The organism is Paraburkholderia sp. RL18-085-BIA-A (genome assembly GCF_046027075.1).
Lineage (GTDB): Bacteria > Pseudomonadota > Gammaproteobacteria > Burkholderiales > Burkholderiaceae > Paraburkholderia.
Genome location: NZ_JARESU010000037.1, coordinates 1 through 57,671, shown reverse-complemented (window position 1 = coordinate 57,671; position 57,671 = coordinate 1). Strand labels below are relative to the sequence as shown.

Annotated in this window: 47 protein-coding genes and 3 pseudogenes (1 of these 50 running past the window's edge); 29 read left to right on the top strand and 21 right to left on the bottom strand. The window is 62.9% G+C overall.

The window, feature by feature from the left end; all coding sequences use genetic code 11:
- The 3 genes from P0D89_RS24215 to P0D89_RS24205 form a co-directional block, all read left to right on the top strand.
- A protein-coding gene (locus P0D89_RS24215; RefSeq protein WP_408361972.1) for a molybdopterin-dependent oxidoreductase crosses the window boundary here: on the top strand, window positions 1-646 show its 3' end. 2,276 nt of this gene lie to the left of the window's left edge; the window shows 646 of its 2,922 coding nt (coding positions 2,277-2,922); its start codon lies beyond the left edge, outside the window; the stop codon is at window positions 644-646.
- 90 nt (window positions 647-736) lie between these two features.
- Entirely contained in the window at window positions 737-1,480 is a 744-nt protein-coding gene (locus tag P0D89_RS24210; RefSeq protein WP_408361971.1) for a 4Fe-4S dicluster domain-containing protein, read from the top strand.
- Between the two features lie 22 nt (window positions 1,481-1,502).
- Window positions 1,503-2,453 carry a dimethyl sulfoxide reductase anchor subunit family protein gene (locus tag P0D89_RS24205; protein WP_408361970.1) on the top strand — a complete coding sequence of 317 codons (951 nt, stop codon included), beginning with the start codon at window positions 1,503-1,505 and terminating at the stop codon, window positions 2,451-2,453.
- Here P0D89_RS24205 and P0D89_RS24200 read toward each other — a convergent pair.
- The 3 genes from P0D89_RS24200 to P0D89_RS24190 form a co-directional block, all read right to left on the bottom strand.
- The gene (locus P0D89_RS24200; RefSeq protein WP_408361969.1) at window positions 2,435-2,605 is read right to left on the bottom strand and encodes a hypothetical protein; all 171 of its coding nucleotides are present in this window, start codon (window positions 2,603-2,605) and stop codon (window positions 2,435-2,437) included. The two genes, P0D89_RS24205 and P0D89_RS24200, sit on opposite strands and share 19 nt — an antisense overlap.
- Complete coding sequence (locus P0D89_RS24195) at window positions 2,596-5,169, bottom strand: adenosylcobalamin-dependent ribonucleoside-diphosphate reductase (protein WP_408361968.1); 2,574 nt, start codon at window positions 5,167-5,169, stop codon at window positions 2,596-2,598. Before P0D89_RS24195 ends, P0D89_RS24200 begins: the two co-directional genes overlap by 10 nt.
- Before the next feature lie 375 nt (window positions 5,170-5,544).
- Window positions 5,545-5,832, bottom strand: coding sequence for a DUF3331 domain-containing protein (locus tag P0D89_RS24190; RefSeq protein WP_408361992.1), 288 nt, complete (start codon window positions 5,830-5,832; stop codon window positions 5,545-5,547).
- 344 nt (window positions 5,833-6,176) lie between these two features.
- On the opposite strand from P0D89_RS24190, the gene P0D89_RS24185 reads away from it, so the two are divergent.
- A complete protein-coding gene (locus P0D89_RS24185; protein ID WP_408361967.1) occupies window positions 6,177-7,259 on the top strand; it encodes an AI-2E family transporter in 1,083 nt (360 codons plus the stop codon).
- Window positions 7,260-7,341: 82 nt separating this feature from the next.
- Here the strand turns inward: P0D89_RS24185 and P0D89_RS24180 are convergent, their stop codons facing one another.
- Complete coding sequence (locus P0D89_RS24180; protein ID WP_408361966.1) at window positions 7,342-8,214, bottom strand: alpha/beta hydrolase; 873 nt, start codon at window positions 8,212-8,214, stop codon at window positions 7,342-7,344.
- A gap of 156 nt (window positions 8,215-8,370) precedes the next feature.
- Window positions 8,371-9,480, bottom strand: a complete 1,110-nt coding sequence (locus P0D89_RS24175; RefSeq protein WP_408361965.1) for an OpgC domain-containing protein — start codon at window positions 9,478-9,480, stop codon at window positions 8,371-8,373.
- A 592-nt stretch (window positions 9,481-10,072) separates the two neighbouring features.
- Between P0D89_RS24175 and P0D89_RS24170 the strand changes: the two genes are divergently transcribed.
- On the top strand, window positions 10,073-11,233 hold the full coding sequence (locus tag P0D89_RS24170) for a porin (RefSeq protein WP_408361963.1): 1,161 nt from the start codon (window positions 10,073-10,075) through the stop codon (window positions 11,231-11,233).
- 169 nt (window positions 11,234-11,402) lie between these two features.
- The gene (locus P0D89_RS24165) at window positions 11,403-12,404 is read left to right on the top strand and encodes an aldo/keto reductase (RefSeq protein WP_408361962.1); all 1,002 of its coding nucleotides are present in this window, start codon (window positions 11,403-11,405) and stop codon (window positions 12,402-12,404) included.
- A gap of 205 nt (window positions 12,405-12,609) precedes the next feature.
- On the opposite strand, the gene P0D89_RS24160 is transcribed toward P0D89_RS24165, so the two are convergent.
- Window positions 12,610-12,996: a hypothetical protein gene (locus P0D89_RS24160; protein ID WP_408377376.1), complete on the bottom strand. Its 387-nt coding sequence runs from the start codon at window positions 12,994-12,996 to the stop codon at window positions 12,610-12,612.
- Window positions 12,997-13,334: 338 nt separating this feature from the next.
- Here P0D89_RS24160 and P0D89_RS24155 point away from each other — a divergent pair, with 338 nt between their 5' ends.
- Window positions 13,335-13,751, top strand: a complete 417-nt coding sequence (locus P0D89_RS24155; RefSeq protein WP_408235923.1) for a hypothetical protein — start codon at window positions 13,335-13,337, stop codon at window positions 13,749-13,751.
- 610 nt (window positions 13,752-14,361) lie between these two features.
- The gene (locus P0D89_RS24150; RefSeq protein WP_408377374.1) at window positions 14,362-15,420 is read left to right on the top strand and encodes a peptidoglycan DD-metalloendopeptidase family protein; all 1,059 of its coding nucleotides are present in this window, start codon (window positions 14,362-14,364) and stop codon (window positions 15,418-15,420) included.
- A gap of 17 nt (window positions 15,421-15,437) precedes the next feature.
- Here P0D89_RS24150 and P0D89_RS24145 read toward each other — a convergent pair whose 3' ends face one another.
- On the bottom strand, window positions 15,438-16,256 hold the full coding sequence (locus tag P0D89_RS24145; protein ID WP_408361959.1) for an alpha/beta fold hydrolase: 819 nt from the start codon (window positions 16,254-16,256) through the stop codon (window positions 15,438-15,440).
- A 403-nt stretch (window positions 16,257-16,659) separates the two neighbouring features.
- Window positions 16,660-17,058, bottom strand: coding sequence for a hypothetical protein (locus P0D89_RS24140; protein WP_408361958.1), 399 nt, complete (start codon window positions 17,056-17,058; stop codon window positions 16,660-16,662).
- A gap of 357 nt (window positions 17,059-17,415) precedes the next feature.
- Here P0D89_RS24140 and P0D89_RS24135 point away from each other — a divergent pair, with 357 nt between their 5' ends.
- Genes P0D89_RS24135 through P0D89_RS24125 form a run of 3 tightly spaced genes read left to right on the top strand, consistent with a single transcriptional unit; the run spans window position 17,416 to window position 21,428 of the window.
- Window positions 17,416-17,871, top strand: coding sequence for a (2Fe-2S)-binding protein (locus P0D89_RS24135; protein WP_408361957.1), 456 nt, complete (start codon window positions 17,416-17,418; stop codon window positions 17,869-17,871).
- A 1-nt stretch (window position 17,872) separates the two neighbouring features.
- Window positions 17,873-20,125 carry a xanthine dehydrogenase family protein molybdopterin-binding subunit gene (locus P0D89_RS24130; RefSeq protein ID WP_408361956.1) on the top strand — a complete coding sequence of 751 codons (2,253 nt, stop codon included), beginning with the start codon at window positions 17,873-17,875 and terminating at the stop codon, window positions 20,123-20,125.
- 13 nt (window positions 20,126-20,138) lie between these two features.
- Entirely contained in the window at window positions 20,139-21,428 is a 1,290-nt protein-coding gene (locus P0D89_RS24125) for a c-type cytochrome (protein ID WP_408361955.1), read from the top strand.
- 133 nt (window positions 21,429-21,561) lie between these two features.
- On the opposite strand, the gene P0D89_RS24120 is transcribed toward P0D89_RS24125, so the two are convergent.
- The 7 genes from P0D89_RS24120 to P0D89_RS24090 all read right to left on the bottom strand — a co-directional run bounded on the left by P0D89_RS24120 (window position 21,562) and on the right by P0D89_RS24090 (window position 28,020).
- Window positions 21,562-22,218, bottom strand: a complete 657-nt coding sequence (locus P0D89_RS24120) for an amino acid ABC transporter permease (protein WP_408361954.1) — start codon at window positions 22,216-22,218, stop codon at window positions 21,562-21,564.
- Between the two features lie 2 nt (window positions 22,219-22,220).
- Window positions 22,221-22,967 carry an amino acid ABC transporter permease gene (locus P0D89_RS24115; protein WP_408361953.1) on the bottom strand — a complete coding sequence of 249 codons (747 nt, stop codon included), beginning with the start codon at window positions 22,965-22,967 and terminating at the stop codon, window positions 22,221-22,223.
- A gap of 40 nt (window positions 22,968-23,007) precedes the next feature.
- Window positions 23,008-23,832: a transporter substrate-binding domain-containing protein gene (locus tag P0D89_RS24110; RefSeq protein WP_408361951.1), complete on the bottom strand. Its 825-nt coding sequence runs from the start codon at window positions 23,830-23,832 to the stop codon at window positions 23,008-23,010.
- A 68-nt stretch (window positions 23,833-23,900) separates the two neighbouring features.
- Complete coding sequence (locus P0D89_RS24105) at window positions 23,901-24,992, bottom strand: ABC transporter ATP-binding protein (protein ID WP_408361950.1); 1,092 nt, start codon at window positions 24,990-24,992, stop codon at window positions 23,901-23,903.
- A gap of 57 nt (window positions 24,993-25,049) precedes the next feature.
- On the bottom strand, window positions 25,050-25,961 hold the full coding sequence (locus tag P0D89_RS24100; protein WP_408361949.1) for an ABC transporter permease: 912 nt from the start codon (window positions 25,959-25,961) through the stop codon (window positions 25,050-25,052).
- Window positions 25,958-26,929 carry an ABC transporter permease gene (locus tag P0D89_RS24095; RefSeq protein WP_408361991.1) on the bottom strand — a complete coding sequence of 324 codons (972 nt, stop codon included), beginning with the start codon at window positions 26,927-26,929 and terminating at the stop codon, window positions 25,958-25,960. The genes P0D89_RS24100 and P0D89_RS24095 overlap by 4 nt, the downstream gene beginning before the upstream one ends.
- Entirely contained in the window at window positions 26,926-28,020 is a 1,095-nt protein-coding gene (locus tag P0D89_RS24090; protein WP_408361948.1) for an ABC transporter substrate-binding protein, read from the bottom strand. The genes P0D89_RS24095 and P0D89_RS24090 overlap by 4 nt, the downstream gene beginning before the upstream one ends.
- 548 nt (window positions 28,021-28,568) lie before the next feature.
- On the opposite strand from P0D89_RS24090, the gene P0D89_RS24085 reads away from it, so the two are divergent.
- Entirely contained in the window at window positions 28,569-29,462 is an 894-nt protein-coding gene (locus P0D89_RS24085) for a LysR substrate-binding domain-containing protein (RefSeq protein WP_408361947.1), read from the top strand.
- 48 nt (window positions 29,463-29,510) lie between these two features.
- Here P0D89_RS24085 and P0D89_RS24080 read toward each other — a convergent pair whose 3' ends face one another.
- Both P0D89_RS24080 and P0D89_RS24075 read right to left on the bottom strand, forming a co-directional pair.
- Window positions 29,511-30,593 (bottom strand): calcium:cation antiporter, encoded by a 1,083-nt coding sequence (locus P0D89_RS24080; RefSeq protein WP_408361946.1) that lies wholly within the window; start codon window positions 30,591-30,593, stop codon window positions 29,511-29,513.
- A 434-nt stretch (window positions 30,594-31,027) separates the two neighbouring features.
- A complete protein-coding gene (locus P0D89_RS24075) occupies window positions 31,028-31,387 on the bottom strand; it encodes a BON domain-containing protein (RefSeq protein WP_408361945.1) in 360 nt (119 codons plus the stop codon).
- A gap of 434 nt (window positions 31,388-31,821) precedes the next feature.
- Here P0D89_RS24075 and P0D89_RS24070 point away from each other — a divergent pair, with 434 nt between their 5' ends.
- Window positions 31,822-32,451: a DNA-3-methyladenine glycosylase gene (locus P0D89_RS24070; protein ID WP_408361944.1), complete on the top strand. Its 630-nt coding sequence runs from the start codon at window positions 31,822-31,824 to the stop codon at window positions 32,449-32,451.
- Between the two features lie 294 nt (window positions 32,452-32,745).
- Window positions 32,746-33,087, top strand: a complete 342-nt coding sequence (locus P0D89_RS24065; protein WP_408361943.1) for a DUF4148 domain-containing protein — start codon at window positions 32,746-32,748, stop codon at window positions 33,085-33,087.
- Window positions 33,088-33,489: 402 nt separating this feature from the next.
- Here the strand turns inward: P0D89_RS24065 and P0D89_RS24060 are convergent, their stop codons facing one another.
- Window positions 33,490-33,933, bottom strand: coding sequence for a CBS domain-containing protein (locus P0D89_RS24060; RefSeq protein ID WP_408361942.1), 444 nt, complete (start codon window positions 33,931-33,933; stop codon window positions 33,490-33,492).
- 274 nt (window positions 33,934-34,207) lie between these two features.
- Here P0D89_RS24060 and ribA point away from each other — a divergent pair, with 274 nt between their 5' ends.
- From ribA to P0D89_RS23990, 14 genes and pseudogenes are all read left to right on the top strand, one after another.
- On the top strand, window positions 34,208-34,858 hold the full coding sequence (gene ribA / locus P0D89_RS24055) for a GTP cyclohydrolase II (RefSeq protein ID WP_042328071.1): 651 nt from the start codon (window positions 34,208-34,210) through the stop codon (window positions 34,856-34,858).
- Between the two features lie 1,303 nt (window positions 34,859-36,161).
- The gene (locus P0D89_RS24050; RefSeq protein ID WP_408361941.1) at window positions 36,162-36,578 is read left to right on the top strand and encodes a hypothetical protein; all 417 of its coding nucleotides are present in this window, start codon (window positions 36,162-36,164) and stop codon (window positions 36,576-36,578) included.
- A 177-nt stretch (window positions 36,579-36,755) separates the two neighbouring features.
- A complete protein-coding gene (locus P0D89_RS24045) occupies window positions 36,756-38,570 on the top strand; it encodes a DEAD/DEAH box helicase (RefSeq protein ID WP_408361940.1) in 1,815 nt (604 codons plus the stop codon).
- A 52-nt stretch (window positions 38,571-38,622) separates the two neighbouring features.
- Complete coding sequence (locus tag P0D89_RS24040; RefSeq protein WP_408361939.1) at window positions 38,623-39,228, top strand: IS607 family transposase; 606 nt, start codon at window positions 38,623-38,625, stop codon at window positions 39,226-39,228.
- Complete coding sequence (locus P0D89_RS24035; protein WP_408377380.1) at window positions 39,225-40,436, top strand: RNA-guided endonuclease InsQ/TnpB family protein; 1,212 nt, start codon at window positions 39,225-39,227, stop codon at window positions 40,434-40,436. The genes P0D89_RS24040 and P0D89_RS24035 overlap by 4 nt, the downstream gene beginning before the upstream one ends.
- A gap of 138 nt (window positions 40,437-40,574) precedes the next feature.
- Window positions 40,575-42,029: a DUF3375 domain-containing protein gene (locus P0D89_RS24030; RefSeq protein WP_408377371.1), complete on the top strand. Its 1,455-nt coding sequence runs from the start codon at window positions 40,575-40,577 to the stop codon at window positions 42,027-42,029.
- A gap of 2 nt (window positions 42,030-42,031) precedes the next feature.
- Window positions 42,032-42,673 carry a DUF4194 domain-containing protein gene (locus P0D89_RS24025; protein WP_408361936.1) on the top strand — a complete coding sequence of 214 codons (642 nt, stop codon included), beginning with the start codon at window positions 42,032-42,034 and terminating at the stop codon, window positions 42,671-42,673.
- Window positions 42,660-46,043, top strand: a pseudogene (locus tag P0D89_RS24020) (ATP-binding protein). Before P0D89_RS24025 ends, P0D89_RS24020 begins: the two are co-directional and overlap by 14 nt.
- Before the next feature lie 71 nt (window positions 46,044-46,114).
- The gene (locus P0D89_RS24015) at window positions 46,115-47,287 is read left to right on the top strand and encodes a Wadjet anti-phage system protein JetD domain-containing protein (protein ID WP_408361990.1); all 1,173 of its coding nucleotides are present in this window, start codon (window positions 46,115-46,117) and stop codon (window positions 47,285-47,287) included.
- A gap of 385 nt (window positions 47,288-47,672) precedes the next feature.
- Window positions 47,673-48,803, top strand: a complete 1,131-nt coding sequence (locus tag P0D89_RS24010) for an IS110 family RNA-guided transposase (protein WP_408377369.1) — start codon at window positions 47,673-47,675, stop codon at window positions 48,801-48,803.
- Between the two features lie 2,263 nt (window positions 48,804-51,066).
- Window positions 51,067-51,969 (top strand): AAA family ATPase, encoded by a 903-nt coding sequence (locus P0D89_RS24005; protein WP_408361933.1) that lies wholly within the window; start codon window positions 51,067-51,069, stop codon window positions 51,967-51,969.
- A gap of 36 nt (window positions 51,970-52,005) precedes the next feature.
- Window positions 52,006-52,545: an ISAs1 family transposase gene (locus tag P0D89_RS24000; protein WP_408361932.1), complete on the top strand. Its 540-nt coding sequence runs from the start codon at window positions 52,006-52,008 to the stop codon at window positions 52,543-52,545.
- 26 nt (window positions 52,546-52,571) lie between these two features.
- Window positions 52,572-52,814, top strand: coding sequence for a hypothetical protein (locus P0D89_RS23995; RefSeq protein WP_408361931.1), 243 nt, complete (start codon window positions 52,572-52,574; stop codon window positions 52,812-52,814).
- Window positions 52,815-53,783: pseudogene (locus P0D89_RS23990) on the top strand (IS5 family transposase); the annotation flags it as partial.
- A 1,293-nt stretch (window positions 53,784-55,076) separates the two neighbouring features.
- Here the strand turns inward: P0D89_RS23990 and P0D89_RS23985 are convergent.
- From P0D89_RS23985 to P0D89_RS23975, 3 genes are all read right to left on the bottom strand, one after another.
- Window positions 55,077-55,373: a BrnA antitoxin family protein gene (locus P0D89_RS23985; RefSeq protein WP_408361930.1), complete on the bottom strand. Its 297-nt coding sequence runs from the start codon at window positions 55,371-55,373 to the stop codon at window positions 55,077-55,079.
- A 98-nt stretch (window positions 55,374-55,471) separates the two neighbouring features.
- Entirely contained in the window at window positions 55,472-55,597 is a 126-nt protein-coding gene (locus tag P0D89_RS23980; protein WP_408361929.1) for a hypothetical protein, read from the bottom strand.
- Window positions 55,598-55,707: 110 nt separating this feature from the next.
- Window positions 55,708-56,601, bottom strand: coding sequence for an NmrA family NAD(P)-binding protein (locus tag P0D89_RS23975; RefSeq protein WP_408361928.1), 894 nt, complete (start codon window positions 56,599-56,601; stop codon window positions 55,708-55,710).
- Window positions 56,602-56,814: 213 nt separating this feature from the next.
- On the opposite strand from P0D89_RS23975, the pseudogene P0D89_RS23970 reads away from it, so the two are divergent.
- Window positions 56,815-57,593 (top strand): annotated as a pseudogene (locus tag P0D89_RS23970) (helix-turn-helix domain-containing protein); the annotation flags it as partial.
- Between the last annotated feature and the right edge of the window lie 78 nt (window positions 57,594-57,671).

The following is a 57,671-nucleotide window of genomic DNA, read 5'->3' as shown; positions in this document are numbered from 1 at the left end:
AAAGTATTTCGACCCGCTGCCGTTCTGGTACCCGCCGCTCGAAAGCGCGGCCACGGACCTCGCGCGCTTCCCGCTCGCCGCGGTGACGCAGCGGCCGATGGCGATGTACCACTCGTGGGACTCGCAGAACGCATGGCTGCGGCAGATTCACGGCGAGAACTATCTGTACATGAATCCGCTGATGGCCGCCGAACACGGCATCGCCGACGGCGGCTGGATTTACGCCGAATCGCAATGGGGCCGCGTGCGCTGCATGGCGCGCTTCAGCGAGACCGTCGAGCCGGGCACGGTGTGGACGTGGAACGCGATCGGCAAGGCGGCGGGTGCGTGGAATCTCGGCCCGGGCGCGAATGAATCGCAACGCGGTTTCCTGCTCAATCACCTGATTACCGACGAACTGCCCGGGCGCGAGGAGGCGGCCTCGCGTATGTCGAATTCCGACCCGGTGACGGGCCAGGCCGCGTGGTACGACGTGCGCGTGCGCATCTATCCGGCGGAGGCGGACGCGCGGCACACGCTACCGCAATTCGCCGCGATGACCGCGCTGCCGGGATCGACCGGCGTGGTCTCGCGGATCGTGCAGACCTACTTCGCGGGACGCGGCGAATTCGCGGCGCGGTTGCGCGGCGCGAACCGGCGCAAATAGCGAGGCAACGGTGGCGGCGATGCTCGCAGGGATGGTGGCCGCGATCGCGGCGCAAGCGCTGTCGGTGCAGACAGCGGCAAGGAGCTTTTGATGACCCAGATGGCGTTGGTGATCGATCTGAACGTGTGCGTGGGGTGCCAGGCATGCGTGACGAGTTGCAAGGAGTGGAACACGTCGGGCGAATCGGGCAGTCTCGCCGACCTGAACCCGTACGATGCGGACCCGTCCGGCACGTTCTTCAATCGCGTGCAGACTTTCGAAGCCGGCAGTTTCCCGAATGCCGAGACGATCCATTTTCCGAAATCGTGTCTGCACTGCGAGGACCCGCCGTGCGTGCCGGTCTGTCCGACCGGCGCGAGCTACAAGCGCAAGGAGGACGGGCTGGTGCTGGTCGATTTCGACCGCTGCATCGGCTGCAAGTATTGCGCGTGGGCGTGTCCGTACGGCGCGCGCGAGCTCGACGAGGAGCGCAAGGAGATGACCAAGTGCACGCTGTGCGTCGATCGGATCCACGATGAAAATCTCTCCGAGCGCGACCGGCAGCCGGCCTGTGTGCTGGCGTGCCCGACCTCGGCGCGGCTGTTCGGCGATATTCACGACCCGCAGTCGGTGGTGTCGAAAGCGATCGAGGAGCGGGGCGGTTATCAATTGATGCCCGAGTGGAACACCCGGCCCGCGAATCATTATTTGCCGCGCGTGCCCACCGTGGCATCGGGCTGCGGTGGCGACGCGTGCGCGTGCAAAACGGCCGACTCGGTCGACGCACCGGCTTCGCTCGACGCGCAACTCGAGCGCGGAAACCTCCATCTCGCGTCGATGGCGACGCGCATCTAGCAGAACCCCACAGGACTTCAAGATGAATCCGGCATTCTCCGTAGTGTTCCTCACTACTTTAAGCGGCACGGCCCAAGGCCTGCTGATCGCGCTCGTCGGCGTGGAGAGCGCGGCGCAACTGGGTTTGCTCGCGCCGCCCGTGGCTGCCTTCTACATCATCGGCGCGGCGGTGTCGGTGCTGTTGGGCGGACTCGGACTGCTCGCGTCGTTCTTCCATCTCGGTCATCCCGAGCGCGCCTGGCGGGCGATAGCGATGTGGCGAACCTCATGGCTGTCGCGCGAATGTCTGTGCCTGCCTGCGTTTCTCGCCTGCGCGTTTTGCTACGGCGTCGCGCACTGGTTCGGTTCGCCGTGGTCGCTCGCGATTGGCTGGCTCGGCGTGCTGGCGAGCGCGACGCTGTTCGTCTGCACCGCGATGATCTACGCGTGCCTGCGCTTCCTGCAGGAATGGGCAACGCCGCTCACGCTGGTCAACTTCGTGCTGCTGGGCTGCGCGTCGGGCTTCACGCTGGTCACGGCGCTGAGCGCGTGGTGCGCGCCCACGTTGACCGCGGGGCTCGCGATCTGCGCGTGCGCGCTGACGCTCGCGGGCTGCGCGAGCCGCTCGGCGTCGCTGGTGCGCAATGCGCGCCTGCGGCCGAAGTCGACGGTGCAGAGCGCGACCGGCATCCACAATCCGAAGCTCGTGCAGGTGTCGCGCGGCTTCACCGCCGGCGCGTTCAATCTGCGCGAGTTCTTTCATGGCCAATCGGCGGGGACGCTGCGTGGCATCAAATGGGGCTTTCTCGCGGCCGCGTTCGTCGCGCCGGTCGTGTTGATGGCGCTCGGCGCGAACCTGCATTCGATCGGCGTCTCGCTCGGCCTGCTGGCCGCGGCCTGTCTCGTGCAGTACGCGGGGCTCGTCGCGGAACGATGGTTTTTCTTCGCCGAAGCGAAGCACCCGCAGAATCTCTATTACGCGAGAGTCGGCTGAAGCGCGGCCTCGCGTGGCTGCGCGGTCGTGCCGCGCACGATCAGCTCGATCGGCAGGCGCTCGTGCGGCGGCGGTTCGCCGTTGGCCAGCCAGTTGAGGACCGCGCGCGCGGCGCGTTCGCCGAGTTCGTAGGTCGGTAGTTTTATCCGCATGCGCCGACTTCGCCGCACGCCGTGCAGAAGTCACACCCATCCTTGCGAATCACCGCATTTGCACCGCACGACCCGCACTTTCGCCCAAGCATCGTGAACAGTCCGTGCGCGCCGCCGGACTGCGTCAACGCGGCGTCGGCATCGACGTCAACGGGATGCGCACGGATGCCGAAATCCGCCGACAAAGCCGTCTCCGCCTTCATCTGCCCGCGCGGCAAACGCGCCAGCATGCGCGAGGCCACCTGATTGCCTTCGGCGTCGAGAAAGCCGCGCCGATGCAGAATCTGCTGGATCGCAAACGCGAGCGCGGCCACTTCCGAATCGTGCCAGCGCGGCGCGCGATGCCCGTCCAGACGTTGCACGTCGCCGAGCCGGACCTGACCTCGATCCCACGAGACCTTGCGCATGTCCTGCAAATTGCGCGCGACAAACCCGCCGCGCGCGGCGAGCGACAGCGAGCGCATCGTCGCCGTGATCCATTGCTGCGATTCGTCGCGCTGGCCGGTGGGAATGAAGAACTCGATAGGCCGCTCGATGGTCACGTCTTCGCCGCCCAGACGCCCAGTCACTTCGATGAACGACACTGCCACGTAAAGCGACTTCTTGCCGGCCTGCGTCAGATACTCGACCTTCTCGATGATCGCCGGCAATTCGCCTTTGGGCCGATGGTCGATCGCGATACGCAGCGGATCGAGATCGCCGTCCGCGAGCGTGTCATCCGCTTGGGGCGGACTCACGCTGAGCACCGCGCCGAGCGTCTCGTTCGGCCGGTACGTCGCGAGGCCCTTGAGGCCGCTTTTCCATGCGTCGAAATAGAGGCTCTCGAACGCTTCGAACGGATAGTCCGCGGGCACGTTCACCGTCTTCGAAATCGACGTGTCCACGTAAGGCTGCACGGCGGCCATCATGTCGAGGTGATCGCGCGCCGACATCTGCAGCGCGCTGACGAAATAGTCCGGCAGATTGCCGACATCGCCGCCGAGCTCGCGATAGAGCCGGTACGCGTAGTCCTCGACATCGAACGATTCGCGCCCGCCGTCGGCCATCACCTTCATGCGCGTGTAGGTCCACGAGAAGGGCGGCTCGATGCCGTTCGACGCGTTGTCCGCGAACGCGAGGCTCACGGTGCCGGTCGGCGCGATCGACAGCAGATGGCTGTTGCGGATGCCGTCACGGCGGATCGCCTGCTTGATGTCCTCGGGCAGGCGCGACGCGAAAGTGCCGGCCTCCAGATAGCGCTCGGCGTCGAACAGCGCAAACGCGCCGCGCTCTTTCGCCAGCTCCACAGACGCGCGATACGCCTCGTCGCGCATCAACTGCGCAATACGCACGGCGAAAAAGCGGCCTTCCTGCGAGTCGTAGCGCAAGCCGAGCATCACGAGCGTGTCGCCCAGTCCGGTGAAGCCCACGCCGATGCGCCGCTTCGCGCGCGACTCCTCGTATTGCTGCGGCAGCGGCCACAGCGTCACGTCGAGCACGTTGTCGAGAAAGCGCACCTGGGTGCGGGTGCGCTGCGCGAGGCCGTCCCAGTCGAACGAGGGCTGGCGGCCTTGCATCTGCGCGAAGGGATCGACCACGAAGCGCGTCAGGTTCAACGGCCCGAGATTGCAGCAGCCATACGCCGGCAGCGGTTGCTCGCCGCACGGGTTGGTGGCGCGAATGGTCTCGACGGCGCGCAGATTGTTGTCCTCGTTCATCCGCGAGATGAACACGATGCCCGGTTCCGCGACGTCGTACGTGGAGCGCATGATGCGATCCCAGATCTCGCGGGCGGGGCGCTCGCTGTACACCCACAGGCCGTCCTCGCGTTGCCGCACGTCGCCGGCCGAGCGCAGCGCCGGCGATGGCTCGGCGCGATGCACCAGTTGCCAGGGCTGATCCTGTTCGACCGCGCGCATGAATTCATCGGTGACGCCGACCGATACGTTGAAGTTGTTCCAGCGGCCCTTCGAATGCTTGGCCTCGATGAATTCGAGCAGGTCGGGATGGTTGCAATCGAGCACGGCCATCTGCGCGCCGCGCCGCGAGCCGGCGCTTTCGACGGTGCGGCACGAGGCGTCGAACACGTCCATATAGCTGCACGGCCCGGACGCCGACGAACTGGTGGTGTGCACGCGCGCGCCCTTGGGCCGGATCGCGGAGAAGTTGTAGCCGACGCCGCCGCCGCGGCGCATGGTTTCGGCCGCCTGCAGCAGCGCGACGTAGATGCCGGGCAGGCCTTGTTCGTCGACGCCCTGGATCGCGTCGCCGACCGGCTGCACGAAGCAGTTGATCAGCGTGGCGGCGATGCCGGTGCCCGCCGCGCTCATGATGCGGCCGGCGCCGAGCGCGCCGTGCCGCAGATTGTCGACGAAGAGCGCTTCCACCGATTCGCGCAGCTCGGGCGGCTCCGCCTCGGCGACGCCGCGCGCGACGCGCTTGAACACGTCGTCAGCCGATTGCTCGGCGCCCTTCGCGTATTTTTCGAGCAGGACGTCGACGGAAAATTGCTGGGGTGCGACGGGAAGAGCAGGGGAAGTGGGAGGCGCCGATGCCGCGCGGGGGTGCGCCGTGTCTTCTGCCATGGTGGGCCCTTAAACGGCGCCGCAACGGACGCGGCGCGGTGATGGAAATGCGGGTCGCCATGCCGTCGCGCGGGGAGCGGGCGGCTGGCTTTACGCAATGAGGTCCACCTTAGCGCACGTGGCGGAGGGCCGCAATCGGAGGGTGTTGGACCCGACGCGCCACGCGGCCTGGTTGGCTGGGTGCGTTTCGTGCGGGGACCGGCTTGCCGGGCAGGTGGGCGCGGCATGCGACGCGCGCCGCCGGCAAAAACGCCAACCAATGGTCAGGGCGAAAAAATCAACGCGAGATCAACAAATCAGGACAAAGCGGTTTCAAAACGTGGCCGGCGTATGGCCGACGCGTGGCCAGAGCGGCAGGCACGCCGGAAAGAAGCGTCAGGCGGCTTCCGCCAGCGGCTCCAGAATTTCAGCGCAGATCATCGCGGAGGCATTCGACGGCGCCGGCCGTTCCGCCGGCTTGAACACCGCGTCGCCGCGGCGGATCTTGCGGCGCGACACCGCGCAGGTGCCCGACGTATGCGCCGACCTGCGCCGCCAGCGCTGCTCGCCGTAATGACAGCGCCCCGGCTCGACCCAGCGGATCACCAGCGTCGTGTCGGAGCGCTCGAGGATTTCGATGCGTACGCCATTGGTACCGTCAAGGGGGATGGACTCTAAGGTCATCATCATCGGCTCCGTTTTGTTGAGAGCCGAATGTAGTCCTGCGAGCGCCGGATAGCTATTGTGCAGCGGTTGAAACACTGTTCTGCAAATAGAAACAATGCCGCTTGACATTCACGATCGACCGAAATGACGGGCGTTACCGGCTGTTATTATGTAAATTTTTAATAGTGCGCATTTTTGCAACGCTGTGTTGTCCGCAGCGCGACGAAAGCGCCGTCTGCAAAGGCGGGGCGGCGCTTCCTTTAAGATGTGACTGTCGATGAACCGACCGTGCGCGCAAGTGTAGCGGGTTTGCAATCTTCCGGTCGGCTCGCGCGCACCTCTCCAAAAAGACTAGAGCTCACATGATTTCACGCCCACCCGAGAACCCCGCCGAACGGCCCGGCACCCCCGATCGCCGGAAAAAACAGCGGGCGGCCTCGCTCGTGCTGTACATCGGCCTGGTGCTGCTCGCGCTGTGGGTCGTGCGCGATTTCCTCGCGCCGGTCGCGTGGGCCGGCGTGGTCGCGATCGCGCTATGGCCGCTGTTGCGCAAGGTCGAGGGCAACCACTGGTTCACCGGCCGCACGACGCTGATCGCCGCGCTGCTCACGCTCGCGATTGCGCTATTGGTGGTGCTGCCGGTCGGCATCGGCATCGCCCAGGCGCTGCGCGAGGCCCACGACCTGAACGAATGGTTCAAGGGTGTGCGGGAAACCGGTATCGCGATGCCGGACTTCATCGAGCGTCTGCCGTTCGGCGTGGAGCAGATTTCAGCGTGGTGGCAGGCCAACCTCGCCCAGCCGCTGCGCGATTCGGCGGCGATGAAGGGCCTGCACAGCACCACGGCGATGATGCTCGGCCGCCGCTTCGGGGCGCGCGCGCTGCATGCCGTGATGGTGTTCGTGTTCATGCTGGTCACGCTGTTCGTGATCTTCCAGGCGGGGCCGCGTCTGTCCGGCTCGCTGATCAAAGGCGTGCGGCGCGGTTTCGGCGACGACGGCGCCGACCTTATTCAACGGATGGCCGCGGCGGTGCGCGGCACGGTGTCGGGGCTGGTGGTGGTCGGGCTCGGCGAGGGTGCGCTGCTGGGCGTTGCCTACTTCGTGACCGGCTTGCCGCATGTCGCGCTGCTCGGCTTCATCACCGCGATTGCCGCAATGCTGCCGTTCTGCGCGCCGATCACGTTCGGTCTGGCCGCGTTATGGCTGCTCGCGCAAGGCTCGCTTGCGGCGGCCGTCGGGCTGGTTGTGTTCGGCTCGGTGGTGGTGTTCGTCGCCGAGCACTTCGTGCGGCCGGTGCTGATCGGCAACTCGACGCGGCTGCCGTTCCTGCTCGTGCTGTTCGGCATTCTCGGCGGGGCGGAGACGTTCGGGCTGCTCGGCATCTTCGTCGGCCCGGCGCTGATGACGGTGCTGATGGTGTTGTGGACCGATCTCGTGCGTTAGGCGGGCGGTTTTTTCAAGCGGATTTCACGCGCGCTTTGCGCGCATTACGACGGCCGGCTGCGTATGCCGCGAATCCGCCCGCTCACGGCCGCTGATTCGACGGATGCTCCAGCGCCGGCGGCTTCACGCAGCCCAGCGTGTATTTCAATGCGGCGGGCAGCAGCGCGCTCCAGACATCCCAGGTATGGCCGCCGTCGATGATGCGCAGCGCCGCCGGGTTGCCCGCTAGCCGAAGATGCGTGTACAGCGTGGACGCGTCGGCCTGGATCGCGAGGTCGTCGTCGCCCGCGGCGATGAACATCGGCAGGCGGTACGGCCGGCTCATGTAGCGGTCCCACTGCGCCGGATAGTTCAGATCGTGCCAGATGCGCGGATCGAACTGCCGCTCGCCGAACACGCCGACGTGGCGCGCGGCCGAGGCGCGCGGCGGCTCGTTCGGGTAGATCGCCGGGCTCAGCAGCAGCGCGCCGCAGAAGAGCTCCGGTTGCGTCAGCGAGTAGCGCAGCGCGCCGAAGCCGCCCATCGACACACCGCCGATCATCCTTCCGCCACGCTGCGTCGACACCGCGTAGTGCGCCTCGATCTCGGGCAGCAGATCGTTGAAGAACGCGGTCTCTATCTTCTCCTTGCGGTCGACGTACCAGTCCGTGCCGCCTTGCGGCATCACGATCACCACGGGCGGGATGTCCTTGCGCTCGATCAGCGCGTCGGCGGCGCTTTGCAGGTGGCCTTGGGTGAGCCAGTCGTTGGCGTCGCCGTTGTTGCCGTGCAGGAGATAGAGCACCGGAATGCGCGCGCCGTCCTGACGGTAACCGGTCGGCAGATAGATCGTGTAGTTCCAGTCACGCCCGAGCGCCTCGGAATGGAAGCTGCGGCTGATGACGGTGCTGGCGAACGCCGGCGCGCTGGCGGCGACGGCTAGCAGGACGAATAAGGAGTGTAGGAATGGACGCATGTCACGGTAAGAGGGTGACGCGGAGCTTGCGCGCGGCAGTCATGCTATCAGCATCGGTGTCGAATTTGAGACGAATTGGCTGGCGCGGATGGGGCCTGCCGACGCGTATGAGCTGCGCTTGGCGCTCAGCGTGTGCCGCTCACCAGGCGGCGCCGCTCAGGGCGACGTCCCAAGCCGCGCGCCGACGACGCGCCCGACGACGCGCTTGAGCGGCTCCGCGCCTAGCGCGACGACCAGCAGGGCGCCGACCGCGATCGCGTCGGCAAGCAGTCCGAGCGGGTAGTTCAGGTAACCATCGGTGGCTGCGTACAGCACGGAGTCGACCACCAGCGAGATCACGGCGCCGGCGATGAAGCACAGCAATCCTTTACGCCCGATCACTCCGACCCACGGCAGCCATTGCGCGAGCTTCTTCGCCCAGCCGAGCTCGATCAGATTCGCGACCAGCCACGCGATGGAGAGGAAGTTGACCGCCCGCAGATAGGACAGATTCTGCTTCATGCTGCTGGCAAGCGGCCCATGTTCGATAACGAGCTTGAAATAAGCCGCCGCGACCACCACCGCGAACGCCAGCACGCTCACGGTCCAGCCGAGCCGGTGCGCGCTGACGCGCTGATAGACCGGCTGGCAGCGCGCGAGCACGCCGAGCACGAACATCAACTGCCACGCGAACGGATTGAAGTCCCAGTGCATGTCGGGCGCGGCGGGCAGGTAGGCGTCGATGATCGGCGCGCCGGCCCACAGCGCGACGCTGCCGGCCAGCAGCAGCCATGGCTTGCTGCGCGCGAGCGGGAGGATCATCGGCACCAGCAGCGCGAAGAATGCGTACATCGGCAGCACGGAGGCCAGATAGGGTTGGCGGCGCAGCAGCAGGATGTCGCGCAACGCGGCGACCGGTGTGGTCATCAGATCGTCGAGATCGGTGGTCGCGAGATTCGGGCCGTCGATGCTGAACGCGCTCAGCACCGCGCTGACCAGCAGCATCAGCCCGGCCGTGACGAGGAACGCGCGATAGATTTCCAGCGAGCGCCGCAGGAAGCGGCTGCGCGCGATCGTCTCGTTGCGCCGCTCGGCGAGCGCCGCGTAGGCCGTCGCGGTGGCGAAGCCGCCGAGGAACACGAAGACTTCGGCGGCATCGCACAACGCGTACGCGTGCAGTGTGACGCGCGACAGAATGCTGCCGCCGATGTGGTCGACGACGATGATCAGCAGGACCAGTCCGCGGAAAAAGTCCAGCTCGATCAGACGGGAAGACGATTGTTGCATTGTTTGCGCCAAAAGCAGCCCCGTGCGACGGCGCGCTGATGCAGCGCGGCAGGCGCCTCACAAGGCTTTTGAAATAGGATTGGGGTGCTGCGGCGGGTTCACGACCCATTCGGCCATCGGGCCGATGCGCCACGTTCGACCTGCCTCGCGAGGCACGGTGTCAGGGGGCAGTAAGAGGACCTTTGCGAAGGCACGGGAGTTCCGCTGCGCCGCCGCAAAAGCCCCCGATTATATTTCTTTCTGTGACAAAGCGGCGGCGGACCGTGCAGGGCGCCCACGCGGCGACGCGTCGCCTGATTCGAGGCTCGACCGGCGATGCCGCTTACCTGAAGGCGCGTCCGGAAAAAAGAGGTAGTCGTGCGAAGTGGAGATTTCGCAACGTTTTAAAAGATGGACACGTCCCCCAATGGACGGCCAGCGAACGGCGTGTGAGGATTTCCTAAAGCGCGGCGGGATCGAGACCGGCCTGCCGAAGCGCCGGGAAAGAGCAGAGAAGCGAAGAAGCAAAAAAGAAGCAAAACGAAGCACAAAGAAGCGAAAAGCAAAGCGGCCAGATCGAGTTGTCCCATTACTCGAGTGCAGGGAGATCTTCATGAACAAGCAAGTGTTCGCGCTGGCTGTCTCCACCGCTGTGTCTGCCACTTTTGCCACACCCGCTAACGCGCAGACGAGCGTCACGCTGTATGGCGTGATCGACGAAGGGATCAACTACACGAATAACGTCGGCCGCGGCCATGTGTACGAACTGGCGAGCGGTTTTGCGCAAGGCAGCCGCTGGGGCCTCAGAGGCGACGAGGAACTCGGCGGCGGCCTGAAAGCGATCTTCCAGCTCGAGAACGGTTTCGATCTCAATTCGGGGCGGCTCGCGCAGGGTGGCCGGATGTTCGGCCGGCAGGCGTTCGTCGGCTTGAGTTCGGAGCCGTATGGCACGCTGACTTTCGGCCGCCAGTACGATTCGGTGGTCGACTATCTGGCACAGACCACGGCCAACGGCAACTGGGCCGGTACGTTGTTCTCTCACCCTCTCGACAACGACAACACCGACAACACGTTCCGCCTCGACAACACGGTCAAGTACACCAGCCCATCGATCGCCGGCTTCCAGTTCGGCGGCACCTACAGCTTCAGCAACGCCACCGGCTTCGCGAACAATCGCGCGTACAGCATTGGCGGCCAGTACGCGTACGCCGGCTTGCTGGTGGCCGCCGCGTATCTACAGGCCGACAATCCCGGCAACGGCGCGAACGGAGCGATCACCGCGAACGACGCCGGTTTCATCGCCGCGCGCATGCGTGTGTTCGGCGGCGGCATCACGTACACCTTCGGCCCGGCGACGGCGGGCTTCGTCTACAGCAACTCGAACTATCTGAACCCGATCGGCAACGGCTACCTCGGCACCACGCCGCTCGTGCCGCCAGGCGTGCTGCTGAACTCGCTGAAGTACCAGAACTTCGAGGTCAACGGCAAATACCAGATTTCGCCGGTGCTGTTCGTCGGCGCGCAGTACGTGTACACGATGGAGACCTACGATGCTTCGAGCGGCGGCGTGAAGCCGCACATCCACTCGTTCGGCCTGATGGCGGACTACAACCTGTCCAAGCGCACCGACGTCTATATTCAGGGCGAATATCAGCAGGTGACGGGCGACCAGACCTTCTCGATTCTCGACTTCGCGTTCATCCCCGGCACCCAGGCGCCGTCGTCGACAAACAAACAGGTCGTGGTGCGCGCGGCGATCCGGCATAAGTTCTAGGCGCGCTGCCCAGCGGCGGTTCATTGCCGCAATCCATTGCGGCACGCGCTCGCGAATCCGGCCGACCGAACGACTTTCTTCCCGCACCCGCGAGGCGCAGAATGCTGTTCGGGCGTGGCCTGTCCCGCACCTTCCTCGACGCGATCCAACGACCTTGGGAATGCACTCCATGAATACACGTCAACTGGGCCGCCAGGGCCCGCGAGTTTCCGCGATCGGCCTCGGTTGCATGGGCATGTCCGATCTCTACGGACCGGCCGACCGCGACGAAAGCATTGCCACGATTCATATGGCGCTCCACGCCGGCATCACGCTGCTCGACACCGGTGACTTCTACGGGATGGGCCACAACGAAATGCTGATCCGCGACGCACTGCAAGGACGCCAGCGCGAGAACGTAGTGATCAGCGTGAAATTCGGCGGGCTGCGCGATCCGGCGGGCGGCTGGATCGGCCTGGATACGCGGCCGGTGGCGGTGCGTAATTTCCTCGCTTATACGCTGCGGCGGCTTGGCACTGATTACATCGATATCTACCGGCCCGCTCGGCTCGATCCGGCGGTGCCGATCGAAGAGACCGTCGGTGCGATCGCTGATCTCGTGAAGGCGGGCTACGTGCGGCAGATCGGGCTGTCGGAAGTGGGCGTGCAGACGCTGCGCCGCGCGCAGGCGGTCGCGCCGATCGCCGATCTGCAGATCGAATACTCGTTGATGTCGCGCGGCATCGAAGCCGGGATCTTGCCAGTGTGCCGCGAACTCGGCATTGGCGTGACGGCTTACGGCGTGCTGTCGCGTGGCTTGTTGAGCGGCACGTGGTCGAAAGAGCGTGGCGCGCAGAAAGATTTCCGCAGCGTCAGCCCGCGGTTCCAGGGCGAGAATCTCGAACGCAACCTCGCGCTGGTCGACACGCTGCGTTCGATTGCCGATGCGCGGGGCACCAACCCGGCGCAACTTGCGATTGCGTGGGCGTTCTCACGTGGCGAGGACATCGTGCCGCTGGTCGGCGCGCGTCGCCGCGCGCAGTTGACCGATGCGCTGGCCGCTGCCGAACTGGCGTTGAGCGCCGAGGAGCTTGCGCGCATCGAAGCGGCGATTCCGCCGGATGCCGTGGCCGGCACGCGCTACAACGAAGTGCAGATGGCGCATCTGGACAGCGAGCACGACGGGCATTGAGCGAGCCGTTGCGTGGCCAGTTTTGACGCGTAGCCGGTTGCAGCAATCAGGTGGTGAACTTATGCGCGCGCAGAGTGAACGGTTTTCGCGAAGGCGCGCGCTTTGCGGTTCATAGGTATCGGCAAGCATCGGCAATGCAGGCGCAGGCACCGGCACAAGCACAGGTGCGAGCAATGGCACCGGCATCGGCTCGCAGTCTCCGGGCTCAGTTCACCACGAAGTTCTGAACCAGAATGCCGACTATCACACCGGCCGGAATGCCGGTCGTTCTGCCGCGCAACGTGGCGCTCAGGTCCTCGTCGAGCACGAAGCTGCAGCGGCGCTCGCGCCAGATGGTCTTGTAGGCCAGGGGTTTTGCATCGACCATGACGAAAGAAACGAGCGCGGTTGCGACGACCTGTTGCAGCGCACTCAGCCTTGCGATGAAAGGGCAAAATTCGCCGGCATTGCACAGCAGTACCATGACGAACGCGGTGACCAAAGCGCCGAATAAAAATCCGCCTATGAACCTGCTTGCTGAACCAAGAGAATCCACTTGAACCTCAACTGCCTTCATCGCTTTTCTGGCCGATGAGGCAAAAAAATATGCCAATGGAAAGGGCTTCCATTCGATGCGCCGGCAATGCGGAGAACCTGATCCCGGCAGACTTCAAAAAGACCCGCAAGCATATTTTGTTTGAGCTCCGCAACGAATCAGACCTATCCGAAAGATGAGTGCGAAGGTTTCTGAAAGCGTGGCGTTCGCGCCAGCTCGCCCAGCGCGTGCGCTGCTTGTCCTGCTCACTGAATTCACGCACTGAACTCCGATGCGATGGCTCGCTCAAACGATATCGCGCTGTCGCCGGCCGGCGTCGCGCGTTGGGTTCGCCGTAAGTAATTCGCCGTAAGTGGGCGACGTAAGTAAGCCACGCTTCTTTTCACGGAGACTTCATGAACAATCGCGCGACGCAGATTCTTCCGCATCATCGTTACGTTCATTCGCTGGGCGCACCGCTCGCCTGTGTGCAAGGCACGATCAGCAAAGTGTTCGCGGGCCCGGAAAACCACCACGGCGCCAATCATCAGCACTTCGTCATCAAGATCGACAAGGTGCTGAAGTTCGAAGGCGGCACGCAGAACCTGGTGGGCACCGAGGTATTCGTCGCCGTGCGTTTCGGCGACAACGAAGGACTCGCGCAGGAAATCCCCGGCCTCCAGGCAGGGCAGCCGATCGAGGCGCAAGGCGAGTACATTCCCGAAGCCAGCGCCTATCCCACCGCCGACAATTCCAATCCCGTTCTGCCAGTGCTGCACTTCACCCATCATCCGGTGGGCTATGTGAAGTACGAGGGGCAGTACTACAGCTAGGGCGCGTCTGGCCGACGCGCGCAGCCGCAAGCGCGTCGGCCAGGCCCGCCGGCTGTCCGCCGACCGCTGGCCGTTGCTTGCGATAAACGTCATTCAAGTTCCGGCGCCAGTCTGCCGTTAAAGCAACCGGTATCGTCCGTTCGCGATGTTCGCGCATGCACACGCTCAGACGAACTTGTGCGGACCACGCGCGACTCGACCGCGCGCATTTCCATGCGATCAGACGACGACGCCAGGAGGCGCGCACCAGGCCTCTAATCGGGGCCTGCGCGACTCGTACACGTTGCATTTGCAACGATGTTTGCGTGCATGCGCAAGATTTGTATCAGAGTGTGTGAGGCGGCGCGTTTTCAGTAAAACGCACTTTACAATTCCGCTGAATTTTTAATCGGCAATCGGGCTCTTTTTGCTGAAGTCCGGCTGGTCGCGAAACGCCGGGCGCCGGGCATCCGGCAAGTGCTAAGGGTTGGAGTAGTCGGCAGGGAATCGGGTGAGCGCTGCACGAGGCGGCCTCGCCGTGTCGAAGGAGTCCGCGCGGCGTCATCGCGCGACTCGCACGCGACATCGCGGCATCCGGCCCGCCCATGAATAACGCAGGAGTCGGACAAAGATGGGAAAGCGTTTCGACAGAACGATGATGGCCAGTCTGACCGGCGTGTGGGTCGCGCTGGCGATGAGCGGTTGTGCGAACGTGGGGCAGCAGGACGCGCAGAGTGGCGCGGCAGCGAGTCCGGTGGCTGCTTCCGGCGTGCCGGCGACAGCCGCGTCGGTTGCCGATAACGCGTCGGCGGGAAAGCAGTTGTCGATCGGCGCCGACGAAGGCACGCCGCTCAGGAAAGCGCCGCCGCTCGTCTATCGCGTCAAACGTGGCGACACGCTGGCGCGTATCGCGCAGCATCATCATTGCAGCGTCAAACAGTTGCAGGCATGGAATGGATTGAAGGGATCGTCGCGGCTGAAGTTGGGGCAAGTGCTGCATGTGGCGTCGCCGGAAACGGTGCGGGCGGTGAATGCAGCCAATGCGGCGGCCGCAGCCAACACAGCCAACACAGCCAACACAGCCAACACAGCCAACACAGCCAACACAGCCAACACAGCCAACACAGCCAACACAGCCAACACAGCCAACACAGCCAACGCCGGGGCAGCGGCGGTTTCCGCGCCGGCCGCTTCGCTCGCGGCGCAGCAGGCGTCATCCTCATCGGCAGCGGCGGCGCTCCCGGCACAACCCGCTGCGGCAAGGCCTACGGCCGAAGAGGCGCGCGAAGTCACGCAGCAGACCATGCGGCATGCGAACCGCGTCGCGCTGGCGTGGCCCGCGGGCGGTCGCGTGGTCGAAGCATTCCAGCCGGGCGAAACGCGCGGCATCGAAATCGGCGGCAAGCCGGGCGATCCGGTGCGGGCCGCCGCCGACGGCAAGGTGATGTACGCCGGCACGGGTCTGAACAGCTATGGCAGTCTGATCATCGTCCAGCACAACAAGGACTTTCTGACTGCCTACTCGCATAACCGCAAGCTGTTGGTGAAGATCGGCGACATCGTTCGGCAAGGACAGCAGATCGCGGAGATGGGCGACGAAAACAACTCGCGCGTGTCCGTGGGCTTCGAGCTGCGCCACGACGGCAAGCCGATCGATCCGATGCCGTATCTGCCGCAAGGGCGCGGCTAGTCACGCACCTTCCACCGTCAATCGAACCACTGCAGCGCCGCGGCGACAATCGCCTCCGGCGCATCTTCCTGCATCAGATGACCGGCGCCCGGCACCGCCTGAAAGCGCGCTGCGGGAATCGCGGCAGCCAGTTCCCGGCCGCGTTCGAGCGGAATCCACTGATCCTGTTCGCCCCACAAAATCTGCACCGGGCAGCGCAGGTGCGGATAGCGCGCCTGAACCTCGTCGGTGTAGCGCTGGTCCATCTGCGCGATCTGCCGGTAGAACGCGGCTTGTCCGGTGGCGCCAAGCCAGGGTGTCACGTAGGGCGCAAGCTCGGCATCCGGAATCTCGCGGGCGATCGCGCCGCGCACGTACGCTTTCACCACAGCGTCGTGAATATAAGGCGGCAGTCCGGCGAACGCGTCGCCGTGTTCGCGCACATGCCGCACGAATGGCGAGCCCCACGGGGCGAGCGCCACCGGATCGATCAGCGTGAGACTGCGGTACTCGCAGCCGTTGAGCAGATGCGCGCGTAACGACGTCGCGCCGCCGAAGTCATGCGCAATGACGTCCGGGCTCGCCAGCTTCCAGTGCGCTAGCAGTTCCGCGAGCAACACATTCTGAATGCCGAGCGAAACGTCCTGTCCGTCTCGCTGCTCCGACTGGCCGTAGCCGAGCAGGTCGTAGTAATACACGGTGCGCACCGGCGCGAGATGCGCGGCGATCCGATGCCACACGTACGAAGAGAACGGTGTGCCGTGAACCAGCACCAGCGGCGGACCGTTGCCGGTCACGTGGTAGCGCACGGTTTGATCGCGGAATGTATAGCTTTCGGGGAGCGGCCAGCTTTGCATGGCGGTGAGCGTCGCAACGAGGTCCCCTTACCTTAGCAGGGCTGCGCGTTGCGTGCTGCGCGACTTCTCGTAGGCGGCGTTCAACCGGCATTCGACATCTCCCGCAGAAGCTCACCTTTGTTTTAGTCAGCAAAACCAGGCAAATTCGGAAACGGGGCGATTGAATGCGCTGCTCAATGGCGCGCGCAACCCGCACTGTTACGAGTCGAAGATAAATTGACCTGAAATAAGGTGCTTTTTGTGTCGTCTACCGTAGACAAGCCTGGTAATCGATCGACCGCAAGCGAGTGCGGTGTTTGAAGGGCGGTGCCAGGTCGCTCAGAATCGTGCGTTCTGAACGGTGAGGAAATCCGGGAGCAGGCGGCGCAAGCGCTGCCGCGCGATGCACCGCCGCGCTCGCCACTTACTTCGTCTGAACGCCGCGCAACAGTTGCGACACCTGGCCATGCTGATGCAGGATCGCCGGGTCGGCCTGCAACAACGGCAGATAGCGCGGCAGAAACATATTGTTCGGCAGGTCGGGCGAGAACAGACCCGTGACGGCTTCGGCTGCGGCGAACCGGTCGGCGGCGTCGGCTTCCTTGTCGTCGAGAATTTCGTCGACGCTCGCAATAACCGTCGAAAGCGGCGTGAGCCAGCGGAACCCGGAACCGTTGATCAGCACCTGCAAAAAGGCGGCGGGCGTCACCGGACCGAACTCTTTTTCATACATCGCGCGTTCGTGATCGAGGATGGCCTTGTGCAGCGCCAGCAACGGTCTGCGAATGTCCGACAGAAATTGAGTGCATTGCTGGTCGTTCATCGTGCTGCTCCTTCGGAGTGGCTGGCCGGGTCGAGCCGGCAATCGGCTCGCGTTGATGCGGCGATGGTAACGCATGAATCGAATTCCGTTTGGACCTCGCGTGAGGCTGGCTCCGACTGCGTGTCTCGCGCGAACCGCCCGCGCGCGCCCTCACGGCAAACTTCTTTTTCCACGGCTACAATTTGCCGGTCACCTTCAGCACATGCACGCCGCGCATCATCCGCCGTTGCAGCCGCAGTGCAAACGCAGCGCGGATTAGTTTGCCGAGTCGAACAAGCACCGCGAGTCTTTGCGTTTCTGTTCGACTGCTCTGTCTAAACAGCCTCACCAACAATAAATCCCCACCCGGAGCCGCTTATGACAACGCTCAACATCAACGGTCAGACCCATACCGTCGACGCGCCGCCCGACATGCCCCTGTTGTGGGTCTTGCGCGATCTCGTCGGCCTGACCGGCACCAAGTTCGGTTGCGGCATCGCTCAATGCGGCGCATGCACCGTGCATCTCGATGGCGTCGCGGTGCGCTCGTGCGTGTTCCCGGCGGCGGCGGTCGGCGACCGGAAAGTCATCACGATCGAAGCGGTCGGCAGCACGCCCGCGGGGCAGAAGGTGCAGCAGGCATGGCGCGAACTGGATGTCGTGCAATGCGGCTACTGTCAGTCCGGACAGGTGATGTCGGCGGCATCGCTGCTCGCTAGCAATCCCAATCCTACCGATGCGGATATCGACGCCGCGATGGCCGGCAACATCTGCCGCTGTGGGACGTACAACCGGATTCGCGCGGCGATCAGGCAAGCCGCGAAGGGAGTCTGACATGTCCCAGGGATTGCTCGATGCACAGAACGGCGCGCAGCCGGTTAAACAGGGCGCAGGCGGCAAAGGCGGGCTGTCGCGCCGCACCTTTCTGAAATTCAGCGTGACGGTCGGCGCGGCAGCCGGCGGCGGCTTGCTGCTCGGCTTCAGCATGCCGGCCGCGAGCCAGGATCAGAAGACCGGCAAATCGGTGATCGGCGGCGACGCGGTCGAAGCGCCGCAAAGCGGCGTGTTCGCGCCGAACGCGTTCATCCAGATCGACACCGCGGCCAAGGTCACGCTGGTGATTCCGAAAGTCGAGATGGGCCAGGGCGTCTATACGTCGATCCCGATGCTGATCGCCGAAGAGCTCGAAGTGCCGCTCGACGCGGTCACGCTCGATCACGCGCCGCCCAACGAAAAGCTCTTCATGGACCCGCTGCTCGGCGGGCAGCTGACCGGCGGGTCGACATCGATCCGCTTTGCCTGGGAGCCGATGCGCCGCGCCGGCGCTACCGCTCGCATCATGCTGATCAACGCGGCCGCGCAGCAATGGCAGGTCGATCCGGCGAGCTGTCATGCGCAGGGCGGGCAGGTGATACACGCGGCCAGCAATCGCAGCATCGGCTATGGTCAACTCGTCGAGGCCGCGGCCACGCTGCCCCCGCCGCAGAACGTGCCGCTGAAAGATCCAAAAGATTTCAAATTGATCGGCACGCCGGTGAAGCGCCTCGATTCGCCGGAGAAAGTGGACGGCACCGCGCTGTTCGGGCTGGACGTGCGCGTGCCCGGCATGGTCTACGCGGCGATCGCGAATTGCCCGGTGTTCGGCGGCACACTCGCGAGCGTCGACGATACCAACGCGAAGAAGATCCCCGGCGTGCGCCAGGTCGTCAAGCTCGACAACGCGGTCGCGGTGATCGGCGACCACACGTGGGCCGCGAAGCGCGGCGTGCAGGCACTCGACATCAAGTGGAACGAAGGCGCGGGCGCGAAGATCTCGATGCAGCAGATCGTCGACGATCTCGCCCATGCTTCAGAGCGCAACGGCGCGGTCGCGCGCAAGGACGGCGACGTTGGCCATGCGTTTGCCAACGCGAAGTCGCGCGTCGACGCGGTGTATCAGCAGCCGTTCCTCGCGCACGCGACGATGGAGCCGGTCAACTGCACGGTGCACGTGCGCGCCGACGGCTGCGACGTCTGGCTCGGCTCGCAAGTGCCGACGCGCGTGGTGGATGCCGCGGTCGCGGTCACGGGCCTCCCCGCCGACAAGATCGTCGTGCATAACCATCTGATCGGCGGCGGCTTTGGAAGGCGGCTCGAGTTCGACATGGTCACGCAGGCGGTCAAGGTCGGCAAACAGGTGTCGACGCCCGTGAAAGTGGTGTGGACGCGCGAGGAAGACATCCAGCACGACATGTACCGGCCGTACTACTACGACAAGATTTCCGCCGGGCTCGACGCGAACGGCAAGCCGGTCGCGTGGCAGCATCGGATTGTCGGTTCGTCGATCCTGGCGCGCTTCGCGCCGCCCGCGTTCAAGAACGGGCTCGATCCCGACGCCGTGGAAGTGGCCTCGGACCTGCCGTACGACCTGCCGAACCAGTTGATCGACTACGTGCGCCAGGAACCGCACGCGGTGCCCACCGCATTCTGGCGCGGCGTGGGGCCGACGCGCGGCACCTTCGTGGTGGAGAGCTTCGTCGACGAACTCGCCGCGCAGGCGAAAATCGATCCGGTCAAATACCGGCAGGATCTGCTGGGCAAAACCCCGCGCGCGCTCAATGTGCTGAACACCGCCACGCAGGCCGGGAACTGGGGCAGCGCGTTGCCGAAGGGACAAGGACGCGGCGTATCGGTGATGCACGCATTCGGCAGCTTCTTCGCGATCGTCGTCGACGTCGCGGTCGATCAGGGCGAGGTCGCGGTCAAGCGCGTCGTGTGCGCGGTGGACTGCGGAATGGTGGTCAATCCGAACACGATCGAAGCGCAGGTGCAAGGCGGCATCATCTTCGGCATCACGGCCGCGCTGTATAACGAGATCACGATCAAGGACGGCCGCGTCCAGCAGAACAATTTCACGGACTACCGGATGCTGCGCATCAATCAGACGCCGCCGATCGACGTGCATATCGTGAAGAGCAGCGAGGCGCCCGGCGGCATCGGCGAACCAGGCACGGCGGCGCTTGCGCCCGCGTTGACCAACGCGATCTACGCGGCCACCGGCAAGCGGCTGCGGCAATTGCCGGTCGGCAGCCAGTTGAAAACCGCGTGACGGGAGCCCGGACATGAAAAACACACTGAAGGGTCTCGGCGCGGCATTGTGCGTGGCGCTGCCGTTCATCGGGCAGGCGCCGGCTCATGCGGCCGCTCCGGCCGACCAGGCGCTGGCGCAGCGCGGCGCGTATCTGGCGAAGCTCGGCGATTGCGTCGCCTGTCACACGGCGCCCAAGGGCAAGCCGTTCGCGGGCGGCCTGCCGATGAATACGCCGATGGGCCAGATCTACACCACCAACATCACGCCCGATCCGCGCACCGGCATCGGCAGCTACACGGAACAGGACTTTGCGCGGGCGATGCGCGAAGGCGTCGCGAAAGACGGCCACAACCTGTACCCGGCGATGCCGTATACGTCCTACGCGAAAATCAACGACGACGACATGAAGGCGCTGTACGCGTTCTTTATCAGCGGCGTCGCGCCGGTGCAGCAGGCGAACCGCGAGCCGGACATCAAATGGCCGTTGAACATGCGCTGGCCGCTGAAGTTCTGGAACATGGCGTTCCTGGAAAAGGGCGCATATCAGGACAAGCCGGGCAAGGATGCCGCATGGAATCGCGGTGCATATCTGATTCAGGGGCTCGGGCACTGCGGGTCATGCCATACGCCGCGCGGCATCGCGTTCCAGGAGAAGGCGCTCGATGAACGCGGCAGCGAGTTCCTCACCGGCGGCCTGCTCGACGGGTGGTTCGCGGCGAATCTGACTGGCGCGCACAACGTCGGGTTGGGTCGCTGGAACGATCAGGACTTGCAGGCGTTCCTGAAGACCGGCGCGAATCGCCATGCGTCGGCGTTCGGCTCGATGACCAGCGTGATCAACAACAGCACGCAGCACATGAGCGACGCCGACAGCGCGGCGATGACGACTTATCTGAAGTCATTGCCGCCGGCGGGGGGCAGCGGCGCACCGCCTTATACGTTCGATCCGCAGGCGACCAGAGTGTCGTTGAACCGCCCCGCGAACGATGCCGGCGCGCGTGTCTATACGGCGTATTGCATGCACTGTCACGGCGTCGACGGCCGTGGCTTTGCGCCGATGTTGGCGCCGTTGGCCGGCAATCCGAACGTGCTGGACAAGGACGCGTCGTCGTTGGTCAACGTCACGCTGAACGGCACCGAGGACCTCGTGGTCGGCGGTGTACCCGCGCCTTACCCGATGCCGAAGTTCGCGCCGGTGCTCGACGACCAGCAGATCGCCGATGTGCTCACGTTCGTGCGGGCCGGCTGGAACAACGGCGCGCCCGCGGTGACGGCGGCTGAAGTGGCGAAGCTGCGCAAGTCGACGCAGGCGGCGCGTTAGGCGTTAGCGCGGCGCTGTCGAGCAGTGCAAAAAAGCGCAAAAGCAAGCGCAAAAAAACGGCAACCGTGCACAACACGGTTGCCGTTTTTTTCACAGATGCGCGTGCTGAGGACGACTCGCGCACGCCAAGTCTTCAACGACGCTGCCCGACCTTCTGCCGCTTTTCGAGCACTCGCGCATACCACGTCAACGGGAAGCACATCGCGAAGTAGATCATCGCGACCATCCCATAGATCGGAAACGGACGGAATGCGGCGTTGGTGATCATCGTGCCGGTCTTGGTCAGTTCGGTGAAGCCGATGATCGACGCGAGCGCCGTGCTTTTCACCACCTGCACGAGAAAGCCGACCGTCGGCGCGACGGCGATCTTCAGCGCCTGCGGCCACACGATGTAGCGCAACTGCTGGCTGAACGTCATGCCGAGACTCGCGCCCGCGGCCCACTGACCGCTCGGCACCGCTTCGACGCAGCCGCGCCAGATGTCCACCAGGTACGCGCTCGTATAAAGCGTCAGCGTGACGGTCGCCGCGACCCACGGCGACACGTCCACGCCGAGCAACGGCAAGCCGAAGAATGCGAGAAACAGCTGCATCAGGAGCGGCGTGCCCTGAAACACTTCCACATACAGCACGACGATGCGGCGCAGCCACGCAACCGGCGACACGCGCATCACGAGCAGCAACAGCCCCACCACACCGCCCCCGACGAACGCGATCAACGACAGCAACACCGTCCAGCGGGCGGCGAGCAACAGATTGCGGGCGATATCCCACAGCGTGAATTCGATCATGATCAACGCTCCGTCGGCAGAGTGCGCGCGCCGCGCCACATCAGGCGGCTGCGCCAGCTACGCGGCGCGCTGTCGTTGCCGCGCGCGACACGCCCCGCGAACAGACCCCGTCCGAAGCGGTTGAGGATCTGTCGCAACACGATCGACATCAGCAAATAGGTCGCGGTGATGATCAAGTAACTCTCGAACGAGCGGAAGTTGCGCGACTGGATGAAGTTGGCCGCATAGGTCAGATCGGGCACCGAGATCTGCGACACCACCGCCGAGCCGAGCATCACGATCAGCACCTGGCTGAGCAGCGCGGGAAACACATTGGCGATCGCCTGCGGCAGCACGACGTGGCGGAACACCTGCCGTCCATGCAGACCGAGCGCCTGCGCCGCCTGGACCTGGCCGCGCGGAATCGAATCGATGCCGGCGCGCACGATCTCGATCGCGTACGCGCCGAGATTGACGGTCATCGCGAGAATCGCGGCCTGGATTTCGTCGATATGGATGCCGAGGCTCGGCAAGCCGAAGAACACGAAGAACAGCTGCACGATGAACGGCGTATTGCGGATCAGCTCCACGTAACTCGCCACGATCCAGCGCGCCCATTTCGGCCCAGCCACCGCGATGCTCGCGCCGCCGATCCCGACGAGGCCGCCGAGCACCGTGGAGAGCGCGGTAAGCCCGAGAGTCACGGCGGCGCCGTGCACGAGCATCCCCGCATAGAGGCCGAAGCCGCTGAAATCGAACGCATAGGTCATGGCGTCGCGCTCATCGTGAGGTCAAACTCCGCGCAAAAATTTAAAGGTCGGCCGGCAGCGGCGCGCGCAGCCATTTCTGCGAGATCGCGTTCATCGTGCCGTCCTTGCGGGCCTTGGCAATCGTTTCGTCGACTTTCTGTTTCAGGCGCGGCTCGTTCTTGTTCAGGCCAACGTGATCCGGTGAGCTGAACAGCGAGAACTTCTGCTCCGGATCGTTCGCCGGATGACGCGCGAGAATCGTGGCGCCGACGTCGTTGCCGACTACCATCAACTGTACCTGACCAGAAAGAAACGCCGAAATTGCGCCGTTCGGATCGTCGAAACGTTTGATGTTGGCGGAGGGCGGCGCGATCTTCGTCACGCTCAGGTCTTCCAGCGTGCCGCGCGCGACTGAGATCGACTTGCCGGCGAGGTCGGCGGCGTTCTTCAACTGTAGCGACTTCGGGCCGAACACGGCGAGGTAGTAGGGCGCGTAAGGCAGCGAGAAGTCAATCACCTTTTCGCGCTCCGGCGTCTGGCCGACCGACAGCAGCATGTCCGCCTTGTGGTCGGCGAGGTAGGCCATGCGGTTGTCGCCCGTGACCTGCACGAGTTCGACCTTCGCGTTGAGCGTCTTGCCGATCAGGTTGGCGACGTCGATGTCGTAGCCCATTGGCTTCATGTCCGGACCGATCGAGCCGAACGGCGGATAGTCCTCGAATACGCCGATGCGCACCGTGCCCGACTTCGCGATGTTGTCGAGCGCATCGGCATGCGCGGCCGACGGCAACGCGCATAGTGCGCCGGCGCCGGTGAAGGCGAGCGCGGCGGCGAGCGTGGCGAACACGCGGCGGGTCTGCGAGTGAGCAACGGGGCGCTGATTCATGATGTGTCCTCTGTCGAAAGCGTAGGTATTGGTATGGGTTGCGGTAAGTGCAATCACGGCGGGCGCGCTCAATGCGTGGAACGCGCCGCAATCAGCTTGCACGCGTGCGGCGGCAACTCCGCGAGCACCGGCATGCCGAGCGTGAGCCCCGGCGTTTCGCGCGGCGTGGTCGCGGCGGTCAACGTGAAGCCCGCGCAGTCGATCGTCGCTTCGAGCGACGCGCCCACGTCGCGAATGAACGTGACGGTGCCGGCGAGCCGGTTCGCTCCGTCGGCGTCGCCGGCGGCCGACGCTGTCGATGCCGTCCTTACGCAGATGTCTTCCGGCCGGATCAGCAAGCGGATCGCGGTGCTGGACTCCGGCACGCGCGCGCTCTGCGCGAGCGCGATGCGCCGGCCGCCCGGCAAGCTCACGCCGCCACCGCCATCGTACGTGACGGGCAGGATATTGCCGAGGCCGATGAAGTCGGCAACGAACTCGCTGACCGGATCGCGATAGATGTCGAGCGGCTTGCCGACCTGCGCGATGCGGCCTTTCTCCATCACGACGATTTCATCGGCCATCGTCATCGCTTCGCGCTGATCGTGCGTGACCATGATCGTCGTGATGCCGAGCCGTTGTTGCAGCAGACGGATTTCCACCTGCATCGCTTCGCGCAGCTTGGCGTCGAGCGCGGAGAGCGGCTCGTCGAGCAGCAGCAGTTTCGGCTGCGACGCGATCGCGCGCGCAATCGCCACGCGCTGGCGCTGGCCGCCCGAGAGTTGCGTGACGGGCCGGTTCGCCATATGCGGCAACTGGATAAGCTCCAGCAGTTCGGCGACGCGGCGCGTCTGCTGCTCTTTCGGGGTCTTGCGCAGCTTCAGCGGATACGCGACGTTCTGCGCGACCGTCATGTGCGGAAACAGCGCGAGCGACTGGAACACCATGCCGAAGTCGCGCTGATTGGCCGGCAAGCGCGTGATATCGCGGCCCGCGAAATGGATGCTGCCCGAACTCGGCGTTTCGAGGCCGGCGATCATCCGCAGCAGCGTGGTCTTGCCGCAGCCGGACGGGCCGAGAAAGCACACCAGCTTGCCGTCGGGCACGCTCAGATCAACGTTGTCGACGGCATGCGCCGCGCCGAAGCGGCGGGTCACGGCCTGCAAGGTCAGATGGGTCATCGGATGCTCCAGCAAAGTGACGTCATGCGCGCGCGGCGGGTGGAATGAGCGGCGCGCTCAAAGTGCGACCCCTTCGTCACCGATCAGCTTTTCGAGCAGCCAGATCAGCGCGAAGTCGATCACGACGATGACGACGGCGAAACAGAACACGGTCGGATCGAGCGAGGACACCGTGCGGCTGTAGAGCCACACCGGCAGCGTCATCGTATCGATGCCGTACAGGAAGAAGGTCACGGTGAACTCGTTGAACGACACGATGAACGCGAACAGCATGCCGGCGAGAATGCCGGGGCGCATCAGCGGCAGGATCACGTCGACTAACGCGCGGCCGGGGCTCGCGCCCATCACGCAGGCGGCTTCCTCGAACTCCGGGCCGATGGACGCGACCGAGGCCGCGCAATTTTTCACCGTGAACGGCAGCGCCAGAATCACATGCGCGATGATCAGGCGGAACACGCCGAGTTCGACCGGCAGCACGTTGAACACCAGCAGCAGCGACAGGCCGAGCATCACCAGCGGATAGACGAGCGGCAGCGCGACCAGTTGTTCCACCGCGGGCTTGCCGCGAAAGCGGTAGCGGCTCAGCGCGTAGGCGGCGGGCACCGAGACGAGCGTGGCGATCAGCATCGTCGAGAGCGCGACGACGAGGCTCGTGGTCAACGCGGCGCCCATCGACAGCGAGTCGCTCGCATCCGGCGACACGAAGCTGTGCCACGCGGCGCGATACCAATGCAGGCTGTACGCGTGCGGCGGAAATTCGAGCGTGTCGGCCGCGCTGAACGACATCGTGATCATCGTAAGGATGGGCAGCGCGGCGAGGAACAGCACGATCGCAGCGAGGAGCGCGGTAGCGCGGCCGAGCTGGCCGGGCATGGTATTCGACAGACGCGGCACGAACGGAAAACGCGGCAGACGTGGCGAGCGCGGCGACTGCCCAGGCAAACGCGGGGTGGAAAGCGGCGTGCTCATGCGTGGGGCTCCTCGGCAAGACGCTGCGTGCGGCGCACGAGGCGCTGCGAAACCGCCATGACGGCGAGCGTGGCGATCATCAAAACGACACCCGATGCGGACGCCGCCGGCCAGTTGAGCAACGGCGCGACCTGGTCGTGGACCAGCACGGCGAGCATCGGCACGCGCCGTCCGCCGAGCAGCAAGGGCACGGCGAATGCGCTCGCGTTGTACGCGAACACCAGCAGCGCGCCCGACACGAGGCCCGGCATCGCGAGCGGCAACAACACGTGACGCAGCGTTTGCCAGCGGCTTGCGCCGAGCGTCGCGGCGGCTTCTTCATAGGAGATCGAGACGGCGCGCATCGCGCTCGAAAGCGGCAGCACGGCGAGCGGAAACGCGGTCTGGATCAGGCCGAGCAACACGCCATGCTCGCGATACAGCCACATCACCGGACGCTCAACGAGGCCGCTGCCGAGCAACGCGTGATTGAGCAGTCCGGCCGGGCCGAGAATGATCAGCCAGCCGTAGCCTTGCAGCAGCAGATTGACGAGCAGCGGCAGCAGCACGCCGGCGAGCAGCAGCCGGCGCGCGAGCCGCGACTTCGTGCGCGCCATGGCCAGCGCGACTGGAATCGCCAGCACCACCGCGCAGATCATGCTTTGAAACGCGAGCCGCAACGTGAGCCACAGCGACTTGATGAAGTAGCCGTCGAGCAGGTCCGCGTAGTTTTGCAGCGTGAAGCCGCGCCACTCGTTGCCCGGCGTGCCGAAGCTCATGCGCAGCACGACCAGCGCGGCCGCGCCGAGCAACGCGAGAAACAGCAGGATCGGCGTGAGCAGCAGCCACGGCCGCGCCTTCGCCAGCGCGGCGGCGGCGGGCTGGTCCGGCGGGGTGCCGGGCCCCGCGCCCAACTCCGCCTGCGGCTCCAAAGCCGGATCCGACGCCGCCGAAGCACGCCGCGAAAAGCGCGCAAGCATCGCCGTCATGCCGAGAAGATCTCGGTATAGCGCTTGATCCATGCCGGTTGCACGGCGGCGAGCGCCTTGTCGTCATGCAGCACGGCTTTCTCGGCGATCTGCTGCGGGCTCGGCACGAACGCGCGGCTGGCGGCGGGAATCACCGCCTTCGAATTGACCGGCCCGTTCAGCACGTCGGCGGCCATGCGGCCTTGCACGCCCGCGTCGAGCGAGTGATTGATGAACGCGTGGATCAGGTCGCTGTCGCCCGGATGCGATTTGGGGATCACGGTGAACATCAGCTGCGTGGCGAAGCCTTCCTTCATCCCGTAGGTCACGCCCATCTTGTACTCGGGCTTGCGGATCTGATCGGGGAAAAAGGCCGGCGAATAGATGCCGCCGATATCGAGCGAGCCGGTGCGGAACAGGTCGGCCACCTGGTTCGGGTTCTCGCCGAGCGTCATCACGCGGTCTTTGAGCTGCATCAGCTTCTTGAAACCCGGCTCGATGTTCTGCTGCGAGCCGCCGTTCATTTTCGCGGCGATGATCGCGAGGTCCACCGCTTCGGCCCATTCGGGCGGCGGCAGGAACAACCGGCCGGCGTACTTCGGGTCCCACAGCGCTTCATATGACGTCGGCGCGTTCTTGACCGTCGCCGTGTTGTAGATCAATCCGTCCGACCACAGCAGATAGCCGACACCGAAGCCGTTCGCGCCGGTGCGGTATTGCGGCGCGACGTCCTTGAGGTTCGGCAGCTTGTCGAGATCGGGCTTCATCAGCAGACCCGCGTCGCCGAGACCCGCCGCGCCGACGCCGGCCAGCGTGATCACGTCGTAGGTCGGGCGCTCGCCCGCGGCCTTGACTTTGGCGACCATGCCGGAGGTGCCGTCGGCGCGATCGGCGATCACCTTGGCGCCGGTCTTGGCCGTGAAGCTGGCGGCGATATTGCGCAGCGCGGCCGCGCCGGTATCGTCCGACCAGGTCAAGAGGCGCAGCGTCTTGCCGCTGAAGTTCTGCTCCTGGGCGCGCAGGTTGATGAACGGCATGGGCAACGTGGACGCCGCCAGCGCCGTACCGATCGCCTTGATGACCTGCCTTCGGGCCCGTTTGATTTCTTGCATGGCGGTCTCCTGTGATGAACGCCTGTTGCCTGGTGAGATTCGCGAGTGACCGCTGCCGCTGCGCCGCTGACTTGCGTTGCCGTGCGTCGCCGGTTTGCGCGCTGAGTGCCGGATGTGCCGCGCGTTGATGCACTCTAGGTTTGCCAAAATCCCTCAACAAACGAAATATGCGCATGGGCGGCATGACGTAAGCTCATGCTTCGACGCCTGGGTGACGGGCGGCGTCGACGCCGCTCGTCCGGCGGGAGCACCCATTCCGTGGCGCATACGGGTTAACGTCCATGCTTTGTGCGCCGATGTGATCGCCGCCGAGCCATGAGGAAAGCTCGGTTCTGGTGCGGCGGATACTGCGTTTTGCTCCGTGCCGGTGCGAAAAGGGCGGCTCACCGCTGTCCGTCCGGCGGCGCCATGAGCCGAATGCATGCAGGTTTGCCTATTCGCCTCTCGTGCGGTTATTTCGGATCGCGTATCCTGTGGACCTGGCGGGCGTACTGGCGACTCGCGCTGCGCCGCCCGCGCAATGACTTTTTCTGATTCCGGATATCACGATGCGACGCCTTCCGCCGCTCAATGCGCTGCAGATTTTCGAAACCGTCGCGCGCCATCGCAGCTTTACGCGCGCCGCCGATCACTTGTGCCTGACGCAAGGCGCGGTGAGCCGGCAGATCATCGCGCTCGAGGATTACTACAAGTTTCCGCTCTTCAGGCGGCACGCGAAAGGCCTGACGCTGACCGCCGAAGGCGAGATGCTGCTGCCCGCGGTCAAGGAGAGCTTTGCCCGCATCGAGGAGATTTCGTTGCGTCTGACACGGCAGCGCACCGATCTGGCGCTGAAGGTGCCGACCTGCGTGATGCGCTGGATGCTGCCAAAAATCATGCGCTTCCAGGCCGAGTATCCCGAGCTGCATGTGCAGATCACCACGACCTGGCAACACGCCGTCGATTTCCAGAGCGAACCGTTCGACGCCGCGATCATTTACGCATCGTCGCCCGGTGCGGACGTGCAGACCGTGCCGTTGTTCGAGGAGCGTCTGACGCCGGTATGCGCGCCCGATCTGCTGAAGGACAAGCCGCTCGCGCAGGTGGCGGACCTCGCGCGCCACACGCTGCTGCATCCCACGCGCGATCATCGCGACTGGAAAATGTGGCTCGCCAAGGTGGGCGAGACGGATGCCGTGGACGCCGGTTCGATCGACGCCGAACACGGCCCGAGCTTCGATACGCTCGACATGGCGACCAACGCCGCGTTGCAGGGCTTCGGCGTCGCGATCAGCGACCTTGCGCTGATCGACGAGGATGTCGCGGCGCGGCGTCTGGTACGGCCGTTCGATACGGTGCTCAAGACCGGCTGGCGCTATTACTTCGTGTATCCGGACTCAGTCGCGCATCAGCAGAAGCTGAATCTGTTCCGCGACTGGATCGCGGAGCATTGGCAGGAGTAGGGCGGCGCGTAGTGCGCGGCAGGCAGCGCGCCGGCCGCCTGCGCCGCGTCAGGGCGCGAACGACAGGAACAGATATGCCGCGAACAGCGACAGATGCACGGCACCTTGCAGAATCGTCGTGCGTCCGGTGCTGAGCGTGAGCGTGCCGACCACGAGCGTCAGCGCCAGCAACACGGTCTCCTTGCCGTTGATGCCGAGCACGAGCGGCTGCCCGGTGTACAGGAAGACGGCGGCGACGGTCGGAATGGTCAGGCCGATACTCGCCAGCGCCGAGCCGAGCGCGAGATTCAGGCTGTTCTGCAAGCGGTCGGCGCGCGCCGCGCGCACGGCTGCAAGGCCTTCGGGCAACAGCACCAGCGCGGCAATGATGATCCCGACCACCGCCGGCGGCGCGCCCGCATTCTGCACCGCGGTTTCGACTATCGGCGACAGCACCTTCGCGAGCAGCACCACGGCGACGAGGCACACCAGCAGCAGCACGCCGCTCACGAGTGCGAGGCCGGCGCTCGGCGGCGCGGCATGTACGTCTTCGTCGGGCACGCCGGCAAGGAAGTAATCGCGATGGCGCACGGTCTGCACAAACACGAACACGCCATACAACACCAGCGACGAGATCCCGGCGAACGCCAGTTGCGAAGCCGACAGGATCGGACCAACGCGGGAGGTCGTGTAGTTCGGCATGACCAGCGTCAACACGGACAAGGACGCGAGCACGGCCAGCGAGGCGGCCGCGCCGCGGCTCTGGAAATCCTGCTCCAGATGGCGGATGCCACCCACCAGCAGGCAAAGACCGACGAGCCCGTTGCACACGATCATCACCGCCGCGAACACGGTGTCGCGCGCGAGGCCGGCTTTTTCGGGGCCTGCGGTCAGCATCACCGACACGATCAGCGCCACTTCGATGACGGTCACGGCCACTGCCAGCACCAGCGTGCCGAACGGCTCGCCGACCCGATGCGCGACCACTTCCGCATGGTGTACCGCAGTGAACACCGCCGCGCATAGCGCCACGCCGACCAGCGCGAGCAGCAGCCCATTGCCCGGCATCGCATACGCGGCGCCGAGCACGATCCACGCGATAAACGGCGCGACGATGGTCCAGCGGGGCAGGACGGGCGAGGGTGCGCTCATGCGGGCTTCCTTTGAATGCTTGTCGAGGACTGGGACGCTGTGGCATCGCCCCGGATTGACGCGGGCGAATTGTTAAACCAGTGTGTCAACAACGAGCCGTAACTTATTAAATTATAAAGGATAGATTTCGGCGAACGCGATTTCGCCATGTTCTGGCGCTGCATTGGTGACAGACTAATGATGTCCCAGGCGGCGGGCTCGTCGCGGCGCAAAGGAAAGAAGTTTCGTGGAGAAAGATCGCCTGCGCAGAACTGCGCGGCTGGTGTGACCCGCGTGGCGGCAATGGATGGCATATGCAGCGAGTGGACGCGCGTCCTGCCGGCCGAATTGCACGGTACGGCGCCGGACCAACCGGTTCGGCACCGATCGGGGGGCACCAATGTCGCGCAGCCGGACAATGGCGCCCACCTGTTCTTTACAGCAAAGCTATCCGGTTACTGGCCGCCTTCAGCACGAATCGTCAGCGCGTTCTTGACCGACTTCACGCCCGGCACGCCTTGCGCTGCTTTCGTCGCGAGGTCGAGTTGCGATTGTTCCGGCACCGAACCTTCCAGCGTCACGTCACCGTCGCGCGCGCGCACGGTGATGTTCGCCACGCTCACGCCCTTCGTCTTCGACAGCGCGCTGCGGACCTTGCGTTGCAAGGCGCGGTTGGCCGCCTTGGTCTGCTTGGCCGTCGGCGCCGACGTCGCGGCTGCAGGCGCGGCAGCATCGCTGCTTTGTGCATAGGCATTGAGGGACGCCAGAACGATCAGCGCGCCGCCGATCATCTTCATTGCCGGGAATGCTTTCATTCAACTTTCTCCTATTGTCATAAGTACGCAGTCCCCGGTTGGGGACAGTCTGCTACACCAACGAGTAAAACGGGATCAAATCTGAATGGAACGGTAACGCGAGCCGTGCGAAAGCTTTCAATCTGTATGCCGATGCGGGTCGTGCACAAGCGTGCGCAACCCGGCAAAGGCTGGGCTGACAGCCGCAGAGAACAATACAGCAATTAGTGCCATGTTGAAGCCAGGCTATCCCGAAATGAGGCTTTGACACAACGAATGGACCGATGAAAACAGGGCGATGTCGTGGTATTGCTTATTCGAGTCAGATTCTGCCTCAACTTTAATCCGCTTTCGGCGTGCCTTTCCCAACCTTTGGGAATAACCTGCCCTCATTGATCGCCAGCACTTATTTAAAAACTTGATCGATTGAGTTTCAATGATTGGGATCGAAACGCATGCGAAATGAATTGCTTCCTATCGCGCCGTTGCGTCGCGACGATTTGCCGGTCGATACGGTCGCACTGGCGCGCTTCATGGTGGGCAAATACCTCGTGCACGATCTGCCGGAAGGGCGCATGAGCGGGCGGATCGTCGAAACCGAGGCTTACCCGCTCGGCGATTCCACCAGTCATGCGTTTATCGGCCGTCGTCCGCATAACGGGTCGATGTTTCTCGCGCCCGGTCATGCCTATGTGCGACTCACCTATGGGCTGTCGTACATGCTCAACATGTCCGCGGAAGCGCACGAGATCGGCGCTGGCATTCTTTTGCGCGCGGTCGAGCCGCTCGAAGGGTTGTCGCTGATGGAGGCGCGGCGCCCCGGCGTGCCGCTGCGCGATCTGGCGCGCGGTCCGGGCCGTTTGACGATGGCGTTCGGGATCGGCCAAACATTCGACGGCCGTGATCTTTGCACGGGGCGCGGCCTGTGGATCGGCGTGATCGAGCAGGGCGACACGCCGATCGGCGTGACGACGCGCATCGGTTTGTCGCGCGAAATGCATCGGCCGCTGCGGTTTTTCGAACCGGGCAGCGCCTTCGTCAGCGGCCCGCGAAAACTGCTGCTGTTGCCGCATTCCGGTGCCTGAAAAACCTGCGCAAATTCAACCGCCAGTGCCCTGCGTCGTGGTAAAAGCCGCTCAGATCAGAGGTATTTTGGAAACATCAGACCCATCGGGTTACGGTGCCGAGAATTATTACTGTAAAGCGAAATTTAAATCGCATCGCTCTGGCAATTTCCGGCAAATTTTGCGAATCGCGCAATTATGTATCGCCAAATTTAGGGTTTTCCCGTGGCAATCTGATGACTAGACTAAATCCATTCGCTTCGCACTTTGTGTGGAAAGCGATGCATAGAAAGCCAAGTCTGGAGGTAAATCATCATGAAATCGCTCATCAAGGCAGTCGCAATTGCAGCCGTTCTCGCAGCTCCGGTCGCCGCGTTCGCGCAGGCGAGCCAGGATCCCGTGACGCGCGCGGATGTTCGCAACGATTTGATCCGGGTTGAACAGGCTGGCTATAACCCGGCCACCTCGAACGACACCAACTACCCGGCCGACATCCAGGCCGCCGAGCGCCGTGCGCAGGCACAGAATCCGACCGTCGCGCAGACCCACCCGGTCGCCGATACAAGCGGGTATGGCGCGCCGATGAGCGGTTCGTCGCAAGCAGGCGGCATGCTGCAGCCGGTGAGCGGGGCGAAGGGCGTGTATTTCGGCCACTAAGTTTTCGATAGTGGGCAGTAGTCGAATCGGGAAATGGTCGGCCGGTGTAACCGGCCGACCATTGCGCGGCGCGGCGAATCGCGCAAAAGCGTGCGCAGAGCCGCGTCCGCCTGCACATCTATGAGGAATCTGAGGTAGTCACGGCGTCAGTGCGGGCGGTGTCGATCGGATGGCATCGCAACGCGATCAAGCCGTGCGCGATCCGCAATCCCGCAATCGCAGCGGTACAGGCACACACTTGCGCCATGGCGCGGGTGGCGTGAAGCGCTCCCGGTTCAATTCGAGGAACCTCCGCTGCCGCAAGGTAGCTTCGCCCAACCTTTTAAAGATTGGGCTTTTTTTGCACCGTTTTTCGCGCTCGCGCAGCGGTTCTCGCGGCACTCGGCATGCCGCGGCGGCCCGTCAAGGCCGCTCGCCGTGAATATAGAACTCGAGCTGCTGAATCGTGAATTGCTGCTCGGCGATGATGTTCTTCACCAGGTCGCCGATCGACACCATGCCGACCAGCCGGTCGTTCTCGATCACCGGCAAGTGGCGCATGCGCCGCTCGGTCATCAGCGCCATGCAGTCTTCGGTGGTCTGGTCGGGACGCACGAAGCGCACCGCCTTGCTCATGATGTCGCGCACCGGCGTGGCCTTCGACGATCGGTCCATCAGCACCACCTTGCGCGCATAGTCGCGCTCCGTGATGATGCCGGCGATGCTGTCGCCGTCCGTCACGACCAGTGCGCCGATGCCCTTTTCGGCCATCAGTCGGATCGCCTCGTAGACGGAATCGTCGGCGCCGATCGTGAAGACGCCGGTGTTGTTCGGTTTTGTTTTAAGAAGCTGGGCAACGCTTGTCATAGAGCGGCTCCGTTTCGCAGTGCAGCGCGCCGGCACGGCACGCTGTCGTGTGGGACAGGCCATTCCAGTATAGGCGGGACGCGCCACCCTAGTAGTTCGGGAATACGTGTGGCGCGCCGCGCGTTCAATTGGGGTAGCGCGGCCGCACTGCAGCGCTCCGCTCCGTGCACCAGGCAGGGTCATACGGGTGCGCTACGCGGATTAGCGGTAAACTCCCACTCCATACCTTATCCCCGGTTTGATCGGGTTCATGTCAGCACCACTGTCCAACGCCATGCTCACGTCTCACGATCCATCGCCAGCAGCAGACGGCGCAATCAACGGCGAGTGCGTCGTTCTCGACGCCACTGCCACGCTTCCCACGCGCTACGGCACGTTCACTTCCTACGTGTTTCGCGTGTGTGAAAGCGGCGCCGAACATCTCGCGCTCGTGATGGGCGATGTCGCCAACCAGTCGTCCGTGTTGACACGCCTGCATTCCGAGTGCCTCACGGGCGACGTGCTCGGCTCGTACCGTTGCGACTGCGGCGAGCAGCTCGACCTCGCGCTGCGCTATATCGCGGCCGAAGGCTGCGGCGTGCTGCTGTATTTGCGCGGCCACGAAGGGCGTGGCATCGGCCTGTCCAACAAGATCCGCGCGTACGCGCTGCAGGAGCAGGGGCGCGATACCGTCGAGGCCAATCTCGACCTCGGCCTGCCGGACGATTCGCGCGAATACGATTCGGCCGCGGGTATTCTGCGCACGTTGAAGGTCACGTCGGTGCGCTTGATGAGCAACAATCCGGAGAAGTTCGACACACTGTCCAAGCATGGCATTCCGGTATGCGAGCGGGTCGCGCTGGCGATTCCGATGCGCGAGGAAAACGAGCGCTATATCCGCACCAAGCAGCTCAAGTTCGGGCACTACTTCGACGAGAACGAATAATCTAAGGCTATTGCCTTCCGACGGCCTTGTCTGACAAGGCTGTCTGGTTCCCATTGATGTGAAAACGCACGCTGGGGCGACCAGATGCGTTTCACGCGCGAGCGGAGAGCAGGCGGAATGCTGGCGGAACATGGCGGCGATCTCAAGCTATCCGCTGTATAGCTGTTCTACTTTCTCTTGATGTAACTGATGACAAGCCCGATGTCCTGATCGGAATGTCGAACGGCTGGTTCAATGCCGATCTCGCACTTCTGAATACTCAAGGGCATAGTGTACGGTCGGTCGCTCAACTTGCCGGCGTCCCTTTGCTAAGGGCCGTGAATCGATGATGCTCGTAGCGTTACAAGTCACGGACCACACGTGCGCTATATCACCCGTTTTCAAAGTCGACAAGCGGAGTCGTTTCCAGCATTGCGATCCTGCCGGGACGATCCTGCTGGGAGTGATTCACCTGAAATATCATTTAAAACCAATGACATACGATACGCATCGTGCGATTTGCGAGATTTCTGAATTGACGGGGGTTGGTCTGTAACCCATTGAAAATCATAAGATTGTTTCATTTTGACTTGCCCCGCCGGAAACCCCGGCGGGAGCAATTTGAAGGTATTTCTGACGGTATACGCGGGCAGCCTGCACAGAGGCCCGCTTGATACCGTCAGAGGTGTTGACAGCATAGGTGAGCTATCTCGAAACGGTGTGACAGGCGCGTGATTGTCTCGACGCCAATGTGGGTGGGCGGCTGGATTGCAGGGGCGTTCCGGCCGCTGATCAAGCCTCTTGAGTTTCGCTGGGTGAGAAATCAGGAGTGCGAATTGTATCGAGAATTGACTCGCTCGCACCTCGATCTTTACAAGCCAGCATCCAACGGCAGAAGTGGCTTGACACGCCCGCTGTACAATTGAATCGACCGCGTCGATCCGCAGTGGACGAAGCGCTGCGCCTGAGGTTACCGATCGACAGGGAGTTTCGACGCTGCGAGGTTAGCGCACAGCATCTCCAGGACCGAGTGCATTGCACGACACCGGCCAGACTTGCACCTATGACCCATGTAGTGTGGTGACGGCGGAGGAATTTGCGTGCCCAGCACACTCTATGGAACTGATTGTCCGCGTCAAAGACGATGCGTGAAAGCTGACGGACAAGGTACTCGAAGAGCCGCGCGTGCAAAACCTCCAAGGCTGCTGAGTCGACAAGGCCGGTGTTTCCAACCCATAGTTACCTGAAAGTTATGAAAAGCAAGCGCAATGTTGCCACGCGGGCTAGACCCCCGAAGCTTTCTCGTACTCACGTGCCGGATCACATGACACTTGCCGATTGGCAGCGCGCCTTGCGCCGGCAATTTGGGCGCGAGCAAGTGTTCAGCCTTGAGAATCTCGGAACGGAGGCGTTTTTTTCGGAGTTTCGGGTCGGTAATCCGGAGTCGAAATCCAATTATCGTGTGGCGATCCGCGGGACGCGGCCGGGCGACAACTTCTGTGCCTGTCCCGACTATGCGACCAACGAATTGGGTACGTGCAAGCATATTGAATTCACCCTTGCGAGACTGACAAAAAAACGCGGTGCCAAGGCTGCTTTTGCCCGCGGCTACCAGCCTGCATTTTCGGAACTGTATCTGCGCAACGACGGTGAGCGAACGATCCATTTTCGCGCCGGAACAGATTGTCCGGCGAGAGTGGCGAAGGCCACCACGATGTTGTTCGACGTATCTCAAGGTTGACGGTTACCGGAGGATCGTTTCGACGAACTGGGACGTTTTCTCGCCAACGCGGCGAAGACAGGTCACGAATTACGCGCCTACGACGACGCGCTCAATTTCGTCGCAGGCCAGACTGACGCGTCGCGTCGAGCCACGGCGCTGAACGACATGTTCCCGCGTGGTGCGGCCGATCCTCTGTTGAAGAAGCTACTCAAGGTGCCGCTTTACCCCTATCAGGCTGAAGGCGCGTTGTTTGCCGTGCGCGTCGGACGCGTTTTGATCGGCGACGAAATGGGCTTGGGGAAGACCATTCAGGCGATTGCGGCAGCGGAGATTCTGGCACGGCATTTCGGGGTGTCGAAGGTGCTCGTGGTCTGCCCGACTTCGCTCAAGTATCAGTGGCAAAGCGAGATTCTTCGCTTCTCCGGCCGTGCGTCGCGAGTGGTCGCTGGAAGCCTCGTCCAGAGGCAGAACGAATACGCCGAGGAAGACTTCTGCAAGATCACCAATTACGAGAAGCTAAAATCAGACCTTGACCTGATCACCGCATGGGGACCGGAGCTTGTGATCGTGGACGAAGCACAGCGCATCAAAAACTGGAACACCATCGCGGCGAAAGCACTGAAGCGCATCGACAGTCCCTATGCTGTTGTGCTGACGGGCACACCACTCGAAAACAAGCTGGAAGAACTTGTTTCGATCGTCCAGTTCGTCGACCAGCATCGCCTCGGACCCACGTGGAAACTGCTGCATGAGCATCAGGTCAAGGATGAAGCCGGGCGTGTGACGGGTTACACCAGACTTGAGAAGATCGGCGAGACTCTGGCGCCGGTCATGATCCGCCGGCGCAAGTCTGAGGTGCTGCTTCAGTTGCCGAACCGTACCGACCAGAACTTGCTGGTGCCGATGACCGGGATGCAGATGGCTCATCACACGGAAAACGCAGATATCGTGGCCAAAATTGTCCAGCGCTGGCGCAAAATGAAGTTTCTGTCGGACCAGGACCAGCGACGACTCACGTGCGCATTGCAGAACATGCGCATGTCGTGCAACAGCACCTATCTCCTCGACCAGGAAACTGACCATGGCGTCAAGGCGGACGAGTTGGCGGCGTTGCTTGAGGGTCTCTTCGTCCAACCGGAATCGAAAGCGGTCGTGTTCAGCCAATGGACGCGCACTCATGAGATCGTCATTCGCCGGCTTAAGAAACTCGGCGTCGGTTACGTTAGCTTCCACGGCGGCGTGCCATCGGAAAAGAGGCCAGCGCTGGTAGAGCGTTTCCGCGACGATCCGGCCTGCCGTGTCTTCCTGTCGACGGACGCGGGCAGCACGGGACTCAACCTGCAACACGCATCGACGCTCGTGAACATGGATTTGCCGTGGAATCCGGCGGTGCTTGAACAGCGTATCCCGCGTGTCCACCGCATGGGGCAGCGCAAGCCTGTACAAATCGTCAACTACGTTGCCAAGGGAACAATCGAAGAGGGCATGCTGTCGGTGCTGGCTTTCAAGCGCTCCCTGTCGGCAGGCATCCTCGACGGCGGCGCAGCCGAGATTTCTCTCGGGGGCTCGCGCCTCAACCGTTTCATGAAGGACGTGGAAAACGTCACAGGCCGCATGGGCGAGGGCGAGGCAATGGCCCCGATAGAAGAGGCGGTCAATGTCGCTGCTGCATCCGACGAATTGAAGGAAAACGCGACGACTGTGGGAACGAACATCGTCCATGCCGGGATCCGACCAAAAGCCATCGCCGCCGAAACAGTGCCAAAAGACACGAGCCTCGAGCCCTGGTCCGGACTGTTGCAGTTTGGCGCGGAACTGGTATCAGCACTGAGCGCGTCGGACGATGGGGCTGCCGCCGCCCACCCGTGGGTCGAACGTGACCCTGCCACAGGCGCACGCAGCCTTAAGTTGCCGCTGCCATCGCCGGACACGGCAAGACGGCTTGCAGATGCACTCTCGGCAATTTCGTCTGCTTTGTTGCGCAAAGGTATCGAAGACGGAAGCCGCTGAGGGATGCCAACTGAGTTCAATTCTCTTCCGGAATCTGCTCTAATCTTTCCTTATGGAAAAGAGACTTGTGAAGATTGGCGAAGCAACAACGATGCTCGGCGTTGCATTCTCCACCCTGCGTAAGTGGGAGGAGACCGGCGAACTGCTGCCCGCACGCAAGACGGCTGGCGGCACGCGCTATTACGCCGTCTCGGACCTGCTCGGCAGCGGCAATGAGGATGCGCCGACGGTCTGCTATGCCCGGGTCTCGTCACACGACCAGAAGGCAGACCTTGAGCGTCAGCACGCGATGCTGGAAAGCTACTGCGCCGCTAAAGGCTGGCGCTGCGAGGTCATCAAAGACCTTGGCAGTGGCATGAACTACCACAAGAAAGGTTTGAACCGGCTGCTCGAAATGATTCTGCGCAAGCAGATGAAGCGGCTCGTCATTACGCACAAGGATCGCCTTCTGCGCTTCGGCTCCGAGTTGGTGTTCGCCATGTGCGCGGCGCAGAACATCGAAATCGTCATCATTCACAAGGGCGATCAACCGTCGTTCGAGGAAGAACTCGCGAAGGACGTGCTCGAAATCATTACGGTGTTCTCGGCGCGCTTGTACGGCTCGCGCAGCAAAAAGAAGAAGCAGCTTCTCGACGCCCTGAAGGAAGCCGCCAAGTGATTGTCCGCGTCCATAAAATCCGCCTTGATCCGACCGCAGAGCAAGCGAAGTATTTCGCTCGCGCGTGCGGCGTGGCTCGGTTCGCCTATAACTGGGCGCTGGCGGAATGGAAGCGGCAACACGAGGCAGGCGGAAAGCCGAACGAGGCCGCGCTGCGTAAGCAACTGAACGCGATCAAGGCCGTCGAATTCCCGTGGATGGCAGAGGTAACGAAGTGCGCGCCGCAGGTCGCAATCAAGAATGTCGGGCTCGCATTCGACCACTTTTTCCGGCGCGTGACGCTCGGCCAGAAGCCCGGATACCCGCGTTTTAAGCGCAAGGGGATCCGCGACTCGTTCCGCGCCGACAATGGGCCCGTGAACGCGTCCAGTCATGCCGTGCAGGTAGTCAGCAAGACCGTGAAACTCCCGCGTTGCGGCGTCGTTCGCATGCGCGAGGAATTGCGCTTTGCTGGCCGCGTGCTGGGCGCGACTGTGAGCCGCACGGCCGATGGATGGTATGTGGCGCTGGCCGTGGAGACTGAGGAACGCCTGAAGGCCGTAGAGGATCGCGGCGCGGTCGGCGTAGACCTTGGCATCAAGACGCTGGCAACATTCAGCAACGGCAGCGGCGCGCCCGCGCTCAAGCCGCACCACGCAGAGCACAAGCGCATCGTGCGCCTGTCGCGCTCGCTGTCGCGCAAACAGAAGGGAAGTGCAAACCGGGCCAAAGCGAAAACCAAGCTCGCCCGGCTGCACCTGAGTATCGCGAACGTCCGCAAGGATGCTTTGCACAAACTGACGACGACCCTCGCAACGAACTACTCGACTATCGGTATCGAGGACCTGAACGTATCGGGCATGCTGAAGAACGGCAAGCTCGCGCGCGCCATCGCCGATGCAGGGTTCTTTGAGTTCCGTCGCCAACTCGAATACAAGGCCGCCATGACCGGCGCGCAGGTGATCGTGATCGACCGCTTCTATCCGAGCAGCAAGACGTGCTCGGGATGCGGCGCGATCCACGCTATCACCTTGAGCGATCGCGTCATCGAATGCGGCTGCGGGCTAAAGATGGACCGCGACCTGAACGCGGCCATCAACATTCGGCGTCAAGCTCTGGCGCAGCAGTCTGTGGAGAGGAAGGCTCTGGCGGATGCTTCGGCAACCGTGAAACCGGCCTCTGTGAAGCAGAAAAAGTCAGCTTTGCATAGAAATGTGCAGGCTGCCTAGAGCGGTGTGAGATGACGGGTATCATATTCCAGGCATGCAGAAGAGGGCGCACAGATGGCCTATCGTTACAATCGCGAGTGAGCATGAGCACGTGGCCGCACCATACCAGATGATACGATCCGGCTTGAGACCAAAGCCATGACCCTCGACCACTCAACCCTCGACACCCTTCGCACGCATCATCCAGCATGGCGGCTATTGCGTTCCGACCACGCTCCGCTGGTGGCGAGCTTCCTGCATCGCGTTTTTGTGGTTCCGAACGTGCGTGTGATGTCCGCCGCTGACCTGGCCGAAGCGCTGGAAGACGAACTTTTTGCACTGCGCGTTCACCTGGGCGCGGACGCCTATCCAAAACGCGCGCTCGACTACCTCAACGACTGGGCGAACCCGGAAAAAGGCTGGCTGCGCAAGTTCTACCGCCAGGGCTCGGACGAACCCCACTTCGACCTGACGCCAGCGACGGAAAAAGCGATCGTCTGGCTGGACGCGCTCACGGCACGCAGCTTCGTCGGTACGGAATCACGCCTGCTGACGTTGTTCGAGTTGCTGCGGCAAATGAGCGAAGGCAGCGAATCCGATCCGGAAAAGCGCATTGCCGAATTACACAAGCGTCGTGACGAGATCGATGCCGAGATCGCCCGGGTGATATCCGGGGATCTTCCACTGTTGAACGACACGGCGCTCAAAGATCGCTTCCAGCAATTCATGCAGCTAGCGCGCGACCTGCTAACCGACTTTCGCGAGGTGGAGCAGAACTTCCGCATGCTCGACCGTCGCGTGCGCGAGCGCATCGCGCTATGGGAGGGTTCGAAGGGCGCGCTACTGGAGGAGATCATGGGCGAGCGCGACGCGATCGGTGACTCGGATCAGGGCAAAAGCTTCCGTGCATTCTGGGATTTTCTGATGTCCAGCACTCGCCAGGAGGAACTCAGCGAACTGCTCGCGCGAGTGCTCGCATTGCCGGCGGTGTCGGACCTGAAACCGGAGGCTCGGACCGGCCGTGTGCACTACGACTGGCTGGAAGCGGGCGAACACACGCAACGTACGGTCGCGCAACTGTCGCAGCAGCTGCGCCGGTTCCTCGACGACCAGGCATGGCTGGAGAACCGCCGCATCATGGATATCCTGCGCGGCATCGAGGCCAGGGCACTGGTCGTACACGACACGCCGCCGGTCGGCGAGATAATGAATCTTGCCGAGTCGTCATCCGACGTCGAGCTTCCTATGGAACGGCCGCTGCACACGCCGGTGCAGAAGCCGGTTATCGCGGATATCGTGCTGGAAACGGGCGACGTCGATCTGGACGCTGCGGCGCTTTATTCGCAGGTGGTGGTTGACCGCGCGCAGCTCGCGGGTCATATCCGCCAGGCGTTGCAGGATCGGTCGCAAGTGACGCTGTGCGAGCTGGTCGAATCGTACCCCCTGCAGCAGGGTCTTGCGGAACTGGTCGCGTATCTGCAACTGGGCAGCGACGCGTTCAAGACGGTCGTGGACGAAGATACGCACGAAGTCATCGAGTGGCAAACAAGCCGTCGCGACGAGACGCCGAAAGTACGACGCGCGCGGCTACCACGCGTGATCTTTGTGAGATGAAAATGGAAGACGAACTGCCAGAGGCGGCCGCGAACGCCGATCTGTCGACACTCGCGATTACGCTGCTCAAAGGCGTGATCTATCGCGAGGGTGACGAACGCCTGTGGGGCGCGTTGCTCGACCTGCAGGCGCGCGTACGGGACTATGTGTCGGTATTGGGCCTGGAACTGGTGCTGGACGAGGCCGAAGGCTACGCGTTCCTGAAGAGCCGTCCTGAGCAACCCGAAGATGACACAGCGCCAAAGACACCGCGTTTGATCGCGCGTCGGCCGATCTCTTTTCCGGTCAGCCTGCTGCTGGCATTGCTGCGCAAAAAGCTTGCCGAATTCGATGCCGGCAGCGGCGATACGCGGTTGGTCCTGTCGCGCGATGACATCGTCGAGCTCATAAGAGTCTTTCTTCCGGACAGCAGCAATGAAGCGAAGCTGATCGATCAGATCGAGACGCACATCAACAAGATCGTCGAGCTGGGCTTCCTGCGCCGGTTGAAGGTGACCAGTGGCCCGTCCAGTTTCGAAGTGCGGCGCATTCTGAAGGCGTTCGTCGACGCGCAATGGCTGACGGACTTCGACACCCGTCTCGCCGCGTACCAGGCGCAACTGGTGGGCACGACGGCAGGGCCGGGAGGTAATGTCGATGAATGAGCGGAACGAGGCGATTCCACAACTGCTGGAGCTCGATTTTCTCGCCGACGACACGCTCTCCGGCTTTCGGCTGACCCGCCTGGAAGTTTTTAACTGGGGCACCTTCGACGGGCGCGTATGGACGCTTCAGTTAGACGGCAAGAACGGTCTGCTCACGGGCGACATCGGCTCGGGCAAATCGACGCTTGTCGACGCTATTACGACACTGCTGGTGCCCTCCCAGCGCATCGCCTACAACAAGGCGGCAGGGGCGGACAGCAAGGAACGGACGCTGCGCTCGTACGTACTTGGGCATTACAAGTCCGAGCGCAATGAGGTGAGCGGTACAGCCAGGCCCGTTTCCTTGCGGGACCGCAACAGCTACTCGGTCATACTCGGCGTGTTCCACAACGCCGGTTATGATCAGACGATCTCGCTTGCGCAGGTCTTCTGGATGAAAGAGGCGCAGAGCCAACCCATGCGTTTTTACGTGGGCGCTGAGCGGAATCTGTCGATAGGGACGGATTTCGTCCACTTCGGCTCCGATATTGCCCAATTGCGCAAAAAGCTGCGCGGACTGGGCGCGGAAATCGAAGACACCTTTCCGAAATATGGCGCGTGGTTTCGCCGGCGCTTCGGCATCGAAAATGAGCAGGCGCTCGAGCTGTTTCATCAGACGGTGTCGATGAAGTCGGTCGGTAATCTGACCGACTTCGTACGCAGCCACATGCTCGAGCCGTTCGACGTCGCGTCTCGCATTGCCGCGCTGATCTCGCACTTCGATGATTTGAATCGCGCGCACGAGGCGGTGCTTAAGGCGAAGCGTCAGGTGGAACTGCTCAAGCCCATCGTGGTGGACTGCGACCAGCACGGCGCGCTGGCGGCGGAACAGGAGGCTGCGCGCGTTTGCCGTGATGCGCTGAAGCCGTACTTCGCCGAATTGAAGCTAGGCCTGCTGGATCGGCGCTTGCAGTTGCTCGCCGAAGATCATGCACGCCTTGCCGCGCAGAAGGAGCGGCGCATCGAGCAATGCGATCAGGAGCGAACGGAAGCCGATCGACTCAAGCGCGCGATTGCCGAGCAAGGCGGTGACCGGCTGGAGCAGCTTGCTGCCGATATCCGCGACGGGGAACGCGAGCGCAATCGACGCCAGCAGCGCGCCGAACGTCACGCGCAATTGCTTGCTGCTATTGGTGAAACTCACGCTGTCGAGGAGTCTGCCTTCATCGCGCAGCGGCAGCGGGTGGGCGATTTGCGTGAGGGCGTGAGTCAGCAGGAAGCCGATCTGCAGAACCAGATCACCGAGTGGGGCGTGTCGCTGCGTGAGGGCAAGCGCGAACATGACGTGCTTTGCGAGGAAGTCGCGAGTCTGAAGGCGCGACGCAGCAATATCCCCAAGGAGCAGGTCGCGATGCGTGCAGCGTTGTGCGCGGCACTCGGTCTCGACGAAGACACCATGCCGTTCGCCGGTGAACTGATCCAGGTGCGTGAAGAGGCGCGCGAATGGGAAGGCGCGATCGAGCGGGTGCTGCATAATTTCGGCCTCTCGCTTCTCGTGCCCGATGCGCACTATTCCGATGTCGCCGCGTGGGTGGATCGCACGCATCTCGCGGGACGGCTCGTCTATTTCCGCGTGCGACCCACGCGCGACCAGGATATCGCCGAGTTGCATCGCGATTCGCTGGTGCGTAACGTCGCGATCAAACCAGACTCGCCGTTCTACACCTGGTTGGAGCGGGCGCTGGCACAGCGCTTCGATTACGCGTGCTGCCCGACGCAGGAGCAGTTTCGTCGCGAGTCCCGTGCGCTGACTCGCACAGGGCAGGTCAAGGCGCCCGGCGAACGCCATGAGAAAGACGACCGCCATCGCCTCGATGACCGCCGATGCTACGTCCTCGGCTGGAGCAACGCCGCCAAGATCGCCGCGCTGGAAGGGCAGTTGCGTGCGCTCGCGACGCGCCTCGCCGGCATCGCTAGCCAGATCGCCAAAGCTCAGGGCGATCAGACGAAGCTGCGGCGGCAGCTGGAAGCGTTGGCGGCGCTCAATGAGTTCAACGATTTTCGTGAGCTGGATTGGCGGAGCTGCTCAGCCACGATCGCTCGCCTGCAGGATGAAAAAGCGCGTCTGGAGGCTGCCAGCAATGCGTTGCTGGAACTGGCCGCGCAACTCGAATCGGTGCAGGCGGCGCTGAAGGACAGCGAGAAGGCATTGTCGGATGTCCATAGGGAATTGGGCGGTATCGACGCCAGACGCGAAGCGGCCGATGCATTGCGGGAGCAAACCGCTGCATGGGTGGCCGTAATCGCCCACGATACCCGCGAGCGGCTATAAGCGTTGCGCGTGCAGATTCTGGGCGAGCATCAGCTTTCGGTCGAGTCGTGCGACAACCGTGAACGCGAACTGCGTGACGCGTTGCAGGCACGTATGGACGCTGAGGCCAAGCGCTTGGATCGTCTCACCGAGCGCATCATCAAGAGCATGTCGTCGTTCAAGGACGCATACAAGCTCGACACGGCCGACTTTGACGCAAGCCTCGAAGCCGCGTTCGAGTATCGCGAGCTGCTGGCTCGCCTGAATACCGACGACCTTCCGCGCTTCGAGGCTCGCTTCAAGGAGCTATTGAACATCAACACGATCAACGAAATCGCCAACTTCAACGCGCAGCTTGCGCGGGAACGCGAAACGATCAAGGAGCGCATTGCACGCATCAATGAATCGCTGGCTCAAATCGACTACGACCCAGGTCGTTATATCGTGCTGGAATCCCAGGCGAGCCCCGACGCAGACATCCGGGATTTCCAGGCGGAGCTGCGGGCCTGCACGGAAGGTGCACTGACCGGTTCGGACGATGCGCAGTATTCGGAAGCCAAGTTTCTGCAGGTCAAGGCGATCATCGACCGGTTCCGCGGCCGCGAAGGGCTGTCGGATCAGGACCGCCGGTGGACGACGAAGGTCACCGACGTGCGCAACTGGTTCCTGTTCGCCGCAAGCGAGCGCTGGCGCGAGGATGACACGGAGTACGAGCACTATTCGGATTCGGGCGGTAAGTCGGGTGGGCAGAAGGAAAAGCTGGCCTACACGATTCTCGCGGCCAGCCTCGCGTATCAGTTCGGTCTGGAATGGGGCGCGGTACGGTCACGTTCGTTCCGGTTCGTGGTTATCGACGAAGCATTTGGACGTGGCTCGGACGAGTCTGCGCAATACGGGCTCAAGTTGTTCAGGCAGATCAATCTGCAACTGCTGATCGTCACGCCGCTGCAGAAGATCCATATCATCGAGCCGTTCGTTTCCAGCGTCGGCTTCGTGCACAACGATGAGGGGCGTGCTTCGAAGCTGCGCAATCTGTCGATCGAGGAGCATCTTGCGCGCAAGGCGGAGGGCTCGACGTGACCTGGACGACCGCCGGCGACCTGAAAGCGCAGGTGCGCCGCTTGTGGGAGCGGGGAGAGCTGTTGCGCAGCATGGTTAGCGACGGGGCCGATGCGGCGTCGAATGCCGTGCTTGTCGCTCGCGAAGAAGCGAACGTTGGCCAGCGGTCCGGCTGTGCGTTCCCGTTGCGACTCGTCCTGAAGGGACCGGCGTCGACAGAACTCACCGAACATTTCCAGGCCGTGCGTGAATGGATTGCTGAGCTTGTCGCTGTCGGGCAGATCCGGATCGAATGGCGCGAGTTCAATCATCGTGTTCTGGGTGTTCAGCGCGTGCCGCAGGCGGTCTGGATTGACGAGCTGGACAGTGCGCTGGCGATGATCGGCAAGCGTGGCGACGCGGCGCAATTCGGTCGGTTGCTCGCCCTCGTAGGCTTGCGGCAGCCGGCGCTGCTGGTATGGTTTCGCCGGCGTCCGCTGCAGGCGCTTGAATTAGCTGACGAAGGTGAGCGACTCCTAGCGGTGGTCGGCTGGATCGTACGGCATCCGCGTCCGGGCATCTACCTGAGACAAGTGGACATTGCCGGCGTGCACAGCAAGTTCATCGAAAACTGGCGCGGCGTGCTGGCGGAATGGCTCGATCTCGTACTTCCGCCAGAGGCCGTCGCGGTAGAAAGAAACGGCGGCGCGCAATTCGCGGCCCGCTACGGCTTCCTCGACAAGCCTGCCCGTATCCGGTTTCGCGTGCTCGATGCGCAGTTGCCCGTGCTTCCGGGCCCTGTGCGGCCCGACATTGCAGTCGATGCAGACAGCTTTGCCGCGCTCGCCGTGCCGATCCGCCGCGTTTTCATCACGGAGAACGAGACGAACTTCCTCGCGTTCCCGCCGCTTGCCGATACGATCGTCGTCTTCGGCGCAGGCTATGGATGGGACGCGTTGTCAAAAGCGGCATGGCTTTCCCGCTGTAGCATCCACTACTGGGGAGATATCGACACGCATGGTTTTGCCATCCTCGACCAGTTGCGCAGCCGCTTCGTCCACGTGGAGTCTTTCCTGATGGACCGGGCGACGCTGATCGCCCACGAAGCTCAATGGGGCGAGGAACTTGACCAGGTGCTCCGCGATTTGCCGCGGCTCGATGATGCGGAGCAGGCGCTGTTCAACGACCTGCGTGATAACCGGCTTCGTAAAAATTTGCGGCTCGAGCAAGAGCGTATTGGTTTCCAGTGGGTTGAAACCGCGCTCGCTACTCTTGCAAGACAGTGAAATTGCCTTTCTAGTGCAGCGGGCGAATATATCAAGTCTGTGCCCCCGCAATAGACGAGTTCTCTTTTCAGCACCCATCAGAGTTGAATCGCTCGCTCCTCGAACTTCACAAGCCGGCGCCCATGTCAGATCGAACCTGCGTCAATACACCATCGGGCAGAGTCGGGCCATCTGCGACCATCGGCGCACGCTATTCAACGGACACCCATTAGCCGGCCGAAGTCAAGGGACCCTCGCGCGCCGACCGTGTTCGTTTAAGACACAATGACTTTCTGTGAGGCAGAGACTGGCCCGCCGTGAGGAATCAGACGCGGGTTAGCATTTCTGCCAGAGCCGCACGGTGTGGACGGCGCCACACCCGGCGATTTCCCCCACGGAGGCCAGCATGGAACACGATAGCAGGCTGTACGTCGGCCTTGACGTACACAAGGACTCGATCACGGTCGCCTATGCGCTCGGCACGGGCGAAATCGAACTGCCAGGCAAGATCGGCACGACGAAGACGGATATCGATCGCCTGTGCAGGCGTCTTCAATCGAAAGCGCGACACATACGCGTCGTCTACGAGGCGGGGCCATGTGGCTACGGTCTCTACCGGCAACTGGTCCAGAAGGGGTTCGACTGCATGGTGTGCGCACCGTCGCTGATTCCCAGAAAGCCCGGCGAGCGCGTCAAGACGGATCGACGCGATGCGGTCAAGCTTGTCCGGTCCCTACGGGCTGGCGACCTGTCAGCTGTGCACGTGCCGACCGTCGAGGACGAGGCATTTCGCGATCTCGCCCGTGCATGGATGACGGCCAAAGACGATTTGAGGCAGGCGCGGCAGCGGCTCAAGTCGTTCCTGCTTGCACACGATGCACGCTATAGCGGTCACGCCGACTGGGGACCGGCTCACCGACACTGGGTGAGCCAGTATGCGTTCGGCAGCGAATGGCAACAATTCGCGTTTGAGGAACTTCGGCGCACGATTGAAGATCGGCTCGCGCAATGCCAGCGTGTCGAAGTAGCCTTGCGTGAGGCAGTGACAAACTGGCGGTTCTATCCGGCCGTCCTGGGCCTGCAGGCCATGCGCGGTGTGCAGTTCACCACGGCCGTTGGAATGCTCGCCGAACTCGGAGATCTGTCGCGCTTTGACCATCCGCGTCAATTGATGGCATGGCTTGGCGTCAGCCCGTCAGAGCACTCATCGGGTGACAAGCGACGGCAGGGAAGCATCACCAAGACCGGCAATAGCTACGCAAGAAAGTTACTCGTCGAGGCTGCCTGGAGTTACCGGCACCCCGCACGTGTAAGTCCCGACATTCAGCGTCGGCATGAAGGCATTCCCAAGGCCATCATCGATCGCGCGTGGGACGCGCAAGTTCGACTATGTCGGCGATACCGGAGGCTGGCCGCGCGTGGTAAGCATGCGAATACCGCGGTCGTGGCCATCGCCCGTGAACTGTCGGGTTTTATCTGGGACATCGGGCGTCTGGCGATGTCGCTCGCGTTACCTTCTAGCAGAGATGCGACCTGATTACAAAGCACCGCGGCGCACACCCCATAGATCCACGAGTTTCCTGAAGGCGGCGTAGCCCGGCTACTCGAGTAACCCGCGGCACAACCCCGCAACGGATATCACCCGACTTGCGGCTTAAGAATGCGGCAGGCTCATGAGACGGTCCACTGTAATGCGGTAACCAACCCGCGGATATCAGGATGATCCACCGTCGAGATTTACTGCCACGCCGCCCTCCGGGAATTCATTCACGCATGGGCACTGGACACCAAACATTCCGATTGACATGGAAAGTCATGTCGGTTATTCGATGCCTGCCATCGGCCGCAGGAATGTGACGGCGCCTCCGCGTGTGTCGGCAGGCGTCGAATAAGCCTAAACGATAGGATCACCTCGATGAACGTGCTACAGAGTTGCCGTTGGAGTCGTCAATGGCAGCTTTCGGGCGAACTGTATGAACGCGTACTCCCGGCCATATGCAGTCAGGCTTTCATGAATATCGCCCCACGGCCCAGTGGAAAGCTGGATAAGCGCTGATTCCTTTCCGGTGTCTCGGGGAAGTCGGGTCGTCTATTACCGGTGACCCAATGCTGAACGCGGGCCCTTCGCGAGCTCGCCGCGCAGGATCTTGAGCCGCCGTCTCCTCTGAAATTGACGGTGTTGGCGGACCGACCTCTTCCGCCTGGCACCCGTCCTTTCCGGCGCCGTCCTCCGCAGCCCCCACAGGTCGACCCACTCCGGTCGGACCTGACGGTGGTCCGCGAGCGCGACTTGCATCTGCGATTTCCGGGGGGATACTAGTTTGGCGAACCTCCTCAGCACAGAGGAGATCGCTTCCATCCTTACCTTGCTAGTCAGGAGAGTCCAGATGACCAGTGATGAAGCGTACCAGTGCGAACCTGCCTCAAGACCCCCCGGGCGGGCGTCGCGATGCGCGTCGACAAGGCCTGCGGGCCGCGAAGGACTGTGCGCCCAGCGATATGCTGAGGAGCACGTCGTTGCCGACTGCGCTTGCGTGAAAGGAACCGGGTCGCATGCGCGTTGCGCCACAGGCTGTGCGTTGATACCAGAAGGTGTCGACTGGAGTGAAAGGTGGGTCGCCTCCTACGTGCGGACAAGGATCCGAGCGATGGCGGGCGACACTTTCTCGATATCCCGGCACACCACCGACTGTGTGGCAAAGACACTCCACGCGCAATTCCTCTTGGATACGGATGCGGTTTTGCAGCGAATCCTTGATTTTGCTGCCCTTCGGAATCTCTATGAGGGCTCGACTAACGTGACTCTGGACGATGTCAGGGTCGCCTTGTGTTCTGCTGCGCCACCGCCTCGGTGACGACGGCGTTTTCAAAGGTGGCAAGCTGCGGTAGCAGCTGCCCGGTGACATCAGTGCAGCTTGCTTTATTCAGGCCGCCCGCGGTGTGTGGTTGTCGCTCGCGAACTTCGTCTGAGCCATTGGGGCTGAGTCGCGTCGGGACCGGGGCGGGCATGTCAAAAGGAGGTGCGGCAGGGCGCACGGCGCCGCGCTGGCCAGCGACTTGCATCTCCAATTTTCCGTGAGAAGCTGCAATTGTAGAGCCGCCTGAATACGGATCGACAAACGGGCGTGTCAAGCCGTGCTTTTTGGGTGAAGCGCTAAGGCTTCGGCAGTCCATCGTTCTCATCAATCAGGTAATTTGAATAGGAGTACATATCGTGTACCTGCGGAAATCGCTATTTCGAATCTTCATCACGGAATTACGAGAAGCCTCGCTCGACTACCTGCAACCCGAGTTCGCGCTTATCCGTTGGCTGCTCAACCGTCGCTCGTAAGCACGCGTGTCAAGAAGATCGAGTTTTGCCAACTTGGCGCCAAACGTCAGCGGAGAATATCGATGGAAGTTCGTCAATTCATTTTCAAGCCGAATGGTTGTCTGGTCACCAAGGTCAGTGACGATCGGGCCACGCTATTTGTCGACGCGAGTGTTCCCGTGGAGGTTCTTCAGGATTTGTACCGGCGGCTCTCTTCGCGAGAACGCCGCTGGCTAGCCTATTGTCGACGTCTGAGGCGACTGGAAACGCGTCGGGTCTTCCGCCGAATTTCCCGGAGGCATCGTCGCCGGAGGATCCGCCGATACAAACACGTTGCGCTGCGCTTTCGCTGCCGCCTGCCCGTTCGTTGAACGGGCGAGCAGGACGACTTCGCCTTTGCGTCTACTGTGGCGAACATACATCCAGATTCGACGAGGGATGGTCGATTCAAAATACTGATCGATCATCCTCACAAAACTTCGAGGTCCAAATGAAATTCTCGCCTGGTCGAACCATGCTTTGTATTCGAATCTTGCTCACTATCTCCTGCGCGATCTATGTGGTCCCCGGATGGACTGGATTTCTTCATCACCAGCCGGTCCGTACCCCCGTTGTTCTGGTGGCAACGCTTGCCGTCACCGCGCTCATCTGGCTTCCCGATCCAACGGTGCGTGGCTGGACCTGGCTCGCATTTCTTATGCTGTGCTTTGGCTGCGCGCTTGTATCGCTCACCGGTAGCGGCTGGACCGTGATCGCGATCTGCATCATGGCCACGGCAAGCGTCAGGCTTTGGCACCTGCATCGGCGTCAGACCTCGGCACGGATCGCCGTGGTGGGTATGCATGTTTATATCCCGCTGGCAATGAAGCTTGGGCGATCGCTTGGAAGCCTTACGGGGGAAGACGGGCAAGTCGTTGCAACGCCTGTCCAGCCCGTTGCGTCGGCGACTCCCATCACGCCTTCCCGAGAACAATCTGCTTGCGACCGCCCGGCGCCGACGGCACGAGTCGAGAATCCGCCGCAGCCGTCACCCGCGCGTGGCGTAGCGGCCTACGATTTCAGCGAAAACGTACGACGGGCGCGTCACACCTTTGCTGCCATAGTGGGCATGGATCAGACGAAGCGTCGACTGCTACGCGCAGCCCAGGATGTGCTTGAGGGCAACGCGCGGGCGCGTAACGGCATTCTGCTCTTTGGTTCACCGGGAAACGGCAAGACTCTGTTTGCCGAGGCGTTGGCGGGGCAGCTCGGGGTCCACCTTATCTCGATCGCGTATGGTGATGCCGCTTCCAAATGGGTCAATGAGACGCCACAGAAAGTGAAGGCCGTTTTTTCGGAGGCTAAAAAAGCAGGGGCGTGTGCTGGGCTGTTAACTTCCGTTCGATCGAGTTAACTTTGCGACCTTCGAAGCAAGACGGCGGAAACAAGAATGATATTCGGAGGGGTATTTTCCGAACTACGGGACGCACGGCGGGCGCAGGGCAAGCGTTACGGGCTGGAGCCGCTGCTATGTGCGATCGTGATGTCGCTGATGGCGGGCGCCAACTCGTTCAGGACGATCGAGATCTTCATTGCCGAGCGACTCACGGAGTTGAACGAACTGTTCGGTACGAGCTGGCGTAAGGCACCGAGCTGGGTGGGCATCCGCAAGTTCCTGCTCCAGATCGATGAGAACGAGCTGGAGAGCACGGTGCGTCGTTTCGCGCAAATACAGTCGTCAGCCCCATCCGGACGACAGTTCATTGCGCTGGACGGCAAGGCGTTGCGCGGCAGCGCCTCGCGTCTGGATGACATGGCTGCCCGACACATCGTTTCGGCGTTCGATCAGTATGGTCTGATCGTGCTCGGCCATGTCGAGGTCGCGGAGAAATCGAACGAGATTCCCGCCGCGCAGGATCTGATCGAATCGCTCGGGCTGGAAGGCCGTGTCTTCACGATGGACGCATTGCACTGTCAAAAAAAACGCTAGCGCTCGCGCTGGAAAAGGGAGCCGACGTGCTTGTGCAGGTCAAGGGCAACCAGCCAACCCAGCTTGGCGCATGTGAGGGCCTTGCCTCCTATTGCGCTGCGGCCCAATGCAACGTGCAACACGACAAGGGACACGGCCGTATCGAGACGCGTACCGTGCGCATCTGGAGCGTGCCGGAGAACGGGCTGGAAGATGACTGGCAGCCGCTGGTACAGCAGATCGTCAGCGTCTCGCGTACGGTCGAACGCCGCCACCGCACTGACGGCTGAGTGGAGGAGTTGCTGGCCGAGACGATCGAAGCTGCAAAACGTGCCGGCGTGATCAAGGCCTCGAGCGTGAAGCGCGTGATTGTCGATACGACAGTCATGGAGAAGGCCGTCGCCCATCCAACCGATTCGCGATTGCTCGAGCGGTGTCGCGAACATCTGGTGAAGGCCGCCGCGCGGGACGGCCTGAAGCTGCGGCAGAACTACAACCGCGAGTCGCTGCGTCTGGGGTTGCAGATCGGCCGCTACGCTCACGCGAAGCAGTACAAGCGCATGAGGAAGGCATTGCGCGCGCTGCGTTCGCGCGTTTGAAGGGTGATGCGCCCCGTGGAGCGACAGGTCGACCAGGTGGCAGACTCAGGCCGCGCTGTACTGCTGGAGCTGATTGGCCGCACGAAGCGCATCCTGGCGCAGAAGCCGAAGGACAAGCACAAGCTCTACGCGCTGCACGCGCCAGAAGTCGAGTGTCTGGCGAAGAGTAAGGCACGCACCCCTTACGACGTGAAAGTGTCTATCACGACGACACACAAGGAAGGGTTGGTGGTCGGCATGCGCTCGATGCCGGGCAATCCGTACGACGGTCATACGCTGGCTGAAGCTCTGGAGCAGGCGGCAATCCTATGCGACGCCACACCGGAAGTCGCCATCGTCGACCGCGGATACAAGGGCGTCGCGGTCGACCGCGTGAAGACCTACCGCCCGGATTTGCGGCGGGGTATCACACGCGGACTACGCGCGATGATCAGACAGCGCAGCGCGATCGAGCCAGCCATCGGTCACATGAAGACGGACGGAAAACTCGACGGGAACTGAAAACTCGACGGGAACTGGCTCAATGATGCACTGGGCGACCCGATGCCCGCGGTGCTGTGCGGCGCCGGCCACAACCTCTGGATGATCCTGAGGTGGCTGCGGCTGTTTTGGGTCTTCATTTTCGCTGCTTTCTCAACCGCTGCATTGCCGCCGACGTGATGGCGGGACGTCCGTCGCTCGGGAAACGAATTTTTCAGGGGCGACTACGTGAGGCAACAGGTCAGCACGAGTTGCAATTCTGATGAGTCAATGCGCCAGGCTGGCGATCTGACCGACGCGTGCGGCATTCTTTCTGCGAGCCGTTCCATCTCGATGCGATGACGATCCCGCTTGAGCAGCTATCAGGCCGCGGTGATTCGGTTGCCGCCACGGCCCTCGTCGGTCAACCAGAGTACTAGCGGCGACACTCGGCATGTTGCAGGCGAGCGCCGGGGGCTCCCCAGCCGACAGGGAATTGGCTCAGTCATTGCTGCGGAGACAGGCGAGGATCCCACAATATCAGGGTGCATCCGATAGTCAGGCGTTCCTACAGGAACCGGGCCGGGGCGCTTGCGACAGGGCAGAGCTGCTGCGCGGTGGTTAGTACGCGACACACTGGTCCCTTGAACACGGAAGGTCGCGACAAATGGTGACACGGTGAATACGGTTTCATCCGGGTACATCGGTTGTGCCATGAACGTGTCCGCTTTTCTGGGGACACGATGCTGTATCTGAGATGGAGGTAGGCCCTCCGGAGCCGGCGTGCGGGCGCAGGCTTCAAACCGCCGTAAGCTGCTTCAGTACGAAAGTCTGCGGTGGTGAACGTTACGGTTAAAAGGCGTGATCAAACACGTCATGTAGGGATTAGAGAGACGAACGCAAGTGAACCACCGATGACGCATCGAAAATCCGGTATAGACGACATCAAAACCGGGGGCGCCGATGACTCCCGGGATCAGCATGGCGGGAACCTGCTTATTGGCCATGTGGTGTCCGGTGTACAGGTGGCGTGACTCTAATTCAGGCTCAAATACGGAACTTGGGAACTCTGCATGTGATGTCAAGGGAAAACCTTATAAGTGGAACCCACGAAGGGGGAAAGTACCGATGCACATGCAGGGGGCGGATCATCCTGTACGAGCGTTGAAGCGCCTGTAATGGGCGTGGAGCAAAGGGGATGACCCAGCTCAACGAAGATTGTTGCCAACCGGGAAACTGGGATGAGCATTGATCTTCCGCGTCGACCTGTCGTCGCGAGATGGCAGGTGAACGGCTGGGACGAGCCGTGTAAATGGAGACGTTTACGCACGGTTCTGTGGGCGGCTGGTGGTGAAATTCCACCGGCCGACCCGGCGGCCGATATGATACGCGCTGTGCGCCCAATGGTATTGGATGCGTCGCCGCAATTACATTCCGAAGACGCCAACATAACGAAACCAGTTTGTGTGTAATCCGAACATCCGCGCTTTCGTTTCATGCGGCTTTGAGCGGATGTTCCTTCAGGTATGTGCGCAAGGCGTCGTTCATGCGGGTCTGCCAGCCTTCGCCAGTCGCGCGGAACGCTTCGAGCACGTCAGCGTCGTAGCGGACGCTGACCTGTTCTTTCGGTTTTTCCTTCGGGGGCCGACCCATGCGTCGCGTCGTGCCGAGCGGCTTCAATTCGGCGATCTCGCGCGCGCTCAGTTCGTACGTGTCGGGGTCGGCGGCGATCCCGCGATTGACTGCCGCGTCTTCTTCGGGCGTCGGCAGGATGAGCAGCGGCGGATTCATCGAGATTGCGCGTCGGTCGTTGCTGTTGCGTGCGCGCTTCGGGGGCACGTTGCGCGGCATAGCGCAACAGCGGTATAGCTGTATTGCGCTGGCGCGGATCAGAACAGGCCGAAATCGTCGTTGCTGTTGGGAATCGCGTTGAGCAGATCTCGCAACGCGCGCCAGCCGACCCATTCCAGAAGCGCGGCCGATATCACCACCCAGCGGTGTATGCCTACATTCATGCGCGTCGATGAGCTTCGATAGGCTGTGGCCTTCCGCGCTCCGATTCCGATTGATGCGCGTAGCAAAGGGCGGGTCTGCATCCTGTGTCTCCTTCTGTGGCGGTGGCCGGTCAGCGAGCCCCGGCCACGCGCGGCAGCATCGCCGCAAATACTTGCGCTAGCGTCGTCGCGCCGAAACGCCGCTCGCTGATATCCGCGTCGACGTCGATGCGACCCGCGTTATGCGCGTCGTACAGATCGGTGATCAGACGCGCGTGCTGCTCGCTGAGCCCGGCACGCCGAAGCACGGCGGCCCATTCGCCGCGCGGCACTTCATGGGCGACGACCTGCCGGCCCGCGAGTTCGCCGATCGTGCGCGCAACGTCCAGCGCGCTGACGCGCTGCTCACTCTCAATGCTCACGATGCGCGGCGAAACCGGCGCCGGCTTTGCGTCGAGCAACAGTTCGGCGGCCAGCAAACCCACATCCCGTGCGGCGACCGTCGGAAACAGTTTGGTCAACGGATGGTGCAGGCTCGGCAGCACGCCTTGAGCGAGCGCGACCGGCAATACGCGAGTCCAGTTGTGCATGTGCTTGGCGGCGCGCAGAAACGTCAGTTGCGAATCGATGCCGCGCAATTGCGTTTCGAGGTAGTGAAACAGCGTCGTGATGCCCGTGCCGTCAGGATGTTGCGCGCCGTAGTCTGAGAGCGCGACTACGCACGGAGGCGGAGCGGCGCGCAATGCCGCGATGCCCGCGTCGATCATGTGCCGCATCGCCGCCGCGGGATCATCGTGCGCACGCGGCACCGGACACAACATCTGCACGGCGTGCGCACCGTCGATCACGCGCGGCACCGACGCCGCGTCGTTCAGATCGGCGACGGCGATCTCGCAGCCGATCGCCGCGAGCGGCGCGCCTTGTTTTTCGTCGCGGACAACCGCGCGCACTGCGCGGCCCGCGCGCCGCAATGCCGTCGCACTCGCGCTGCCGACATTGCCTGCTGCTCCAAAAATCACGAACACGTCGCGCTCCTCAGGTAGTTGAACGGTACAGCGTCATCATAGGGACGCGGCGATCAGCAGGCGCGCGGGCAAAGATGGCGCCGCGCAGATTTGGATGATTGCTTTTACGAGGCGACGCTTCACGCGCGACCATGGAATCTCGTAGCTCCAGGCAAAGCCGCGCGAAACGCAGCACAATGCACGGACATCGCACCGCCATCCACGAGGCAAGCCATGAACGCCGTGACACCGATACCTCAACCGCACAGTGGTTCCCGCATCGCGTTGCGCACCAGCAGGATGCTCGGCTGGCAGGGCTTCGGCGCGGAACTGGTCAACGTGTCGGCTGGCCTGCACCGGATGCCGGCTTTTCAGCATCATCGGGTGGGCGTGCATGTCGGCGCGCCGGTCAGGGCGCGCTGCATATGCAACGAGCGCCGTTACGTGCGGCTTCAGGCGCACGGCGATGCCAATGTGATTCCGGCCGGACTCGATGGGCAATGGAGCGATGAAACCGCCTGCACGATTTTCAGCGTATGGATCGGCGAGGATTTTTTGCAGCGGACTGTCGAACAACTGGCCCTGAAGTCCCCCGACGCGCAACTGCGTCCGCAATTCCAGATGCGCGACCTGCGTTTCCAGCATCTCGCGTGGGCGTTGCGCGCTGAACTCGAAGCGGACGAGGCGTCCGATCCGCGCGATGGTGGTGCGCCTGATCGGCGGTGCGCCGCGCTCGACGACAGGCGGCGCACGCTCACGCCGAGGACGGCCGCGCGCGTGATCGAGTTTATCGAAGCGCACCTGGACCAGCGTCTCACGTTGAGCGAGCTGGCCACGCTCGCTGATCTGAGCGTGCCGCATTTCAAGGTGCTTTTTCGTGAAACGCTCGGCGTGCCCGTGCATCGGTACGTGGTGCAGCGCAGGGTGGGGAGCGCGCGAAGACGCTGTTGCTCGAAGGCAAGCTGAGCGTGAGTCAGATCGCACTGGATCCCGGCTTTGCGCATCAAAGTCACCAGTATGCGCGTGAAGCACCGTCCTTCAGGGCGGTGAGGTAGAGCGCGTCGTGCGAAGCATGACTTGCCTTTTCTTAT

What these genes read in the sequence shown, in the direction of transcription:
- P0D89_RS24210 (WP_408361971.1), top strand. Translation starts at nt 737, where the DNA reads ATGACCCAGATGGCGTTGGTGATCGATCTGAACGTGTGCGTGGGGTGC.
- P0D89_RS24205 (WP_408361970.1), top strand. Translation starts at nt 1,503, where the DNA reads ATGAATCCGGCATTCTCCGTAGTGTTCCTCACTACTTTAAGCGGCACG.
- P0D89_RS24200 (WP_408361969.1), bottom strand. Translation starts at nt 2,605, where the DNA reads ATGCGGATAAAACTACCGACCTACGAACTCGGCGAACGCGCCGCGCGC.
- P0D89_RS24195 (WP_408361968.1), bottom strand. Translation starts at nt 5,169, where the DNA reads ATGGCAGAAGACACGGCGCACCCCCGCGCGGCATCGGCGCCTCCCACT.
- P0D89_RS24190 (WP_408361992.1), bottom strand. Translation starts at nt 5,832, where the DNA reads ATGACCTTAGAGTCCATCCCCCTTGACGGTACCAATGGCGTACGCATC.
- P0D89_RS24185 (WP_408361967.1), top strand. Translation starts at nt 6,177, where the DNA reads ATGATTTCACGCCCACCCGAGAACCCCGCCGAACGGCCCGGCACCCCC.
- P0D89_RS24180 (WP_408361966.1), bottom strand. Translation starts at nt 8,214, where the DNA reads ATGCGTCCATTCCTACACTCCTTATTCGTCCTGCTAGCCGTCGCCGCC.
- P0D89_RS24175 (WP_408361965.1), bottom strand. Translation starts at nt 9,480, where the DNA reads ATGCAACAATCGTCTTCCCGTCTGATCGAGCTGGACTTTTTCCGCGGA.
- P0D89_RS24170 (WP_408361963.1), top strand. Translation starts at nt 10,073, where the DNA reads ATGAACAAGCAAGTGTTCGCGCTGGCTGTCTCCACCGCTGTGTCTGCC.
- P0D89_RS24165 (WP_408361962.1), top strand. Translation starts at nt 11,403, where the DNA reads ATGAATACACGTCAACTGGGCCGCCAGGGCCCGCGAGTTTCCGCGATC.
- P0D89_RS24155 (WP_408235923.1), top strand. Translation starts at nt 13,335, where the DNA reads ATGAACAATCGCGCGACGCAGATTCTTCCGCATCATCGTTACGTTCAT.
- P0D89_RS24150 (WP_408377374.1), top strand. Translation starts at nt 14,362, where the DNA reads ATGGGAAAGCGTTTCGACAGAACGATGATGGCCAGTCTGACCGGCGTG.
- P0D89_RS24145 (WP_408361959.1), bottom strand. Translation starts at nt 16,256, where the DNA reads ATGCAAAGCTGGCCGCTCCCCGAAAGCTATACATTCCGCGATCAAACC.
- P0D89_RS24140 (WP_408361958.1), bottom strand. Translation starts at nt 17,058, where the DNA reads ATGAACGACCAGCAATGCACTCAATTTCTGTCGGACATTCGCAGACCG.
- P0D89_RS24135 (WP_408361957.1), top strand. Translation starts at nt 17,416, where the DNA reads ATGACAACGCTCAACATCAACGGTCAGACCCATACCGTCGACGCGCCG.
- P0D89_RS24130 (WP_408361956.1), top strand. Translation starts at nt 17,873, where the DNA reads ATGTCCCAGGGATTGCTCGATGCACAGAACGGCGCGCAGCCGGTTAAA.
- P0D89_RS24125 (WP_408361955.1), top strand. Translation starts at nt 20,139, where the DNA reads ATGAAAAACACACTGAAGGGTCTCGGCGCGGCATTGTGCGTGGCGCTG.
- P0D89_RS24120 (WP_408361954.1), bottom strand. Translation starts at nt 22,218, where the DNA reads ATGATCGAATTCACGCTGTGGGATATCGCCCGCAATCTGTTGCTCGCC.
- P0D89_RS24115 (WP_408361953.1), bottom strand. Translation starts at nt 22,967, where the DNA reads ATGACCTATGCGTTCGATTTCAGCGGCTTCGGCCTCTATGCGGGGATG.
- P0D89_RS24110 (WP_408361951.1), bottom strand. Translation starts at nt 23,832, where the DNA reads ATGAATCAGCGCCCCGTTGCTCACTCGCAGACCCGCCGCGTGTTCGCC.
- P0D89_RS24105 (WP_408361950.1), bottom strand. Translation starts at nt 24,992, where the DNA reads ATGACCCATCTGACCTTGCAGGCCGTGACCCGCCGCTTCGGCGCGGCG.
- P0D89_RS24100 (WP_408361949.1), bottom strand. Translation starts at nt 25,961, where the DNA reads ATGAGCACGCCGCTTTCCACCCCGCGTTTGCCTGGGCAGTCGCCGCGC.
- P0D89_RS24095 (WP_408361991.1), bottom strand. Translation starts at nt 26,929, where the DNA reads ATGACGGCGATGCTTGCGCGCTTTTCGCGGCGTGCTTCGGCGGCGTCG.
- P0D89_RS24090 (WP_408361948.1), bottom strand. Translation starts at nt 28,020, where the DNA reads ATGCAAGAAATCAAACGGGCCCGAAGGCAGGTCATCAAGGCGATCGGT.
- P0D89_RS24085 (WP_408361947.1), top strand. Translation starts at nt 28,569, where the DNA reads ATGCGACGCCTTCCGCCGCTCAATGCGCTGCAGATTTTCGAAACCGTC.
- P0D89_RS24080 (WP_408361946.1), bottom strand. Translation starts at nt 30,593, where the DNA reads ATGAGCGCACCCTCGCCCGTCCTGCCCCGCTGGACCATCGTCGCGCCG.
- P0D89_RS24075 (WP_408361945.1), bottom strand. Translation starts at nt 31,387, where the DNA reads ATGAAAGCATTCCCGGCAATGAAGATGATCGGCGGCGCGCTGATCGTT.
- P0D89_RS24070 (WP_408361944.1), top strand. Translation starts at nt 31,822, where the DNA reads ATGCGAAATGAATTGCTTCCTATCGCGCCGTTGCGTCGCGACGATTTG.
- P0D89_RS24065 (WP_408361943.1), top strand. Translation starts at nt 32,746, where the DNA reads ATGAAATCGCTCATCAAGGCAGTCGCAATTGCAGCCGTTCTCGCAGCT.
- P0D89_RS24060 (WP_408361942.1), bottom strand. Translation starts at nt 33,933, where the DNA reads ATGACAAGCGTTGCCCAGCTTCTTAAAACAAAACCGAACAACACCGGC.
- ribA (WP_042328071.1), top strand. Translation starts at nt 34,208, where the DNA reads ATGCTCACGTCTCACGATCCATCGCCAGCAGCAGACGGCGCAATCAAC.
- P0D89_RS24050 (WP_408361941.1), top strand. Translation starts at nt 36,162, where the DNA reads ATGACACTTGCCGATTGGCAGCGCGCCTTGCGCCGGCAATTTGGGCGC.
- P0D89_RS24040 (WP_408361939.1), top strand. Translation starts at nt 38,623, where the DNA reads ATGGAAAAGAGACTTGTGAAGATTGGCGAAGCAACAACGATGCTCGGC.
- P0D89_RS24030 (WP_408377371.1), top strand. Translation starts at nt 40,575, where the DNA reads ATGACCCTCGACCACTCAACCCTCGACACCCTTCGCACGCATCATCCA.
- P0D89_RS24025 (WP_408361936.1), top strand. Translation starts at nt 42,032, where the DNA reads ATGGAAGACGAACTGCCAGAGGCGGCCGCGAACGCCGATCTGTCGACA.
- P0D89_RS24015 (WP_408361990.1), top strand. Translation starts at nt 46,115, where the DNA reads ATGGTTAGCGACGGGGCCGATGCGGCGTCGAATGCCGTGCTTGTCGCT.
- P0D89_RS24010 (WP_408377369.1), top strand. Translation starts at nt 47,673, where the DNA reads ATGGAACACGATAGCAGGCTGTACGTCGGCCTTGACGTACACAAGGAC.
- P0D89_RS24005 (WP_408361933.1), top strand. Translation starts at nt 51,067, where the DNA reads ATGAAATTCTCGCCTGGTCGAACCATGCTTTGTATTCGAATCTTGCTC.
- P0D89_RS24000 (WP_408361932.1), top strand. Translation starts at nt 52,006, where the DNA reads ATGATATTCGGAGGGGTATTTTCCGAACTACGGGACGCACGGCGGGCG.
- P0D89_RS23985 (WP_408361930.1), bottom strand. Translation starts at nt 55,373, where the DNA reads ATGAATCCGCCGCTGCTCATCCTGCCGACGCCCGAAGAAGACGCGGCA.
- P0D89_RS23980 (WP_408361929.1), bottom strand. Translation starts at nt 55,597, where the DNA reads ATGAATGTAGGCATACACCGCTGGGTGGTGATATCGGCCGCGCTTCTG.